At 69.0% G+C, this 57,671-nt stretch carries 53 protein-coding genes and 2 tRNA genes (2 of these 55 cut by a window edge); 15 read left to right on the top strand and 40 right to left on the bottom strand.

The window, feature by feature from the left end; genetic code table 11:
• The 3 genes in view from ACQ7HM_RS16200 to ACQ7HM_RS16190 are tightly spaced (at most 13 nt apart) and all read right to left on the bottom strand, a layout consistent with a single transcriptional unit that may run on beyond the window.
• Positions 1-519, bottom strand: partial view of a YveK family protein gene (locus tag ACQ7HM_RS16200; RefSeq protein WP_434217261.1) — the 5' portion only. 177 nt of this gene lie to the left of the window's left edge; only the first 519 of its 696 coding nucleotides appear in the window; the start codon lies at positions 517-519; its stop codon lies off the left edge, out of view.
• Positions 516-1,841: a lipase family protein gene (locus ACQ7HM_RS16195; protein WP_434217260.1), complete on the bottom strand. Its 1,326-nt coding sequence runs from the start codon at positions 1,839-1,841 to the stop codon at positions 516-518. The genes ACQ7HM_RS16200 and ACQ7HM_RS16195 overlap by 4 nt, the downstream gene beginning before the upstream one ends.
• A gap of 13 nt (positions 1,842-1,854) precedes the next feature.
• Entirely contained in the window at positions 1,855-3,207 is a 1,353-nt protein-coding gene (locus tag ACQ7HM_RS16190; protein WP_434217259.1) for an AAA family ATPase, read from the bottom strand.
• A gap of 254 nt (positions 3,208-3,461) precedes the next feature.
• On the opposite strand from ACQ7HM_RS16190, the gene ACQ7HM_RS16185 reads away from it, so the two are divergent.
• Together ACQ7HM_RS16185 and ACQ7HM_RS16180 are read left to right on the top strand one after the other, a co-directional pair.
• Complete coding sequence (locus tag ACQ7HM_RS16185; RefSeq protein ID WP_434217258.1) at positions 3,462-4,907, top strand: O-antigen ligase domain-containing protein; 1,446 nt, start codon at positions 3,462-3,464, stop codon at positions 4,905-4,907.
• 71 nt (positions 4,908-4,978) lie between these two features.
• On the top strand, positions 4,979-6,493 hold the full coding sequence (locus ACQ7HM_RS16180; protein ID WP_434217257.1) for a cellulase family glycosylhydrolase: 1,515 nt from the start codon (positions 4,979-4,981) through the stop codon (positions 6,491-6,493).
• Between the two features lie 4 nt (positions 6,494-6,497).
• On the opposite strand, the gene ACQ7HM_RS16175 is transcribed toward ACQ7HM_RS16180, so the two are convergent.
• The 9 genes from ACQ7HM_RS16175 to ACQ7HM_RS16135 all read right to left on the bottom strand — a co-directional run bounded on the left by ACQ7HM_RS16175 (position 6,498) and on the right by ACQ7HM_RS16135 (position 14,558).
• Positions 6,498-7,604 carry a glycosyltransferase gene (locus ACQ7HM_RS16175; RefSeq protein WP_434217256.1) on the bottom strand — a complete coding sequence of 369 codons (1,107 nt, stop codon included), beginning with the start codon at positions 7,602-7,604 and terminating at the stop codon, positions 6,498-6,500.
• Entirely contained in the window at positions 7,601-8,908 is a 1,308-nt protein-coding gene (locus tag ACQ7HM_RS16170; RefSeq protein WP_434217255.1) for a lipopolysaccharide biosynthesis protein, read from the bottom strand. The genes ACQ7HM_RS16175 and ACQ7HM_RS16170 overlap by 4 nt, the downstream gene beginning before the upstream one ends.
• Positions 8,905-10,035 carry a glycosyltransferase gene (locus ACQ7HM_RS16165; protein ID WP_434217254.1) on the bottom strand — a complete coding sequence of 377 codons (1,131 nt, stop codon included), beginning with the start codon at positions 10,033-10,035 and terminating at the stop codon, positions 8,905-8,907. Before ACQ7HM_RS16165 ends, ACQ7HM_RS16170 begins: the two co-directional genes overlap by 4 nt.
• A gap of 20 nt (positions 10,036-10,055) precedes the next feature.
• Positions 10,056-10,712, bottom strand: a complete 657-nt coding sequence (locus ACQ7HM_RS16160; protein WP_434217253.1) for an acyltransferase — start codon at positions 10,710-10,712, stop codon at positions 10,056-10,058.
• Between the two features lie 60 nt (positions 10,713-10,772).
• Entirely contained in the window at positions 10,773-11,777 is a 1,005-nt protein-coding gene (locus tag ACQ7HM_RS16155; RefSeq protein ID WP_434217252.1) for a GDP-mannose 4,6-dehydratase, read from the bottom strand.
• A complete protein-coding gene (locus ACQ7HM_RS16150; protein ID WP_434217251.1) occupies positions 11,767-12,795 on the bottom strand; it encodes a GDP-mannose 4,6-dehydratase in 1,029 nt (342 codons plus the stop codon). The genes ACQ7HM_RS16155 and ACQ7HM_RS16150 overlap by 11 nt, the downstream gene beginning before the upstream one ends.
• Positions 12,792-13,952: a glycosyltransferase gene (locus tag ACQ7HM_RS16145; RefSeq protein ID WP_434217250.1), complete on the bottom strand. Its 1,161-nt coding sequence runs from the start codon at positions 13,950-13,952 to the stop codon at positions 12,792-12,794. The genes ACQ7HM_RS16150 and ACQ7HM_RS16145 overlap by 4 nt, the downstream gene beginning before the upstream one ends.
• 440 nt (positions 13,953-14,392) lie before the next feature.
• Positions 14,393-14,466 (bottom strand) — tRNA-Ile (locus tag ACQ7HM_RS16140).
• Positions 14,467-14,485: 19 nt separating this feature from the next.
• A tRNA-Asn gene (locus tag ACQ7HM_RS16135) sits at positions 14,486-14,558 on the bottom strand.
• Between the two features lie 267 nt (positions 14,559-14,825).
• Here ACQ7HM_RS16135 and ACQ7HM_RS16130 point away from each other — a divergent pair.
• The gene (locus ACQ7HM_RS16130; protein ID WP_434217249.1) at positions 14,826-15,068 is read left to right on the top strand and encodes a hypothetical protein; all 243 of its coding nucleotides are present in this window, start codon (positions 14,826-14,828) and stop codon (positions 15,066-15,068) included.
• A gap of 1 nt (position 15,069) precedes the next feature.
• Here the strand turns inward: ACQ7HM_RS16130 and dnaG are convergent, their stop codons facing one another.
• From dnaG to ACQ7HM_RS16105, 5 genes are all read right to left on the bottom strand, one after another.
• Positions 15,070-16,986: a DNA primase gene (gene dnaG / locus ACQ7HM_RS16125; protein ID WP_434217248.1), complete on the bottom strand. Its 1,917-nt coding sequence runs from the start codon at positions 16,984-16,986 to the stop codon at positions 15,070-15,072.
• On the bottom strand, positions 16,967-18,283 hold the full coding sequence (locus tag ACQ7HM_RS16120; protein ID WP_434217247.1) for an MFS transporter: 1,317 nt from the start codon (positions 18,281-18,283) through the stop codon (positions 16,967-16,969). The genes dnaG and ACQ7HM_RS16120 overlap by 20 nt, the downstream gene beginning before the upstream one ends.
• 25 nt (positions 18,284-18,308) lie before the next feature.
• A complete protein-coding gene (locus tag ACQ7HM_RS16115; protein ID WP_434217246.1) occupies positions 18,309-19,586 on the bottom strand; it encodes a deoxyguanosinetriphosphate triphosphohydrolase in 1,278 nt (425 codons plus the stop codon).
• Between the two features lie 3 nt (positions 19,587-19,589).
• Positions 19,590-20,075, bottom strand: coding sequence for a cold-shock protein (locus ACQ7HM_RS16110; RefSeq protein ID WP_434217245.1), 486 nt, complete (start codon positions 20,073-20,075; stop codon positions 19,590-19,592).
• Between the two features lie 131 nt (positions 20,076-20,206).
• The gene (locus tag ACQ7HM_RS16105; RefSeq protein WP_434217244.1) at positions 20,207-21,592 is read right to left on the bottom strand and encodes a glycine--tRNA ligase; all 1,386 of its coding nucleotides are present in this window, start codon (positions 21,590-21,592) and stop codon (positions 20,207-20,209) included.
• A 156-nt stretch (positions 21,593-21,748) separates the two neighbouring features.
• On the opposite strand from ACQ7HM_RS16105, the gene ACQ7HM_RS16100 reads away from it, so the two are divergent.
• Positions 21,749-22,081, top strand: a complete 333-nt coding sequence (locus ACQ7HM_RS16100; RefSeq protein WP_434217500.1) for an ArsR/SmtB family transcription factor — start codon at positions 21,749-21,751, stop codon at positions 22,079-22,081.
• The gene (locus ACQ7HM_RS16095) at positions 22,078-22,509 is read left to right on the top strand and encodes a Fur family transcriptional regulator (protein ID WP_434217243.1); all 432 of its coding nucleotides are present in this window, start codon (positions 22,078-22,080) and stop codon (positions 22,507-22,509) included. Before ACQ7HM_RS16100 ends, ACQ7HM_RS16095 begins: the two co-directional genes overlap by 4 nt.
• Positions 22,510-22,520: 11 nt before the next feature.
• On the opposite strand, the gene ACQ7HM_RS16090 is transcribed toward ACQ7HM_RS16095, so the two are convergent.
• From ACQ7HM_RS16090 to hrcA, 12 genes are all read right to left on the bottom strand, one after another.
• Complete coding sequence (locus ACQ7HM_RS16090; protein WP_434217242.1) at positions 22,521-22,940, bottom strand: hypothetical protein; 420 nt, start codon at positions 22,938-22,940, stop codon at positions 22,521-22,523.
• Positions 22,937-23,764: an isoprenyl transferase gene (locus tag ACQ7HM_RS16085; protein ID WP_434217241.1), complete on the bottom strand. Its 828-nt coding sequence runs from the start codon at positions 23,762-23,764 to the stop codon at positions 22,937-22,939. The genes ACQ7HM_RS16090 and ACQ7HM_RS16085 overlap by 4 nt, the downstream gene beginning before the upstream one ends.
• A complete protein-coding gene (gene recO, locus ACQ7HM_RS16080; protein WP_434217240.1) occupies positions 23,730-24,524 on the bottom strand; it encodes a DNA repair protein RecO in 795 nt (264 codons plus the stop codon). The genes ACQ7HM_RS16085 and recO overlap by 35 nt, the downstream gene beginning before the upstream one ends.
• 4 nt (positions 24,525-24,528) lie before the next feature.
• Positions 24,529-25,956, bottom strand: coding sequence for a YhgE/Pip domain-containing protein (locus ACQ7HM_RS16075; RefSeq protein ID WP_434217239.1), 1,428 nt, complete (start codon positions 25,954-25,956; stop codon positions 24,529-24,531).
• A gap of 4 nt (positions 25,957-25,960) precedes the next feature.
• Positions 25,961-26,887 carry a GTPase Era gene (gene era / locus ACQ7HM_RS16070; RefSeq protein WP_434217499.1) on the bottom strand — a complete coding sequence of 309 codons (927 nt, stop codon included), beginning with the start codon at positions 26,885-26,887 and terminating at the stop codon, positions 25,961-25,963.
• Between the two features lie 11 nt (positions 26,888-26,898).
• Entirely contained in the window at positions 26,899-28,251 is a 1,353-nt protein-coding gene (locus tag ACQ7HM_RS16065) for a hemolysin family protein (RefSeq protein WP_434217238.1), read from the bottom strand.
• Positions 28,252-28,256: 5 nt separating this feature from the next.
• Positions 28,257-28,829 (bottom strand): rRNA maturation RNase YbeY, encoded by a 573-nt coding sequence (ybeY, locus tag ACQ7HM_RS16060; protein WP_434217237.1) that lies wholly within the window; start codon positions 28,827-28,829, stop codon positions 28,257-28,259.
• Between the two features lie 4 nt (positions 28,830-28,833).
• Complete coding sequence (locus ACQ7HM_RS16055; RefSeq protein WP_434217236.1) at positions 28,834-29,895, bottom strand: PhoH family protein; 1,062 nt, start codon at positions 29,893-29,895, stop codon at positions 28,834-28,836.
• 121 nt (positions 29,896-30,016) lie between these two features.
• The gene (locus ACQ7HM_RS16050; RefSeq protein WP_434217235.1) at positions 30,017-30,835 is read right to left on the bottom strand and encodes an alpha/beta hydrolase family protein; all 819 of its coding nucleotides are present in this window, start codon (positions 30,833-30,835) and stop codon (positions 30,017-30,019) included.
• Positions 30,820-31,575, bottom strand: a complete 756-nt coding sequence (locus ACQ7HM_RS16045) for a 16S rRNA (uracil(1498)-N(3))-methyltransferase (protein WP_434217234.1) — start codon at positions 31,573-31,575, stop codon at positions 30,820-30,822. Before ACQ7HM_RS16045 ends, ACQ7HM_RS16050 begins: the two co-directional genes overlap by 16 nt.
• Positions 31,576-31,588: 13 nt before the next feature.
• Complete coding sequence (gene dnaJ / locus ACQ7HM_RS16040; protein ID WP_434217233.1) at positions 31,589-32,740, bottom strand: molecular chaperone DnaJ; 1,152 nt, start codon at positions 32,738-32,740, stop codon at positions 31,589-31,591.
• 65 nt (positions 32,741-32,805) lie between these two features.
• Positions 32,806-33,840 carry a heat-inducible transcriptional repressor HrcA gene (hrcA, locus tag ACQ7HM_RS16035; RefSeq protein WP_434217498.1) on the bottom strand — a complete coding sequence of 345 codons (1,035 nt, stop codon included), beginning with the start codon at positions 33,838-33,840 and terminating at the stop codon, positions 32,806-32,808.
• Positions 33,841-33,997: 157 nt separating this feature from the next.
• Between hrcA and ACQ7HM_RS16030 the strand changes: the two genes are divergently transcribed.
• The gene (locus ACQ7HM_RS16030) at positions 33,998-34,525 is read left to right on the top strand and encodes a type II toxin-antitoxin system VapB family antitoxin (RefSeq protein ID WP_434217232.1); all 528 of its coding nucleotides are present in this window, start codon (positions 33,998-34,000) and stop codon (positions 34,523-34,525) included.
• Here ACQ7HM_RS16030 and hemW read toward each other — a convergent pair.
• Positions 34,437-35,657: a radical SAM family heme chaperone HemW gene (hemW, locus tag ACQ7HM_RS16025; RefSeq protein WP_434217497.1), complete on the bottom strand. Its 1,221-nt coding sequence runs from the start codon at positions 35,655-35,657 to the stop codon at positions 34,437-34,439. The genes ACQ7HM_RS16030 and hemW overlap by 89 nt on opposite strands.
• Before the next feature lie 382 nt (positions 35,658-36,039).
• Between hemW and ACQ7HM_RS16020 the strand changes: the two genes are divergently transcribed.
• From ACQ7HM_RS16020 to ACQ7HM_RS15995, 6 genes are read left to right on the top strand one after another with little or no spacing between them, the layout of a single operon-like run.
• Complete coding sequence (locus ACQ7HM_RS16020; RefSeq protein ID WP_434217231.1) at positions 36,040-37,746, top strand: nitrite/sulfite reductase; 1,707 nt, start codon at positions 36,040-36,042, stop codon at positions 37,744-37,746.
• 14 nt (positions 37,747-37,760) lie between these two features.
• Entirely contained in the window at positions 37,761-38,492 is a 732-nt protein-coding gene (locus ACQ7HM_RS16015) for a phosphoadenylyl-sulfate reductase (protein ID WP_434217230.1), read from the top strand.
• Positions 38,489-39,457: a sulfate adenylyltransferase subunit CysD gene (gene cysD / locus ACQ7HM_RS16010; RefSeq protein WP_434217229.1), complete on the top strand. Its 969-nt coding sequence runs from the start codon at positions 38,489-38,491 to the stop codon at positions 39,455-39,457. The genes ACQ7HM_RS16015 and cysD overlap by 4 nt, the downstream gene beginning before the upstream one ends.
• Positions 39,457-40,791 (top strand): sulfate adenylyltransferase subunit 1, encoded by a 1,335-nt coding sequence (locus tag ACQ7HM_RS16005; RefSeq protein ID WP_434217228.1) that lies wholly within the window; start codon positions 39,457-39,459, stop codon positions 40,789-40,791. Before cysD ends, ACQ7HM_RS16005 begins: the two co-directional genes overlap by 1 nt.
• Entirely contained in the window at positions 40,788-41,531 is a 744-nt protein-coding gene (locus ACQ7HM_RS16000; RefSeq protein WP_434217227.1) for a sirohydrochlorin chelatase, read from the top strand. Before ACQ7HM_RS16005 ends, ACQ7HM_RS16000 begins: the two co-directional genes overlap by 4 nt.
• Positions 41,532-41,583: 52 nt before the next feature.
• Positions 41,584-43,071 carry a S1C family serine protease gene (locus tag ACQ7HM_RS15995; protein ID WP_434217226.1) on the top strand — a complete coding sequence of 496 codons (1,488 nt, stop codon included), beginning with the start codon at positions 41,584-41,586 and terminating at the stop codon, positions 43,069-43,071.
• Between the two features lie 15 nt (positions 43,072-43,086).
• Here the strand turns inward: ACQ7HM_RS15995 and ACQ7HM_RS15990 are convergent, their stop codons facing one another.
• From ACQ7HM_RS15990 to ACQ7HM_RS15970, 5 genes are all read right to left on the bottom strand, one after another.
• A complete protein-coding gene (locus ACQ7HM_RS15990; RefSeq protein ID WP_434217225.1) occupies positions 43,087-44,082 on the bottom strand; it encodes a sulfate/molybdate ABC transporter ATP-binding protein in 996 nt (331 codons plus the stop codon).
• Positions 44,079-44,996: a sulfate ABC transporter permease subunit CysW gene (gene cysW, locus ACQ7HM_RS15985; protein ID WP_434217224.1), complete on the bottom strand. Its 918-nt coding sequence runs from the start codon at positions 44,994-44,996 to the stop codon at positions 44,079-44,081. Before cysW ends, ACQ7HM_RS15990 begins: the two co-directional genes overlap by 4 nt.
• Entirely contained in the window at positions 44,993-45,850 is an 858-nt protein-coding gene (gene cysT / locus ACQ7HM_RS15980; RefSeq protein WP_434217223.1) for a sulfate ABC transporter permease subunit CysT, read from the bottom strand. Before cysT ends, cysW begins: the two co-directional genes overlap by 4 nt.
• Positions 45,847-46,917: a sulfate ABC transporter substrate-binding protein gene (locus ACQ7HM_RS15975; RefSeq protein ID WP_434217496.1), complete on the bottom strand. Its 1,071-nt coding sequence runs from the start codon at positions 46,915-46,917 to the stop codon at positions 45,847-45,849. The genes cysT and ACQ7HM_RS15975 overlap by 4 nt, the downstream gene beginning before the upstream one ends.
• A 440-nt stretch (positions 46,918-47,357) precedes the next feature.
• Positions 47,358-47,558 carry a hypothetical protein gene (locus tag ACQ7HM_RS15970; RefSeq protein WP_434217222.1) on the bottom strand — a complete coding sequence of 67 codons (201 nt, stop codon included), beginning with the start codon at positions 47,556-47,558 and terminating at the stop codon, positions 47,358-47,360.
• Between the two features lie 128 nt (positions 47,559-47,686).
• Between ACQ7HM_RS15970 and ACQ7HM_RS15965 the strand changes: the two genes are divergently transcribed.
• Positions 47,687-49,711: a glycoside hydrolase family 15 protein gene (locus ACQ7HM_RS15965; RefSeq protein ID WP_434217221.1), complete on the top strand. Its 2,025-nt coding sequence runs from the start codon at positions 47,687-47,689 to the stop codon at positions 49,709-49,711.
• A 67-nt stretch (positions 49,712-49,778) separates the two neighbouring features.
• Here the strand turns inward: ACQ7HM_RS15965 and ACQ7HM_RS15960 are convergent, their stop codons facing one another.
• The 4 genes from ACQ7HM_RS15960 to lepA form a co-directional block, all read right to left on the bottom strand.
• Complete coding sequence (locus ACQ7HM_RS15960) at positions 49,779-50,696, bottom strand: hypothetical protein (RefSeq protein WP_434217220.1); 918 nt, start codon at positions 50,694-50,696, stop codon at positions 49,779-49,781.
• A gap of 111 nt (positions 50,697-50,807) precedes the next feature.
• Positions 50,808-51,713 carry a cation diffusion facilitator family transporter gene (locus tag ACQ7HM_RS15955; protein ID WP_434217219.1) on the bottom strand — a complete coding sequence of 302 codons (906 nt, stop codon included), beginning with the start codon at positions 51,711-51,713 and terminating at the stop codon, positions 50,808-50,810.
• Between the two features lie 58 nt (positions 51,714-51,771).
• Complete coding sequence (locus ACQ7HM_RS15950) at positions 51,772-53,817, bottom strand: M3 family metallopeptidase (RefSeq protein WP_434217218.1); 2,046 nt, start codon at positions 53,815-53,817, stop codon at positions 51,772-51,774.
• Positions 53,818-53,861: 44 nt separating this feature from the next.
• Entirely contained in the window at positions 53,862-55,727 is a 1,866-nt protein-coding gene (lepA, locus tag ACQ7HM_RS15945) for a translation elongation factor 4 (protein WP_434217217.1), read from the bottom strand.
• A gap of 137 nt (positions 55,728-55,864) precedes the next feature.
• On the opposite strand from lepA, the gene ACQ7HM_RS15940 reads away from it, so the two are divergent.
• Positions 55,865-56,530, top strand: coding sequence for an alpha/beta hydrolase family protein (locus ACQ7HM_RS15940; protein ID WP_434217495.1), 666 nt, complete (start codon positions 55,865-55,867; stop codon positions 56,528-56,530).
• A gap of 13 nt (positions 56,531-56,543) precedes the next feature.
• On the top strand, positions 56,544-57,095 hold the full coding sequence (locus ACQ7HM_RS15935; RefSeq protein WP_434217216.1) for a type II toxin-antitoxin system PemK/MazF family toxin: 552 nt from the start codon (positions 56,544-56,546) through the stop codon (positions 57,093-57,095).
• 43 nt (positions 57,096-57,138) lie between these two features.
• On the opposite strand, the gene ACQ7HM_RS15930 is transcribed toward ACQ7HM_RS15935, so the two are convergent.
• Positions 57,139-57,671, bottom strand: partial view of a lipocalin-like domain-containing protein gene (locus ACQ7HM_RS15930; protein WP_434217215.1) — the 3' portion only. It continues 532 nt past the right edge of the window; the window shows 533 of its 1,065 coding nt (coding positions 533-1,065); its start codon lies beyond the right edge, outside the window; it ends in the stop codon at positions 57,139-57,141.

Raw genomic sequence — 57,671 nt, 5'->3', positions numbered from 1 at the left:
GGTGGAGGCGTCGACGACGAACAGCTCCGACTGCACCGACTCGGTGCCCATCGGCTCGAGCTCGCTCACGACCTGGCGCATCTGATCGGCCATCGACGACGCCAGCGTCGTGGCCGCCTCCGCGGTGTCACCGGTGGTGACGATGCGGAACACCGCGCTGTTGAGCACCGGGAAGACGGTGATGCGCGAGGCGAGGTCGGCCGTGGTCGCGTTCGGGCCCAGCACCTTCGCGCGGTCGGCGACGAGGACCCGTGACAGGACCTGTTGGGAGAGCGCGAGGTTGCGCATCGTCTCGATCTCGGCGCGACCGGACAGGTCACTGGCGTACGCCGCGACGACCGACGGCGGTCCGGGCGCCTTGGCGACCACGACGGCCTGGCTGGTGTATTCCGGCTTCTCCATGCTCTGGGCGAACCAACCGACGGCCATGCCGCCGACGACCGCGACGAGGACGGTGATCCACGACCGCCGCAGGATCCGGCCGTAGTCGGTCATGGTCGAGGTCGACGGCGACTTCACGGTCGGTCCCCGCAGTTCGTCACGTTGCCGCCACCGAGCCGCAGGGTGTTGACGAAGTCCACCGCCTGGTCGGCCTTGAGATCCTCCTGCGTCTCCCCGACGCGCCGCACCACGAACAGGCTCTGTCCGTCCTGGCACGCCTGGGTGATCGCGGCCTCGGTGGGTCCGACGTCGGCGACCTCGTCGTCGGTGCCGTAGATGATCAGCGCCGGCTTCTTGTTCGCGCCGACCGGGGCCGCCCGTGCCTGGATACGCGACTTCACGAACGCCGCGGCCGCCGCCGAGTTCGGCCTGAGGTCGTCGGGACCGAGCGACGTGATCGCCCGTCCGATGTCCTCGACGGAGGTGCGCGCGGTCGGCAGACACTGCAGCAGGGTCGGCCAGATGCTGCGCGCGTACGACGAGCGGTAGTCGTCGAGGTTCATCGACGAGTTCGAGTCGGCGATCGACTGGAGCGTGTAGATGTACACCGAGTACTGCGCCGGGGTGAGGGTCCCGCTGACCGCGCGGTCGACCAACCCGGTCATGTTGGCCCACGGCGCGATCGACGCCGATCCGAGCAGGTCGAGGCCCTGACCGTAGGCGGCCGACCGGTCACCGGCCGCCCACGACGCCAACCCGCCGAGGGCGCCGCCGTAGGAGATCCACCGGGTGCTGACCACGCTGGGGTTGAGGGCGTGCGCGGCGCGTACCGCGTCGATGAGGTTGTTGCCGTAGGTCGTCGCGTCGAGGAACGGAACGACCGGGCCTGCCTGACCGATGCCCTGGTAGTCCGACATCACCACGACGTATCCCGACACCGCGATGTTGGCCATCACCTCGGCGTTGCCGAGCATCGACCCGAACAGCGACGGGGCACACTCGGGTCGGATTCCGGAGTTGGGGCGGCCGTAGGCCACGATCGGCCAGCCGCCGTCGGGCGGCGGGCCGTTGGGCACGACCACGATCCCCGACACCTCGGTCGGTGAGTTGTCGAGTCCGTTGGTCGAGCGGTAGATGATCCGTCGGATCGACACCCCGACCGAGGAGAGGTCCGGGTCGACCGGGCTGGGCGGGTCCTGCAGTGCGACGACGCCGCCGGGACGGCGCGAGTCGGCCGGGGCGGTGAGCGTCACGTTCGGGTACTGCGACACCAGGGCCGGCCCCGAGACCGACGGGTTGATGGGGACCGAGGTGTTGTCGGGCGGCGACACCGAGCAGGCCGCGCTCACCAGCACCGTGAGCATCGTGGTGGCGCCGAGCAGGATCGACCGGGCCGTCCGACGGGTCGGACGGCGTCGCACCGGTGCGATGTCCGTCGGCCGCCGGTGCGGTCGTGTCATGTCCGCGACCCGCTCATCCACGCTCCGAGGTGGCGTCGACCTTAGCCGATGCACCCGACACCGCGGCGTGAGTGACGGCCACACCGACCACCTGGACACCGAGCGCGACCAGCGACTCGACCGACGACTTCAGCCCGGGCCGCGTGGTCCGGTTGAGCCGCGCGAGCACCACGGTCGCGTCGGAGAGTGCGGCACACACCGCCGCCGACGTCGAGGCGTCCGTGGCGGGGGTGTCGAGCACGACGAAGTCGAATCGACGACGGGCCTGGGCGAGCACCTCGTCGAAGCCCTCCGAGGAGATGAGTTCGCCGGCCGTCGGGGGACGCGTACCCGCAGGCAGCACGGCGAGGTTCTCGCGCAGACGCACCACGTTCGACACCAGATCGCCCTCGCCCACCACGGCCGACGACAGACCCTTGTCGGAGGAGATGGAGATGGCGCGGGCGATGCCGTTGCCCGCGAGATCGGCGTCGATGAGCAGGACGTCGTGGCCCGCGTCGGCGAGCACGCCGGCGAGTCCGAGGGCGACGGTGGTGCGACCGACCCCCGCGCCCGGGCCGGTGACGGTGATGACGCGTGGGGAGGTGCCGCTGGCCGATGCGGCGGCCCCGATGAAGCGGATGTTGGTGCGCAGCGTGCGGAAGGGCTCCATGCCCTCGCCGCTGCCGGTGACCGCGGCCTCGACGTAGAGGTCGCTCGTGGGGATCTCGGCCAGGAGGTGGTGTCCGCTGCTGGTGGTGACCGCGGCGCTGTCGCGCACCCGGCGGTCGAGCAGGGCGAGACCGACCGCGACGAGGATGCCGACGATCAGGCCGGCCGCGACACCCATGATCAGCAGGATCCAGACCGAGAACCCGACGGGGGTCGAGGGCAGGTCGGCGTCGTCGAGGACGATCGCCGTCGCCGCGGCACCGCCACCTCGACGGGAGGTCTCGAGTTCCTGGACCACGACGGCGGTCTGCTGGGCGACGGCGTTGGCGTAGGACTGCGCACGACGCGGCGAGGCGTCGGTGACGGTCACGGCCATGATCACCGTCTTGTCGATGGCCGCCGCGGTGGTGTGGGCGCGCAGGGTGTCGGCACTGACCGCCCCACCGAGCGCGGCCGACGCACGACGCGCGACCTGATCGCTCGTGGCGATCGCGGCGTAGGAGTTGACGCGTTCCTGGGCGAAGAGGTTGTTCTGGTAGGACTCGCCCACCGACGACCCGCCCTCGGCCGTCGCGAACAGTCGCGACGTCGCGGCGTACCCGGAGTCCTGGAAGAAGACACTGTAGGCGTATCCGCCCGCTGCGCCGATCACGGCGAACACCACGATCACCCACCAGAACTTCACGAATATCCGTACATACTCGCGAATAGCCACGCGATGGACTCCCTTCAGGCCGGACAGCATCCGGACAGAAAACTGATGAACGATTCGTCGTCGACAGGAACGTGATCGTCTCCGACGGGGTCACGAACGAACACGACCACCGACCCGAACGATACGACAATGCGCGATGGATACCTCGCCTGCCATGCCCGGACAACCCTAACCCGACGTTCCCCGACGCGCCGGGGATGCCCGAACGACCATACCGACTTGCACTCCCTCATCGAGATGCAAAGATTGCCCACGTGAAGGTCGTCTATCGCGTCATCGTGGTCGCAGTTGCCCTGCTCGCCGCATTCGGTGCGATTTACCTCGGCGGGTCGGCCCTCAAAGCAACTTTGGCCGGTCTGGCGATGATCGTCGGCGTGTACGTGGGATTGCGGCACCCCATCTGGTTGCTGTGGCTCCTCGCCTTCGTCGCCGGGATGTTCCCCGCCGGATACCTGCCGGGTGTGCACGTCCCCATGGTGTTCAGCTTCGCGATGGGGTCCCTGCTGGCCACCATCATCCATCCGTGGGAGGTCACGGGGTTCAGCACGCTCGAGCGCTGGGTGCTCGCACTGGTGGGCGTGTCGTTCGTGTCGCTGGTGGCGAGCGGGTTCAACCTCATCGCGATCATGGAGTACGTCAAGTGGACCACCGCGACGCTGCTGATCATCGTGCTGCTGCGTCTCCCCCGCGACCAACTGCGCAGATTCGGTCAGATCTATGTGGTGTCGGCGACGGCGGCGTCCCTGCTCGCCATCGGTATCGTGTTCGGCGACTCGGGCGGTCGCGTGCTCAAGGCCCTGTCGATCCTGGGTTACGGCGTGAAGGACAACAACTTCTTCGTCTACACCGAGAGCGGCGCGGTGGCGCGCCTGGCGGGCACGTTCCTCGAGCCGAACTCCGCGGGTATCGCCATCCTCGTCGCCGCGCTCATCTGTGCGGTCGTGTTCGACGGATGGCGGCGCGTCGCCTGCGGCGCGATCCTGCTGCTCGCCCTCGCCCTGACGCTGAGCCGCGCATCGCTGTTCGCCGTGGTCGTCGGCGTGATCCTCATGTTGGTCTTCGCGAGCCTGAGCGCCCGCCAGCGGATGGGGATCGTCGGTGTCTTCTTCCTCGGGTTCTGCGTCGCGATCGCGGTGCCCAAGATCCGCAACCGCATCTTCAGCTCCTTCGGGTCGCAGGACGCCGGCTCGAACGCCCGCCTCGACGCCCTGAAGGACTTCCCGTCGTACATGGGCGGGAAATGGGTGTTCGGCCGCGGTTGGGGACTCATCGAATTCAAGGACCCGTCGAAATCCATCGCGACCAACTTCGTGGCCAATGCACCGCTTCTCGCTACGTATCGCGGCGGCGTGATCGTCGCAGCGGTATTCGTGATGACATTTCTGTACGCGAGTTATCTCGCATATCAATGTCTGCGGACCACGCATTGGAATCTCGCATTTTACGGCGGGGGCTTCATCGGGTTTTTCTTCCTCACCATGCAATTGGACATCGGCACGGTCACCATTCCCGCCACCGTCGCGGCACTGTCATTGTTGGTGACATTCCTGAAATACACCCATGAACTGGCCATGGATCTCGACGACGTCGGTCGGGGCAGGGCCGGCCCCGTCCCGCCACCACTGCCCCGTCCCGCACCGCGCGTACCCGTCGCCGATGTCGAACCCCCGCGCGTGCCCGCCCACGCCCGGGCGCAGTGAGGCGCCGCGCACCCGCACACTCCTCTCCAGCGCGCGGGCCACGGCACGCCGCATCCCGCGTCGTGCTGCTCGTGTCGGTGGTTCTCGTATGCCTGACCGCGGCTGCCTGCGGCACTGACCCGACCGCCGTCCCCGGGGTGCTCATCGCGCCGAGCGACCGCGTCTCGGCGAACCCGATCGCCGTCGACGACTCGCGGACGACCCAGGGCATAGCCCTGTCGACCGCGCCCTACTTCGACTCCGCCGAACAGACCCGCAGCAGTTATGACCTGGCCGCGCGCACAGGACTGGACTCGATCCGCCTGCCCGTCCAGTGGGGCCTCATCCAGCCCGACAACGCGAACACCTTCGACTGGGCGGTCACCGACCGCATCGTCGACGACGCCGTGCGGGCGAAGGTGAAGATCCTGGCCACCCTGTCCTCGACGCCCACCTGGGCGGCAGCACCCGGGGGCGACGGGCCCTACGTCCGGCCGCGCGACCCGGGCCAGTTCGCCGCCTTCGCCGCCACGGTCGCCCGTCGGTACCAGGGGAAGATCGCCGACTACGAGATCTGGAACGAACCCAACGCGGGGCTGTTCTACGGACCGCAGCCGGATCCGGCGGGCTACACCGCCCTGTTGAAGGCGTCGTATCGGGCCATCAAAGCCGTCGATCGTTCCCTTGTCGTCGTCGCCGGCGGCCTCGGTCCGGTGATTGATTCCGCATCGACGATCAACCCTGTCAAATTCTTGACCGCCATGTATGCCGACGGAGCTGCGGGCAACTTCGACGCGTTGTCGTTCCACCCCTACAAATATGACCTCAGCCTCGCCGACGGGTGGCGCCTTCCGAACTCCCCCGGTCGCCAACTGTCAGGACTCCGTCAATTGATGATCGCTAATGGCGATGAGGGAAAAAAGATCTGGGCGACCGAATTCGGTATCCCCACCGTCGACGTCTCCGAGGCCGAACAGGCCCGACGGATCCCCGAGTTCATCCAGAAGTGGATCGAGCTGCCCTATGTGGGCCCGGTGTTCTACTACACCGATCGCGACCGGGCGACCGGCGACGGTGACACCGAGAACAACTTCGGCCTCGAGCGCTCCGACGGGACGCCCAAGCCCGTGGTCGCGACCCTCTCGGCGTACGCACGCAACGGGATACCCGACGCCGTCGTCGATCGCCGGATCCGTGCCGTCGACGCCGAACCGGGCTGGGGCCGCATCCTCAGTCCGGTCGTCCCGGTCACCTCGACCGGCATCCTGGGGCGCTACTACGAGAACGTCACCGTCTTCTCGACACCGATGGGACTGATCTCCTCACCCGAGCAGATCGCGGCACGAATGGCTGTCTATGACACCTACCCGGTGGCGTTCTTCGTCGACGGCTACCAGGACACCGCGGCGGCACTGCGTGTCTACAGCTCACCGTCGACCGGCACCCACGTCATCGGCAACGGGATCGTCTCGGCGTGGGACCCGCGGTACGGGCTAGCGACCACCGAGGAGCTACCTCTCCCCGGCGGGGGCGTCCGCGCGCAGTTCCAGAACGGATCGATCACCTGGACCCCCACCCGTGGCGGCGTGGGGATGCTCGACCGCTGATCGGTCAGGGGCACACCAGGTTCTGTACGGCCCGCTGCGGGACGCCGTCGGCCCATCGCTGCGCGTTGCGGTCGTGCAGTGTGCGCGACTGCATCTCGGCGTACGCGGCGTCGCGAAGGTATCGGCGGGCCTGCTCGACGAACTGCTCCTCGTCGTCGAACGGGTCGAGGTCGAACACCGGGCCGAGCGACCCGATGGCGGCCGAGGTACCGATCACCGGCAGGCCACGGCTGGCGGCGTCGAGGATCTTCACCCGCACCCCGCCGCCGGTCGCGACCGGCGCGATCAGTGCCCGACAGGTGGACAGGAACGACTGCAGATCATCGACGAAACCGAGGTCGTGGACCCCCTCGGGGTAGGTCACCGCCGGGGCGTTGGCCGCCTTGGCGCCCACGATGTACAACTCCGCACCGTCGATTCCCTGCGCGATCCGCGGCCACAACCGCAGCGCGATCTCGAAGGCCTCCTGGTTCGGCGGCCAGTCACGGGTGCCCATGAACACCAGCCGCGGCCCGGCGTCGGCGAGCCCGAGACGGGTCGCGGGCGGCATCGTCAGGTCGATCCATCGCGCCCCGGCCGCACCCTCGGCGCGATACATCTGCGCCTCCTCCGCGTCATAGGTGCCCACGGCATCGGCGGCGCGGGCCACCCGGATCTCGTCGCGCAGGATGAACGGGCTCTGCAGTCGTCCGATGATGCCGCGGGTCGCCTTCCACACCTGCGACTCGGTGTTCACGGTGTTGATGACGAATCGCACGCCGGGTTCGCGGGCCCGCAGATAGCTCTCGGCCATGTAGCTGTGTTCGGCCACCCACACGTCGGACCGGCCGTGGTGGGCGGCGATGGTCGCGCGCAGCTCGGGCTGGTCGTAGCGCTCGTGGACGATGCTGCGACGGTGCACGACACTGCGCGGCACCAGTCGGACCGACGGTGCGGGCTTGGCCACACGGGTCAACCCGGATACCGCGGGGGCGTCGGTGACGGTCGACAGGCAGATGGTCTCCACGTCGGCGAACGTCTTGGTGATCTCGATCATCAGGCGCGACAGCGCGATGTCGCCCCCGTGCTCGGCGACGGGATCCTTCGACAGCAGGTAGGTGACACGCGTCATCGCCTCTTCGGGCCCTTCTCGTGGTCTGTGGGGGACGCGACCCCGTCGGCGACGGGTGCGGGTGCGTCCGGGGTCGGATCGGCGACAGGCCTGCGCAGTGCGATCGTGAACACCGTCAGCAGGATGATGTCGGCGATCACGGTCGCGATCGCCGCACCCACCGCACCGGCCCACACCAGGCCGGCCACCATGGCCAGCTTGATCACGACGACGACGGCGTAGGCGCTGCTGCGCACGATGTCGCGTCGCTGCATCGACAGGATCACGGTGTCGACGAAGATGACGACGCGCAGGCACACGAACAGCGACATGATCATCATCGCGGCCGCGATCTGGGTCGCCACGGGCAGGAACAGTGCCACGAAGCCCGCGAGGAAGAGCACCGAACCGGCCGCCGCGGCGAGGATCACGGTGTGCCGCATCGGCGGTCCCGAACTCACCCGACCGTCGCCGTCGCGGAGTTTCTCGTGGTACGTGCTGCCCAGAGCCGCACCCACCTGTGCCAGCGCCCAGGCACAGACCACGGCGATCGAGTAGTAGCCGACGGTGGTGCTGTCGGTGAGGAAGCCGAGCAGCAGCACGTCGCCCTGCAGGTAGAGGGCCACGGCGAGGTTCTCGCCGAACAGCACCGCGGCGATCTTCGGCGGGCCGGGGAACTGGGGCCGGTCGCCGCGGATCGTCCACACCGCCAGCACCGCCACCACGAGGTACGGGATCACGAACAGGATGCTCGCCACGGTCAGCGACGGATCCGGCGCGAGGTAGAGGTAGGCGCCGCCGAGGACCACGGCCGACACCTGACGGATGGTGTCCCAGCGCTGGACCACGTCGGGGTGGCCGTCGCGCAGGCGCCGACTCTTCAGGGCGCTGAAGATCATCTCGCCGCCACTGGCGACCAGACCGAACCAGACGATGTAGGAGAACGGCGTGAGCAACAGCCCCGGGATGATCATCGCCAACGCGATGAGGACGCGCAGCGAGCGCTCGCGGACGAACCGGTCCTCGCTCTCCCGGATCGCGCGGACCGCGAACGGGTTGTCCAGCGGCGCGGAGAGGATCGCGCCGGCGGCGTAGGCCATCGCGTACTGGCCGTAGGCACCGACACCGACCTGTCCGATGAGCGAGGCGGTCCACAGCAGACCGGTCCCCCGACCGCCGTAGGTCCACAGGGCCGCGATCAGGGCCTTGGTGATGTGTTGGCGACCGGACAGGACCGGCGCGCCCCCATCACGTGACCCCCCATCAGGTGAACCCCCGTCTGGTGAACCGCTGTCGGGTGCACCGGCCTCGGGCGCCGAGCTCATCGCGACCAGACGTCGACGAACCGCTGGACGACGTTGCGCGGGCTGCGGTCGGCGCGCACCACGGTCAACTCGTCGACGAGACGCCGGAGCCGTTCGTCGTCGTCGACGAGGGACTGGGCCGCGGCGCTCAACGCCGGGATGGGATCGGCGTCGTCGTCGGGACCGCCGACGACCACCGCACCGCCGTCGTCGGCCATCTCCGCCAGCGCGCCGTGGGCGGTGCTGACGAGCGGGGTCAGGTAGGCGATGGCGTGGGCGGCGACCGAGGAGGCCGGGAACACCGGACCGTAGAGGGTGCGCTGTCCGTAGGGCACGAGCAGCGTCCGCACCGATCCGAAGAAGTCGTCGAGATCGGTCCCGTCCAGTCCTCCGAGGATCTCGACGCCGTCGACCGGCGGCAACGCCTCGGTGCCCCGTCCGGCGACGCGCAGGGCGATCGACGGGTCCAACGCGGCCCGGATACGGGAGATGTGCTCGAAACCCTTGCCGCGGTAGACGAGTCCGAACATGCCGACCGCGCGTGGCCGTTCGTGGGCGGGGGCGATCTCCGGACGGTCGAGCACCAGCAGTGGCACATGGTGCACCGTCGCCCGCGGGAAGGCCGCGCCGAGGGCGTCGGCGCCCGCGTGGGTGAGCGCGAACATCGAGCGGTCGCCGATGACGCGACGCTCCACGGCGCGGGTGACCGGCCGGCCCGGATAGTGCAGGGCGTGGCTCGCGACTCGCGACTTCGACAGCAGCCGGGTACGTCCGGGCAGCCACACGACACCGGGCGGGTCGTGCACCGTCGCGGTGCTCACCACCGACGGCACCCTGCGTTCGACGAACGCGGTGGGCCAGAACGACTCGACCGAGCCGCCGGACAACTCGGCGTGCAGGGCGACGCGCCCCGAGGCGTCGACCGCGGCGAGGATCTCGCGGTGTCGGCGGCGCAGGGTGGCGACGGTGTCGGTGCCGGGTCCGGGATGGCGGAACTCGATCACGTCGTCGATCTGACGGCGGAGTTCTTCGACGAAGATGTCGCTGTAGTGCCCGACACCACCCGCGGTGGACTCCGGTGCGACGTAGACGACTCGGGACGGCCGACGGCCGGTGGCGGCCGTCGGCTCCTGTGTGGGGTCGACCATGTTCGTGCGGCCGCGGCCCGTCAGAAGAACAGGGGTCGGTAGTACGGCGTGTACTGCAGGGCGTCGGGGTCGCGCATCGACTTCACCTTGGCGGGCACGCCGGCGACCATCTCGAGGTCGTTGACGGGGCGGGTGACGCAGGCGCACGCACCGACGACCGCGCCGCGACCGATGTGCGCGCCGCCGAGCACGGTGGCGCGGGTCGCGACCCAGGCGTAGTCCCCCACCTGCAGCGGCGCGAACACCGGCGGGAAGTCCTTGTGGTTCGGGTCGTGGCCGCCGGCGATGAACTGGGTGTCACTAGCGATGACGACGTTGTCGCCGATCGCGATGCCGCTCCGGGCGTCGAACAGCACCCGGAAACCGATCGAGCAGTTCTCGCCGATGTTGAGCAGGTCGATGTCGAACACCTGCAGGCCGCGCAGGAAGGTGGTGCCCTCACCGATCGTGGCGCCGAACAGCTTCAGATAGTTGCGGCGGATGGCATGGAACGGGATGTGGGTGACGAACGAGTTGAACAGCAGGCCACCGATCCGGTTGCGGATCTTGTATCCGACCGACAGTTCCTCGAAGCTCCAGCGGGTCTTCCACCCGGGCGGGTCGGGAAGCGTGAGGGTCTTCGCGGGTTCGCTTGCCGCGCTCGACTTCTCGGCATCGGACTGCTTGCTGACGGTCACACCTTCTCCTTGTTCGTCATCGGGTGTCGTCCACCCGACGGGCTCGTCACGGCAGTGCGGTCATCGGGCTGCGACCGGATGCGTCATGTGCGATTCGACCATGCTCGAGACGATCTCGCCGAATTCGACGGTGGGTGCCCAACCGAGGACCGCCCGGGCATGTGCTGCGTCACCGACGAAGTCCGACGGGTCGACCGGGCGGACGTGGGCAGAGTCGACCTCGACGAGGTGCTCCCAGTCGTCGATCCCGACCGCGGCGAAACCGGCGGCCACGAAATCGCGGACCGAGTGCGAGGTCCCGGTGGCGATCACGAAGTCGTCGCCCCGGGCGTCGGAGCGGACCGCCATCCGGTACATCGCGTCGGCGTAGTCCGGGGCCCACCCCCAGTCGCGGCGCGCGGTCAGGTCCCCCAGCGACAGCCGGTCGCGGTCACCCCTGGCGATCGCGGCCACGCCGTGCGCGATCTTCCCGGTCACGAACTCCGTCCCGCGACGGGGGGATTCGTGGTTGAAGAGGATCGCGTTGTTCACCGCGAGGCCACGGTCGCGGTAGACCGCGCCCAGCAGGTGTGTGTAGGCCTTGGTGGCGCCGTAGGGCGACGAGGGCGAGATCGGCGTCGACTCGTCGAGACGTCCGGCGTCGGTGGTCCCGAAGATCTCCGCGCTCGAGGCGTTGACGAACACGACTCGGTCACCGGTGCGGTCGGCGACCCCCATCGCCGCATCGAGCAGGGCGGTGGTGGCTACGGCGTTGACCCTCGCGGTGGCGACCGGCGCCTGCCAGGAACGTCCGACCGAGGACGCGCCCGCGAGGTGGAAGACGACGCCGGGCGACACCTCGGCGACGAGTGCCGCGGCCGCCTCGTCGTCGACGAGGTCGCACCCGTGCAGATGCGCGCCGGTCAGGTCGGCCGGCGACGTCTCCGACATGGCGGTGCCGGGCCGGTAGGCGCCGTGTACCTCCCACCCGTCGGCGAGGAGACGTTCGGCGAGGTAGGAACCGTCCTGCCCGTAGATCCCGGTGACGAGGGCTACGCGCGGATCGGGGCGAGCGTCATCGTGCATGGACAGCCGGCGGCGCAGACGACGCCACGGTCTGCGTCCGTGCACGCTCGGACTCGAGATCACCGGCCACCATCATCCGGACCAGTTCCGGGAACGACACGCTCGGTGTCCAGCCCAGCTTCTCGCGTGCCTTCGTGGAGTCACCGATCAGCAGGTCGACCTCGGCGGGCCGGAAGAACTGCGGATCGATCTTCACGTAGCGCTCCCAGTCGTCGATCCCGACCTCGGTGAACGCGATGTCGAGGAACTCGCGGATGGAGTGGGTCTCGCCGGTCGAGATCACGTAGTCGTCGGCCTCGTCCTGCTGCAGCATCAGGTACATCGCCTCGACGTAGTCGCCGGCGAAGCCCCAGTCACGTTTGGCGTCGAGGTTGCCCAGCGAGATCGAGTCCTGCAGGCCGAGCGCGATCCGCGCGACCGCGTTGCTGATCTTGCGGGTCACGAACTCGATACCGCGACGCGGCGACTCGTGGTTGAACAGCACTCCCGAGCTGGCGTGCATGCCGTACGACTCGCGGTAGTTGATGGTCATGTAGTGGCCGTAGACCTTGGCGACGCCGTAGGGCGATCGCGGCCAGAGCAGGGTGGTCTCCTTCTGCGGGACCTCCTGGACACGACCGAACATCTCCGAGCTCGACGCCTGATAGAAGCGCACCTCGTGGTCGGAGATGTCCTGATAGAGGCGCACGGCCTCGAGCATGTTCAGCACGCCGCCGCCGGTCACGTCGGTGGTCAGGCGCGCGTTCTCCCAGGAGTACGCGACGAAGGAGATCGCGCCGAGGTTGTAGACCTCGTCGGGGCGGGCCAGCGTCATCGACTTCATCAGGCTCGACAGGTCCAGCAGGTCGCCGGTGACGATCTTGACGTCGGGGAACTCCTCGCGCAGCGCCCCCACCTTCGGGTTGTTCTGGCCGCGGACGAGGCCCCAGACCTCGTATCCCTTCTTCTGCAGCAGCTCGGCGAGATAGAGGCCGTCCTGTCCGGTGATACCGGTGATCAGGGCGCGTTTCTGGGTCACCAGATGTCCTTCGGGTCCGGCGCGAGACGGTCGACGATCTCGTGCAGTTGTGCGGCGAAGTGGTCGTCGGAGAAGCGCGTGACGTGGTCGGCGATCTTCTCCGAGTCCCAGTGACGCTGTTCGACGCGGGTCACCGCGGCACGGATGGCCTCGGGCTCGGGCTCGTCGAAGTACTCGGCGGTCACGTGCTCGACGGCGGTGTCGAGGAAACCACCCCAGCGGAGCAGGGCGGCGGGCTTACCGTAGGCCGCACCCTCGATCGGGGTGAGGCCGTAGTCCTCGTACGACGCGGCGACGACAGCCGAGCAGTGGCGGTAGAGCCACGCCATCTGGCGGTCGCTGAGGTCGGACACCATCGCGACGTTGTCGGGTTTGAGTGCGCGCAGTCGCTCGGCCTCGGGACCGCGTCCGACGACGACGAGGCGTCGATCCGTGTCGCGGAAGGCCTCGATGACCTTGTCGACGTTCTTGTAGGCCAGCAGACGCGAGATGCAGAGGTGGTAGCCGTCGGGCGCCCAGTCGGCGACCTCCTCGACGACCTCGGGCTCGGGTTCGACCGTGATGGTGGCCGGTGCGGGCAGCACCATCGACGGCCGGTCGTAGGCGGCGGTGATGCGACCCTGGACGGCGTTGCTGATCGCGAGGTACTCCTCGCACGACGCCGCGGCCCGACGATCCCAACGGCGCAGGAACGGCGTGAGGACCGACAGGGCGAAACGCTTCTTCCAGCCCGCCGACTCCCCGAGGTAGGCCTCGGCCTGGTAGAGCCAGCGCGCCGGCGAGTAGCAGTAGACGAGCTTGGTGCCCGAGGTGCGGAAACCGTGCGCCCAACCACTGGAACTCACCAGCACCAGGTCGGCGTCGATGTGCATCGACGACGCCGCTGCGGGGAGCAGCGGCAGGGCCGCGCGGTGGCTGCGGCGGAGGAAGCCGACCTTGTTCAGCGGGGAGACCCGGATGTCCATGTCCGAGAACTCGGGATAGGTGTTCTCCGGATCGAACAGGGTGGTGTAGATCACGGCGTCGGGAAAGGCCCGCGCCATCGAGAGGACCACCTTCTCGGCGCCTCCGCGCTGCGTGAGGTAGTCGTGGGCGATCGCCACCCGGGGACGGGAGCGCTCGACGGACCCGACGCGACGGTCGGCATCGGCCCGCATGCCCCGGTCCTTCGTGTCCGCTCGGTCGATCACACTCACCGTGAGACTCCCATTCTGTGCGAAAGACGTGGAACTTTCGGAGATTTCTCGCTGTGGAACTCGAGAGGAGCGGTGTCGTCTGCTCACTCGACTGTCGTCGGGTCCGGGTGGATCGTTACGGGCAGGGCGCGCGACCGGACGTGAGGCCGCGACCCTGTGACTGCGGCTAAGGATAACCGCTGCCGCTCTGCGGGGTGCGATCAACGGGTTGTTGGTTACCCCACGTCATTAGCTGCACACATGCACGGGAAGCCGCGACCGTCCCCACCGAGTGCGACGCGACGAGGTGCCCGTCGAGTCCGGCGCGAGATACCGAGAGGCCCATACCGACGGTTCGTCGCCGATGCGGGCGTGGATGGGATCACCGATCCGGTGAAGAAGAAAAAGGAGGAAGCGCTCGGTGGGGCGGGCGGGGCTCGAACCCGCGACCAAGGGATTATGAGTCCCCGGCTCTGACCAACTGAGCTACCGCCCCGGGTCGGCGCGACCACCGGCTCCCCCAACTGGACTCGAACCAGTAACCGTCCGATTAACAGTCGGAAGCTCTGCCAATTGAGCTATGGGGGAATGCTGTCGATCGACAACGGGGTGGACACCCCGCGGCCGAACCGCTGGGAGGGACTTTATCCCATGGGGTCGGCCCGGCACCAAATCGGCCGCGGCGAGACCTTGACTCCCCGCCGCCGGATCCGCCCGACGATGTGGACACCACCTGCATCGGGCAGGATGGAGCACGACATCCTCCTCCGGCCGGTGCCACGGTGCTGCCCTCGGCGCAGCCGTGGATGCACCGGAGCCCGGCTCGAAACGTTCGACACGGAAGGCTCAACGCCCATGGTTCGACTGCTCGCCCTTCTCGGCGTCGGTTATGTGCTCGGCGCGAAGGCGGGTCGGCGTCGCTACGACCAGATCAACGGCGCCTATCACGCCGTCACGGGGTCGCCGGCCACACGCAAGGCGATCGAGATCGGCCGTCAGAAGCTGTCGGAGAAGATCAACCCCGAGCCCCCGCTGACCCGCGTCCACCAGATCGACGACTCGACCACCGTCTACGCGCCGCGCGACGCGCGCGACTGACTCACCCGACGGGCGCGTTGGGGTCGACGGCCTGTTCGAGCAGACTCCGTCGGTATGCCTCGAGTGCGACGAGGTCTCCGAACACCGAGTTGTAGGCATCGGGGTCGTCCCCGGGTGACATCCGACGCAGACGCGACTTGATGTCGGCGATCTGCTCGCCGACCCAGATCTCCTGCAACCGCGCCAACACACTGCCGATGTAGCGCGGGATGGCGTGCTCGCCGACCGGCATCGGTTCCACGGCGAGCTCGGTCAGCAGCGAGGTCAGCACCGGGTTGTCGAGTTCACGCCCGACGGTCTCCACCCACTGCGCGCCACTGAGTCCCGAGGCGGTGCCGCCGACCGTGGCGATCGCGGCGCGGATCAGCGCGTACGCCGGTTCGGGGAAACACTCGACGGGCAACGAGTCGAACACGGTGCCCGCGATCGCCGGGTGCTGGAGTCCCGCCTTGAGGGCCTCGCGCTGCGGCCACAGTCGGGGATCGGTGGGCGAGGGCCGGGCCGCGCCCCCGGTCCCCGGGCCCGCGAGCTGGGCCCCGGCCCTGCTGCGCGCCTGCGATCGGGCGGCCGCCCCGGTGCTGACCGCGGTCGACGTCGACTGCTCGCGCACCCGGCGGAGCACCTGACCGACGTCCTCCCAGCCGACCCACCCGGCGAGCTGTCGGGCGTACTCGTCACGCAGGGCCACGTCCTTGATGCGGGCCACGACCGGGACGGTGTCGCGCAGTGCGTGCACGCGGCCCTCCGCGGTGTCGAGATCGTGGCCCGACAGCACGGCGCGGATCGCGAACTGGAACATCGGGATACGCCGGGCGACGAGGTCGCGGACGGCGCCGTCACCACTGCGCTGGCGGAGCTCGCACGGGTCCATGCCGTCGGGGGCGATGGCGACGAAGGTCTGGCCGGCGATGCTCTGCTCCCCCTCGAACGCCTTGAGCGCCGCGGCCTGTCCCGCGGCGTCACCGTCGAAGGTGTAGATGACCTCGCCACGGAAGTACGAGTCGTCCATGAGCAGTCGTCGCAGCAGGGCGAGGTGGTCCTCGCCGAACGCGGTGCCACACGACGCGACCGCGGTGGTGACACCGGACAGGTGCATCGCCATCACGTCGGTGTAGCCCTCGACGATCACGACCTGGTGGCCCTTGGCGATGTTCTTCTTCGCGTGGTCGAGACCGAACAACACCTGGGACTTCTTGTAGAGCATGGTCTCGGGCGTGTTCATGTACTTGCCCATGGTGTCGTCGTCGAACAGCTTGCGGGCGCCGAAGCCGATGATGTCGCCGGCGAGATTGCGGATGGGCCACAGGAGTCGTCGCCGGAAACGGTCCCGCGGGCCGCGTTGACCCTGCTGCGACAGACCCGCGGCCTCGAGTTCGGCGAACTCGAAACCCTGGGCCAGCAGCGCCTTGGTCATCGAGTCCCAGGACAGCGGCGCGAACCCGCAACCGAACTGCACCGACGCGGCCTGGTCGAAGTCGCGCTCGAGCAGGTAGTCACGTGCGGGCTTCGCGTCCGGGGTGAGGAGTTGCTCGGCGTAGAACTTCTGGGCGGCCGCGTTCGCGGCGACGAGCCGGGCGCGGGTGCCGCGGTCGCGGGCGACGCTGGTCCCGCCGCCCTCGTAGTTGATCTGGTAGCCGATCCGGTCGGCGAGCTGTTCGACCGCCTCGACGAAGCTGATGTGCTCCTGCTTCTGCAGGAAGGTGTAGACGTCACCACCCTCGCCGCACCCGAAGCAGTGGAAGTGGCCGTGGTTGGGGCGCACGTGGAACGACGGTGACTTCTCGTCGTGGAAGGGACAGAGTCCCTTCAGGCTGTCGGCGCCCGCGCGGCGCAGAGCGACGTAGTCGCCGACGATGTCCTCGATGTTCGTGCGTTCGCGAATCGCCGTGATGTCACGATCAGGGATTCGGCCGGGCACCGTTCGAGTGTATCGGTGCATCGGGTGTCCCGGCCGCGCCCGTACCGGCCTGTGGAATCGCGGGCACCGGCGGGACGAGCGTGGGCGCACTGCGGTCGTGTGATCCGGGATGACCTGCGACGACACCGCACAGCGCCAGGGGAACCATCGTCGCCGCGAGGGCGATGAGCGGGACCGACCACCCGTCGGTGATCGAGTGGAGCACGCCCATCATGATCGGGCCGGTGGCGGCGAGCAGGTAACCGACGGTCTGGGCGAACGCCGACAGCGCCGTCGCCTCGGCGGCCGAGGCGGTGCGCAGGTTCATCAGCACCAGTGCGAGCGACAGCGCGCCGCCCTGTCCGAGTCCGATGAGCACGGCGCAGGGCCACGCTCCCCAGGTGCCCGTGGACAGCACCCCGAGGATGCCCGCCGTGGCGAGGACGACGACCGCGACGGCGAGGCCCCGCTGCGACCGCATCCGCGTCGCGAGGACGGGCACGCCCAGGGCGGTGACGATGCTGGCGACGCTCAGGACCGCGAAGATGAGTCCCGCCTTGTCTGCGCTCACGCCGCGGTCGCGGTAGATCGTCGGCAACCACGCCACGGTGGCGTAGGCGAGCAGCGACTGGATACCCATGAAACCGGTGATCGCCCAGCGCATCCGGGCGTCGAGACCCACCGACAGCGCCGGCGGCACCGGGACCGGGCCCTCGGGCGCCGCGAGGGCTTCCCGGCGCAGACCCCGGGCCCGGCCGACGGTGAGGACGGCCATGGCGGCCGCGGCGACCAGCGCGGGGATCGCCCACGCCCCCAGGCCGACGCGCCAACTGTCTCCGACGATGCGGGTCAGGGGCGGGGTGATGCCCGACGCGATGCCCGCGCTCACACAGATCAGAGCCGTGAGGAGTCCGGTCATGGCCCCGATGCGATGCGGGAACAGCAGGCGGATGAGGACCGGCCCCAGCACGTTGGCGACCGCGATGCCCAGACCACCGAGCATCGTTCCCAGCAGCAGGACGGGCCACCCCGGGATCGCACGCAGAGCCGTGCCCACGGCGAGCACGGCCATCGCGACCGTCGCGACCGACAGCACCGAGAACCGGCGGGCCAGTCGCGGTGCCACGCTCGCGCCGAGACCGAGGCACACCACCGGACCCGTCGTGAGGAGGGCGACCTCCACCGAGTCGAGGTGGTATCCGTCGCGGATCTCGTCGATGAGCGACGACGCGCTGCCGAACATCAGGCGCAGGCTCACGCCGAACGTGACGATCGCGGCCACCGCGAACGCGCCCGCACGCCAGACGACGTCGGGCATGCGGACCGCGTGATCGCCCGCCGCGTCAGCCAAGGTGCGCCTGCGCCCCGGAGTTCTGTCGGTCGGTGCGTTCGAGGCGCCCCTCGGTCATCGACGCGATCTGGTCGACCACGACCCGCATCCGTGCGGCGTCGTCGGCGGCCGCGGTGAAGGCGGGCACGAGGATCGGGTCGAGGCCTCCCGGCGCCGCCCGCAGCAGCCACGCGGCGACACGGTGGATGCGGTCGCGCTGACGCTGCTGGTGCGCGCGGTGGCGGACGTCGGAGAAGATGAACCGCAGTGCGACGGTCTTGAGGACGGCCACCTCGGAGGCGACCAGCGCCGGCACCGACAGGTCGGTGTCGTAGCGGTGCAGCGGCCCGTCGCCGGACTCCGCGCGGGTACCGGCGATCGCGGCGGAGGCGAAGCGGCCCACGAGCTCGCTGGTGAGTTGTTTGAGTATCACCGAACCGGCCAGGGTCCCGTCGTAACCGTGTGCCGCACGGACGATCTCGAGATCGGCCAGACGCGCGGCCGCCTCGATCAGGGCGTTGGCGTCGAGTCCGTCGAACTCACGCACACCGATCTCGGCGAGGTCGCGCTGTTCGGTCGGGTCGGCGAGGCTGCGCAGATCGATGCGGCCGCCCATGATGCCGTCCTCGACGTCGTGGACCGAGTACGCGACGTCGTCGGACCAGTCCATCACCTGCGCCTCGAGACACTGCCGTGATCCCTCGACACCGTCGCGTACCCAGTCGAGCATCGGCGAGTCATCGCCGTAGGCACCGAATTTCGCGCCGGGCTCCGGCCGCGTCCACGGGTACTTGAGGGTGGCGTCGAGCGAGGCGCGCGTCAGGTTGAGACCCACCGAGGCACCGTCGGGGTCGAGCAGCTTGGGCTCGAGCCGGGTCAGGATGCGCAGGTTCTGCGCGTTGCCCTCGAACCCGCCGTGGTCCTCGGCGACCTCGTCGAGAGCACGTTCCCCGTTGTGCCCGTAGGGCGGATGCCCGATGTCGTGCGCGAGACCGGCCAGTTCCACGAGATCGGGATCGCAGCCCAGACCGATGGCGATACCGCGGCCGATCTGCCCGACCTCCAGCGAGTGCGTGAGCCGCGTCCGTGGGGTGTCACCCTCGCGGGGGCCGACGACCTGGGTCTTGTCGGCCAGACGCCGCAGTGCGGCACTGTGCAGGACACGGGCGCGGTCGCGCGCGAACTCACTGCGGTGGTCGGTGTGGGTGCCGGGAAGGATCGACGACTTCGGCGCCTCGGCGACGATGCGCGCCGTCGCGTGGTCGTCGTAGTCGGCGATCGGTGCGAGCACGGGTCAGTCGACGACCCAGCCGCGCGCGACGGCGAAATCGGCGACGCGCCCACGGATCGCGATGATCTGGGTCGCGGTGAGGTCGCCCGAGGCGTCGAGCAGGATCTCGGTGAGTTCCTCGACGAACGTGGTGGCGTCGAGAACCGCGGCGTCCGTCGAACGAGGCGTGCGGCGCGGCGCGCGCTCGGTGCGGTCGCCACGGTCGTTGCGGTGATCACCACGGGTGTCGCGCTCGCGGTCGTCACGACGTCCGCCGCGGGGCGCGGCGTCGGCGCCCGCACCGGTCACCGCGAGGTTGACCGCCTTCGATCCGCGCTCGGTGGCCTCGACGTCGAAGCTGACCTGGGCACCGGGCTTGAGGGCCTGCTCGTCGATGTCGATGTCGTTGATGTGGAGGAAGACATCCGCACCACCGGAATCCGGCGCCAGGAAACCGAATCCACGGTTGGCGTCGTAGTGCACGACCTTGCCTGTCACAGAACCACTCACGACACACCCACTTCTCTCGTCTCGCCATCTCTCCCGCCGACCCCGTGCCGGCATGGCGACTCCTGACCCCGACTATGGCAGAGATCGGCGGCATCATCCATTCCCGCCGACCGCCCTGGCGACGGACCGCCTCAGCAGCCGAGCAGCTCGCCCGCCAGATACGACGACACCTGGCCGATCGCGATGCGCTGCTGGCTCATGGTGTCGCGTTCGCGGATGGTGACCGCGTCGTCGTCGAGGGAGTCGAAATCGACGGTCACGCAGAACGGCGTCCCGATCTCGTCCTGGCGGCGGTAGCGCTTGCCGATGCCCTGCGCGTCGTCGAACTCGACGTTCCAGTGCGCCCGGAGTTCGGCGGCGAGCGCCTTGGCCTTGGGTGAGAGCTGCTCGTTGCGCGAGAGCGGCAGCACCGCGACCTTGATCGGCGCCAGTCGTCGGTCGAGTTTGAGGACCGTGCGGGTGTCGGTGCCGCCCTTGGCGTTCGGTACCTCCTCGTCGACGAGTGCGTCACAGAGGAACGCCATGAACGACCGTGTGAGGCCGGCCGCGGGCTCGATCACGTACGGCGTGTACCGCTCACCTGAGGCCTGGTCGAAGAACGACAGGTCCTCGCCGGAGTGCTTGCTGTGCGTCGAGAGATCGAAGTCGGTCCGGTTGGCGACACCCTCGAGCTCCCCCCACGGGCTGCCCGCGAAACCGAACCGGTACTCGACGTCGACGGTGCGCTTGGCGTAGTGCGAGAGCTTCTCGGCGGGGTGCTCGAACAGGCGCAGGTTGTCGGGGTCGATCCCGAGGTCGACGTACCACTGGCGACGGGTGTCGATCCAGTACTGGTGCCACTGCTCGTCCTCGCCGGGCTTGACGAAGAACTCCATCTCCATCTGCTCGAACTCGCGGGTGCGGAAGATGAAGTTGCCCGGGGTGATCTCGTTGCGGAAGCTCTTGCCGATCTGGCCGATGCCGAACGGCGGCTTCTTCCGCGCGGTGGTCATCACGTTCTTGAAGTTGACGAAGATGCCCTGCGCGGTCTCCGGGCGCAGATAGTGCAGCCCCTCCTCGGACTCGACCGGTCCGAGGTAGGTCTTGAGCATCATGTTGAAGTCGCGGGGCTCGGTCCACCGGCCGCGTGTACCGCAGTCGGGACACACGATCTCGGTCATGGGGACCGCGTCGGGGTCATCGAGCCCCTTCTTCTCGGCGTAGGCCTCCTGCAGGTGGTCCTGGCGGTGACGCTTGTGGCAGTTCAGACATTCGACGAGCGGGTCGTTGAAGACGCTGACGTGGCCCGAGGCCTCCCACACCGCGCGGGGCAGGATCACCGACGAGTCGAGGCCGACGGTGTCGTCGCGGGAGGTGACCATCGAACGCCACCACTGCTTCTTGATGTTGTCCTTCAGCTCGACCCCGAGCGGGCCGTAGTCCCACGCCGACTTGGTGCCGCCGTAGATCTCACCGCACTGGTACACCAGGCCTCGCCGTTTACAGAGATTGACGACGGCATCGACTGTTCCGGCCACGATGAACGCACACTCCAGCTTCGGTTTCGGGGGAAGTACCGACCCAGACTAGACCCGGGCGGTGGGGCCACCTTGACATGGTCGACGGCGCATATGAAAATGATTGCAAATAAGCCGCCGGTGTCGGCGACGTCCGAACGGCAGGAGAGGCAGGCCATGGTGGAGAACTCCGGCGAGGTCGCGACCGGTGTGGTGCGGGCCGATCGTGCCGCACTCGAGGCGGCCGGCGAGCTGCTGCGCGCGTTGGCCGCGCCGGTGCGTATCGCGATCGTGCTGCAACTGCTCGAGCGTGAGCAGTGCGTCCACGAACTCGTCGGGCATCTCGGCGTGACGCAGCCGCTGATCAGCCAGCATCTGCGGGTCCTGAAGGCGGCCGGTGTCGTCCACGGTGAGCGCAACGGCCGCGAGATCCTCTACCGACTCGTCGACGACCACCTCTCACACATCGTCACCGACGCCGTCGCCCACGCCACCGAACACGGCGAATGAGCGCCCACGACACCGAGGTCGACGCCGTGCCGCCGGTGACCGGCGTCCGGTCCACCCGTCAGCGCCACGCGATCGCGTCGTTGCTCACCACCGTCGACGAGTTCCGGTCGGCGCAGGAGCTGCACGACAGCCTCAAGGCCGACGGTGAGTCCATCGGCCTGACCACCGTCTACCGCAACCTGCAGGCACTGGCCGACGCGGGCCAGATCGACGTCCTGCGTACCGATTCCGGGGAATCACGCTACCGGCGGTGCTCGGCGGGCCACCACCATCACCTGGTCTGCCGGCTGTGTGGCACCACCGTCGAGGTGCAGGCCGACCCGGTCGAGGAATGGGCCTCCACCGTCGCCGCCCGCCATGGTTACACCGATCCCACCCACACCGTCGAGATCTTCGGCATCTGCGCGGACTGCCGCACCGCCTCCTGACCCACCGTCGATCAGGCGGTGAGCGCGGCGGAGAGTTCGGTGCCGGTCGAGAGCACGAGGTGCACCATGGTCAGCAGGGCCGCGTCTTCGAGGGTGCCTGCGGGAAAGGTGTAGTGCGCCAACACATCGGTGGTCACCTCGGTCGAGGCGCGTTTGATGGCGCCGAAGCTCATCTGCGAGGAGAGTCGTTCGATGTCGTCGCGCAGCGCATCGGTGTTCGGCAGATCCCAGGCCAGCACCTGCGTCACCGACAGGACGTCGAGTCCCTCCGACAGCGTCATCGACTGCACCGCGGCGCGGGTGCCCTCGAACGCCACCGTCATCGACGTCTCCCCCGCCACGTGGTCGACCGCGGCGATGGCCGAGATCAGGGTCGCGGCCCGGTCCATGAGTGCGACAGCGGGCGTCGGCGTCGAGGCGGGATCACTCACGCCGGGTCACCGGCCTCGCGCACGCCGCCGAATCTGCGGTCGCGCGAGGCGTATTCGACACAGGCGGCCCACAGGTCGCGGCGGTCGAAATCGGGGAACAGCTTGTCCTGGTACACCATCTCGGCGTAGGCCGACTGCCACAGCAGGAAGTTCGAGATGCGTCGCTCCCCCGACGGTCGCAGGAACAGGTCGACGTCGGGCATGTCCGGTTCATCGAGGTGGCGGGCCACGGTCTTCTCGTCGATGCGCTCGGGATCGAGCTGGCCCGCGGCCACCCGGCGGGCGATCTCCCGTGCGGCGTCGGCGATCTCGGCGCGCCCACCGTAGTTGACGCACATCGTGAGGTTCATGACGGTGTTGTCCTTCGTCATCTCCTCGGCGACCTCGAGTTCCCGGATCACGCTGGCCCACAACCGAGGCCGTCGCCCGGCCCACCGGACCCGGACACCCATCTCGTGCATCTCGTCGCGACGACGCCGGATCACGTCGCGGTTGAAGCCCATGAGGAAGCGCACCTCCTCGGGGCTGCGCGACCAGTTCTCGGTGGAGAAGGCGTACGCCGAGAGCCACGTGACACCCAGTTCGATGCAGCCGCACACCGAGTCCATGAGGACGGCCTCGCCGCGCTTGTGCCCCTCGGTCCGCGGGAGTCCGCGGTCGGTGGCCCACCGACCGTTGCCGTCCATCACCAGTGCGACGTGGCGTGGGATGAGCTCGGTCTGCAGCAGCGGCGGGCGGGCTCCGGACGGATGCGGGTCGGGCGGACGGATCAGCCGATCGGCGACCGGCTCAGCGGACCGCTTCGCGGGGCGACGTAGAGCCATCACGGTTGTCCTCTCCGACTCGGTGCGGCGCCTCGCGTTCGATCAGGGGCAGCGTGCGCAACTGGCGCTCGAGGTGCCACTGCAGGTGCGCCGCGGTCAGGCCGCTGGCCTGTCGACGCAGCGAGTCGTTGACGTCGACGGTGTGCTCCCACCGCCCACGGTAGAGGTCGTCCATGAGGTCCATGACGCCCGGTGACGGCGTCGCCGACCCCGCGGGCCGACAGTGCAGGCAGACCGCTCCGCCCGCGGCGACGTGGAACGCGCGGTGCGGTCCCGGCGCGCCGCACCTCGCGCAGGTGTCGAGCGCGGGCATCCATCCCGCGAAATCCATGGCGCGCAACAGGAACGCGTCGAGCACGAGGTCCCGCGGGCGGACGGCGTCGGCGATGGCCCGCAGGCCACCGACGGTGAGTTTGTGCAGCCGATCGGCCGGTGCCCGTTCCTCACCGGCGAGGCGTTCGGCGGTCTCGAGCACCGCACACGCGCTGGTGTAGCGCCCGTAGTCGGCGACGATCGACGACGCGAACGCGTCGATGCTCTCGACCTGGGTCACGACGTCGAGATTGCGACCGGGATAGAGGAGTACGTCGACGTGGGCGAACGGTTCGAGCCGGGCGCCGAACTTCGACCGGGTGCGACGCACACCTTTGGCGACCGCGCGGACCAGACCGTGCTGATGGGTCAGGAGCGTGACGATGCGATCGGCCTCGCCCAGCTTGTGCTGGCGCACGACCACCGCCTGATCCCGATACAGCCTCACCGGGTCATTCTCGCACCGTCGGGGGCTCCCCCGCCGTCACCGACACCGGTTCGACAGATCCCGGCTCCTCGACCTGCGGCGCGCGCCGCCACCCCTTGGCGTCGTAGAGGCGCACGGCGACCGACCCCAGGACCAGGCCGATCGCGAGTCCGACGAGGGTGGCGACGAGGGAGTGCCCGAGACCCGCGCCGAAATCACCGTCGAAGTAGAGGATCGACCGGACGCCGAGGTAGATCTGGCGCATCGGCTCGACCTCCGCGAGCCACGCGAAGATCCGCGGGCTGGCCTCCAACGGCACCGCGCCGCCCGACGAGGGCAGGCCCAGGATCACGAAGAACACGAGGTTCACGATCATGCCGGGCGTGCCGAACAGCGCCATGACCGACGACGCCGTGACCCCGACGGCGGTGACGGCGAGGGTCGAGTACATCCACAGCGTGAACGGCGCGGGGTTGTCCATCCCGACCGCGGCGCACACCGCGATGTAGAGCGCCGACTGCACCATCGCGATGAGGAACATGATCCACCACTTCACGACCAGCGTGCCGCGGCGCGAGATGGGCAGCCGCGGGCGCAGTCGGTACAGCGGTCCGATCTCGATGGGGATCGCCCCGAGCATCCCGTCGACGAGGGAATGCACGATGAGGGCGCCGGTGAACCCGGCGAGCACCAGCAGGATGGTGAAGTAGAACGCCGACAGCCCGTTCGCGGCGCCGCCCGGCAGCGGCTGCGCGTCCGACACCGAGAACACCACCGGCGCGGAGAACGCATACGACGCCAGACCCACGAACGGGACGTCGTTCTGCGCCAGCCTGTCTCGGACCGTCCTGGTCAGTTGGGCACCGAACCGCTGGTTGACCGAGACCTTGATGCGGTCGACGGCGGTGGTGAGGATCGACGAGGCGAACGTGCCCGACCGACGGTTGGTGAGCACGTCGATCGTGGGCGGCGAGGGCGTGTCACGGCCCACGACCGACCCGGCGAGATCGATGGCCGACTGGGAGAAGTCGGCCGGGATGATGATCACGCCGTAGGTCTGCGCCGAGGCCAACCGGTCGAGCGCCGAGCCACGGTCGCGCACAGTCAGCGACAACCCGGTGCCCTTGGTGCCGGCGACGATTCCCTGCGCGACCTCGTTGCCGAACTGTGCGCGCGGGGCGTCGGGTCCCTGCGAGGCACCGGTGTCCTCGACCACGAGGTCGACGGAGAAGTCGTGGAGATGACGCTCCGGGTTGACGATCGCGCCCATGTACATCGCGGCGAGTAGGCACATGATGCCCACGACCGCGGCGATCGGCGCGACCCAGAACCGTGGGGTGGCCAGCAGTGCCCGCACGGCGTGGGTCGACCCACCGTGCGACGCCGAGGTCTCCGCACCGGGGGCGACGGCGTGGGTCTCGTCGGGGTCGGGCTTCTCGTGCGCGCCGGACACCGGCCTAGAAGCCCATCTTGCGCAGCTGTCGGGGGTCGCGCTGCCAGTCCTTGGCGACCTTCACGTGGATGTCGAGGTAGACGCGGGTGCCGAGCAGACGTTCGATCTGACCACGGGCGGTGGTCCCGACTTCCTTGAGACGAGAGCCCTTGTGCCCGATGACGATCCCCTTCTGACTGTCCCGTTCGACGAACAGCGTCGCATGGACGTCCACCATCGGCGGACGGTCGTCGCGGGTCGGTTCGCGCTCGATGACCTCCTCGATGACGACGGCCAGCGAGTGCGGCAGCTCGTCGCGCACACCCTCGAGCGCGGCCTCGCGGATGAACTCGGCCATGAGGACCAGCTCGGGTTCGTCGGTCAACTCGCCGTCGGGGTAGAACGCCGGACCCGGTTCCATCATGGAGACGATCACGTCGGTGAGGATGTCGAGCTGCTGCCCCGACTTCGCCGACACCGGCACGACCTCACCCTCGGGGCCGAGAAGCTTCGACAACGCCAGGAGCTGCATCCCGACCCGGTCGGGGGTGACGCGGTCGATCTTGGTCACGACACCGAGCAGCGGCGTCTTCGGGGCGACCTGGCGGATCTGCTCGACGATCCACCGGTCACCGGGACCGATGGTCTCGTCGGCCGGGATGCACAGACCGATGACGTCGACCTCGGAGTAGGTGTCGCGCACGAGGTCGTTGAGTCGCTGACCCAGCAGGGTGCGGGGCCGGTGCAGTCCGGGGGTGTCGACCAGGATCAGCTGAGCGTCGGGCCGGTTGACGATGCCGCGGATGGTGTGCCGGGTGGTCTGCGGGCGATTGGAGGTGATCGCGATCTTCTCGCCGACGAGGGCGTTGGTGAGCGTCGATTTCCCGGTGTTGGGCCGGCCCACGAAACACAGGAAGCCCGAACGGAAATCGGCGTCGTCGCGCGTCCCCATCGACGATGTGGTCACGACACCCCTTCCGACGAGCGCGAGCGTCCGCCCGTCGCCTCGACATCGTCCCCGGTCGACTCGTCGGGGTCGTCGTCGGGTCGGTGTTCGCGTTCGACGACCACCGAGGTGATGCGCAGACGACCCTGCCGGTTGGGGCCGCCCTCGGCGAGCAGGATCAGGCCGTGCGAGGTGACCCGCGCACCGGGCAGCGGGACGCGACCGAGAGCGAGACCGACGAGCCCGCTGACGGTGTCGACGTCCTCCTCGTCGATCTCGATGTCGAACAGTTCACCGAGGTCCTCCACCGGCAGCCGCGACGACACCCGGTACCGACCGTCGCCGAGGTCGTCGATGGGCGACACCTCGTCGGTGTCGTACTCGTCGTTGATCTCCCCGACGATCTCCTCGAGCACGTCCTCGATGGTGACCAGACCGGCGATGCCGCCGTACTCGTCGACGAGCAACGCCATGTGGTTGCGGATGCGCTGCATGTCGGCCAGGACGCGGTCGAGTGGTTTGGAATCGGGGATGAACTCCGCAGGACGCATCGCCTCGGCGACCGACGCCGGCGGGTCGGACCGATCGGCCCGGATGGACCGTTCGACGAGGTCCTTGAGGTAGACCACACCGAGGATGTCGTCGGGGTTCTCGCCGATCACCGGGATACGGGAGTGGCCGGAACGGGTGGCGAGGCTCATGGCCTGCACCACCGTCTTGTCGGACTCGATCCAGATCATCTCCGGACGGGGCACCATCACCTCCCGGGCGCAGGTGTCGCCGAGGTCGAAGACCGACTGGATCATCCGGCGTTCACCGGCGTCGACCACGCCGCGCGCCTCGGCCATGTCGACGAGTTCGCGCAGCTCGACCTCGGTGGCGAAGGGGCCGTTGCGGAAACCCTTGCCGGGGGTGATCGCGTTGCCGAGCAGGATCAACAGGCGCGTCACCGGTCGCAGCAGGAACCCGATGGCCTGTAACACCACCGCCGACGGCAGGGCGATGGAGTAGGCGTTCTGTCGGCCGAGGGTTCGCGGTCCGACACCGACCATCACGTAGCTGACGACCGACATCGCGAGCACGACGGTCACGATCGCCCACACCCGGCTGAGCTGTTCGGCGGCGAGCACCGCGACGAGTGTGGTCGCGGCGATCTCGCAGACGATGCGCATCAGGGTGGTCAGACCCACGTAGGTCGCGCGGTCGACGAGCACGGCCCGCAGTCGGGTCGACCCGCCGCGGCCCTCTCGGATCATGTCGTCGACCCGGGCGACCGAGACGGTCAACAGGGCGGCGTCGATCGCGGCGAACAGACCTCCGAGCGGGATCAGGGCCAGGGCGAGCAGCAGGAGCCACACGTCGGTGGGCACGGCCCTCAGAGCTCCTTGCGGTCGGGGGACTCGCGCTCGGGAGAACGAGCCGGGGTGAACCCGATCCGGTCCAACAGGGTGGCGTCCTTCGCCGCCTGGGCCCGGGCGCGGTCGGCGGCGCGCCGATCGGCGTACCACTCGTCGATGATGCGGCCCTGGATGCCGAACATCTCCTTCTCCTCATCGGGTTCGGCGTGGTCGTAGCCGAGGAGATGCAGCACGCCGTGCACGGTGAGGACGGCCAGTTCGTGCTCGACGGGGTGACGCGCGGTCGCCGCCTGCACCGCCGCGAACTCCGGGCACAGCACGATGTCGCCGAGCATGGCCGGCCCCGGGTCGGGTGTGTCGGGACGACCGCCGGGGGTGAGCTCGTCCATCGGGAAGCTCATCACGTCGGTCGGGCCGGGCAGGTCCATCCACCGCAGGTGCAGCTCGGCCATCGTCTCGTTGTCGACGAGCACCATCGACAGCTCCGCACCGGGGTGCACGTCCATCTGGCCCAGGGCGTATTCGGCGACGTCGACGAGCATCCGCTCGGGGACCTCGACCCCCGACTCGTTGGAGACCTCGATGCTCATCGGGTCACGACCGCCGGCCGTTGCCCGCGGCGCGGCGTCCCGCGCGGTTGGCGCCGGGGGCGATGTCCTGGCTCGCCTCGAACCGTCCGTAGGCGTCGACGATGTCGGCCACGAGGCGGTGTCGCACGACGTCGGCGCTGGTCAGTGTCGCGAAGTGGATGTCGTCGATGTCGGTGAGGATCCGACTCGCGGCGCGCAGCCCGCTCTCGGCGCCGCCTGGGAGATCGACCTGGGTGACGTCGCCGGTCACGACGACCTTCGATCCGAACCCGAGGCGGGTGAGGAACATCTTCATCTGCTCACCGGTCGTGTTCTGCGCCTCGTCGAGGATGATGAACGCGTCGTTGAGGGTGCGGCCGCGCATGTAGGCCAGCGGCGCGACCTCGATGACCCCGGCCGCCATGAGCTTGGGGATCGCGTCGGGATCCATCATGTCGTGCAGCGCGTCGTGCAGCGGCCGCAGGTACGGGTCGATCTTGTCGTGCAGGGTGCCCGGCAGGAAGCCGAGGCGTTCGCCTGCCTCCACCGCGGGACGGGTGAGGATGATCCGGCTGACCGACTTGCTCTGCAGGGCCTGCACGGCCTTGGCCATCGCCAGGTAGGTCTTGCCGGTACCGGCGGGACCCATCCCGAACACGATGGTGTTGACGTCGATGGCGTCGACGTAGCGCTTCTGGTTCACCGTCTTCGGGCGGATCGACTTGCCGCGCCGGGAGATGATGTCGAGGCTGAGCACCTCCGCGGGCGACTCCCCCGAGCCGTCGGTGAGCATCGAGACGCTCTGCCGGACCAGGTCCGGGCTCAGCGCCGTACCGCGCCGGACCACCGACACCAGTTCGGCGATGACGCGTTCGGCGGTGGCGACGTCGGCGGGGGCACCGTGCAGGGTGATCCGGTTGCCGCGGACGTGGATGTCGGCGGCGAGCAGCTTCTCCAGCTCGCGGAGATTGCGGTCGCCGGTACCGAGGAGTCCCATGACGACGTCCGGTGCCACCTCCATGCTCGATTCCGCCGCCGGTCGGGTCTCGGCGCTCGGGGGGTTACCGGCTGTGTTGGCGTCGGTCACGTAGTGGGACTCTCAATTCGTCGTGCGGGTCGGGCTCGGTCAGTCTATCGCCAAAGAACGTGCGATCTCGTGTCGTTATTTCGTCCGGCGACCGCACCGACTCCGGTGGCGACCGATGCACTCAGATGCCGAGGCGTCGCAGCGTCTCGCGGTGGCACCGGCTCGCCGGGTCCATGAACGAGTCGTGTCCCTCACCGCTCACGGTGACCAGCTCGACCGACTGACCCGCCCGTCGGGCCCCCTCGACGTAGGCCATCGACATCTCCGGTGGCACCGAGGTGTCGAGTTCGCCCTGCACCACCGCGACGTGCGCGGGGAACGGCGACAGGTGCGCCGGTGACGCGTCGCGGTAGCGGTGGGGCGTCGCGGCGTAGTCGGCCCCGATGAAGGCCGCGAGCGCGGCGTGGCCGTTCGTGCCCGCCCGGACGAGGTCGGAGGCGGGTGCCTGCACGACGACGGTGGTGATGGTCGACCGATCGGTGCGGGCCTGCAGTCGAGCGGCCGCCCACAGCGCCAGCTGGCCGCCGGCGGAGTGACCGATCAGCGAGACCCGACCGAAGTCGGCCCGCGCCGCGAGGGCGGCCGGCAGGGCGGAGCGCACGGGCCCGTCGAGCGCGCGGATCGCGTTGACGACGTCGTAACCCGTTCGGGGCCAACCTCCGTCGGGTTCCCCGACGCGTCGGTACTCGACGTTCCAGACAATCGCGCCGCGGGCGGCGAGGTCGTTCGCGACGGGGGTCTGGACGACGAGTTCGAAATCGGTCGACCAGTAGCCACCGTGCACCATGACCACGACCGGGACGGGGGTCGGGTCGTCACCCGCGGCGACCGGTGGCGGCGTCGGCAGGTGCAGGTGCCCGAACTGCGAGTTGCGCTCGCCGTAGGCGATCTTGACGCGCGGCGCCGCCGTGGACCGCATGCTCGTCACGGCTGTTCCCACCGGCTCGACATCGCGCCGATCGCGCCGAGGGCGACGGTGCCCGCGGTGGAGGTGCGCAGCACCTCCGGGCCCATCCGCACCGACCGCGCGCCGAGGGCGGTGAAGTCGTCGAGCTCGGACGGGTCGATCCCGCCCTCGGGCCCCACGATCACGATCACCTCGGTCGCGGCGGCGACCGGGACAGCGGTCAACGACTCGACAGCACCCTCGTGCAGGACCACGGCGACTCCTCCGGACTCGATCGACCCACTGATGATCGCGCGGATGTCGACGGTGTGCGCGACACCGGTGATCTCGGGGATGTGCGCGCGCCTGCTCTGCTTGGCCGCGGTCGCCGCCGCCGACCGCCATTTCCGCAGGCCCTTCTCCTCCCGCGGTCCCACCCAGCGGCTGACGCACCGCGCGCTCTGCCACGCCACCACCCGGTCGACACCCGCCTCGGTGGCGAGCTCGACGGCGAGTTCGGAGCGGTCCGACTTCGGCAGCGCCTGCACCAGCGTCACCAGCGGCGAGGGCCGCGGCACCAGCCTGCGGTCGAGGGCGGTCAGACGCAGACGGTCCTTGGAAAGGGTGGCGACCACCTCGCAGTCGGCGACCGTCCCGGCGCCGTCGCCGACCGTGATCCGGTCCCCGGCGACGATCCGGGTGACGGTCACCGCGTGGTGACCCTCGGTCCCGGTGAGGTCGGCGAGTGCGCCGACGGCCGGGACCTCGTCGATCCAGAACAGCGGCGGCGTCATCGTCGGCGCGGGGTCAGCGACCCGCGAAGGCGTTGCGCAGACGGGAGAAGAGCCCGCCGTTGGTGGCCGACTGCGAGTCGACGAGCTCGAGGTGCTCGTGGGTCGCGACCTCCTTGTAGGCCTTGAGCTTCTGGGTCTGCTTGTGGTCGAGGCGCGTGGGCACCACGACGTCGAGGTGGACGTGCACCGAGCCCCGCACGCCGGTGTGCAGGTGCGGCATGCCCTGGCCCTTGATGCGCGTGACCTGTCCGGGCTGGGTCCCCGGCTCCACGGTGACCGTCGCCGTGCCGCCGAGGACGGTGTCGATGTCGAGGCTGGCGCCGAGCGCGGCGTCGACCATCGGCACCTTGACCGTGCAGTGGAGGTCGTCGCCATCGCGGACGAAGACGTCGTGCGGCTTCTGCACGACCTCGACGTAGAGGTCGCCGGCGGGGCCGCCACCGGGACCGACCTCGCCCTGGCCCTGCAGCCGCACCCGCATGCCCTCGCCGACACCGGCGGGGATCTTCACCGTCATGGTGCGACGCGACCGCACACGCCCGTCGCCCGCGCACTTGCGGCAGGGATCGGGGATGGTCTGCCCGGTGCCGCCGCAGGTGGGGCACGGACGCGACGTCATGACCTGGCCGAGGAACGACCGCTGCACCGACTGGATCTCACCGGCGCCCTTGCAGGTGTCGCAGTTGACCGGCTTGCTGCCGTCGTGACCACCCGAGCCCTTGCACACGTCGCACAGCACGGCGGTGTCGACGGTGACCTCCTTGCTGACGCCGGCGGCACACTCGTCGAGATCGAGCTGCATCCGCAGCAATGCGTCCGAGCCGGGCTGCACCCGACCGCGGGGTCCGCGACCACCGCCACCGGCACCCGCGCCGAAGAACGCCTCGAACACGTCACCGAGGCCACCGCCACCGAAACCACCGCCGAAGCCGCCGCCGGAACCGGCGGTGGCCAGCGGGTCGCCACCGGCGTCGACGATGCGTCGCTTCTCCGGATCCGACAGGACCTCGTACGCGGTCGACACCTCGGCGAACCGCTGCTGGGCGGCCTCGTCGGGGTTGACGTCGGGATGCAGTTCGCGCGCCAGCTTCCGGTAGGCGCGCTTGATCTCGGAATCGCTGGAACCCGGAGCGACGCCCAGGGTCCCGTAGTAGTCACGTGCCACGCGCAGCGGTGTCCTTCACTCGTTCGAACAAATCAGGTGTACGCGGGGTCCCGCGACCGAACGCGTCAGCGCTCGGCGAGGACCTCACCGACATATCTGGCAACGGCGGCGACCGACGCAATGGTTCCCGGGTAATCCATGCGTGTGGGTCCCAGAACCCCCAGACCACCGAAAACAGTGCCCGAGGCACCGTACCCCGTGGACACGACGGCGGCGCCACGCAGGTTCGCGGTGTTCGTCTCCTCGCCGATCTGCACCGTGACGGTTCCGGGCAGCTGTGTCGCGGCGAGCAGTTTGAGGACCACGACCTGTTCCTCGAGCGCCTCGAGGACCGAGTCCATCGACCCCTGGACCGGGGTGAAGTCCGCCGCCGAGCGGGCGAGGTTCGACGTCCCGCCGAGCACGAGGCGGTCGTCGGAGCGCTCGACCAGGGTCTCGACGAGCACCGAGGCCATGCGGATCACCGCCTGGCGCAGGTCGTCGGGCGCGGAGTTCGCGAGCTCGGCGACCGCGTGCGAGGCGACCTCGAGACGCTGCCCGTGCAGAGCGGCGGAGAACATGTCCCGCAGCCGCACGATCTCGTCGTCGCCGAGGTCCTCGGGGACGTCGACCATCCGCTGCTCGACGCGACCGGTGTCGGTGATCACCACCAGCAACAGACGCGACGGGGTCAACGCCACCACCTCGAGGTGACGGACGGTGGCCGTGGACAGGACCGGGTACTGGATCACCGCGACCTGTCGCGTCAGCTGGGCCAGCAGTCGCACCGACCGTCGCAGGACGTCGTCGAGGTCGACGCCGGTGTCGAGGAAGCTGAGGATCGCGCGCCGCTCCACGCTGGAGAGCGGTTTGACCTCGGAGATGCGGTCGACGAACAGTCGATAACCCTTGTCGGTGGGCACACGACCGGAGCTGGTGTGCGGTTGGGCGATGTAGCCCTCGGCCTCCAGCACGGCCATGTCGTTGCGGATCGTCGCGCTCGACACCCCGAGGTGGTGCCGTTCCACGAGTGCCTTGGAACCGATGGGTTCCTGGGTCGCCACATAGTCGGTGACGATCGCGCGCAGGACCTCGAAACGGCGTTCGTCGGTGCTGGACAGGGGGATCACCTCCGTGGGTGGTGCAGACCCGTCGTCTGCGGTGTCGTGCGGGCTCGTGTCGACCGACCACCGGACGGCCGGGAGTCCAGTTTACGGAGGAAACCGCTGTCGGTGACCGACCCGCCCGAACGGTCGCCCGGACGCCTACGGTGGTGGCGTGATCTTCAAGGGTGTGCGCAACGGCAAGCCGTATCCCGACCACGGGCTGTCGATGCGCGACTGGGCACAGATCCCGCCCCGACAGTTCCGCCTCGACCAACTCACCACCGTCACCACCGCACTGGCGTTGGACAAGTTGCTGTCGGAGGACAGCACCTTCTACGGCGACCTGTTCGCCCACGCCGTGCGCTGGCACGGCGAGATGTACCTCGAGGACGGATTGCACCGCGCGGTGCGGTCGGCGTTGCGCAACCGCCACGTGATCCACGCGCGTCTGCTCGATCTCGACGCACTGAACATCGAGGCGGCGCCGCTCGCGCGTCCCGGCGACGGTGCCATCGCCGCGGGTGACACGATCGACGCCACCGCGACGACAGCGCCCATCCCGGCCGCGGCGGGCGACCCCGGGACCGTCGACGCCCCGACCGATCCGGCGCTCAGTCCGTCAGCACCTGACGGACCACCCCGTCCGCGAGCAGACGCCCACGGTTGGACAGCACCACCCGATCGTCGTCGAGCACGGTGAGTCCCGCCTCGACGGTCTCCAGCGCCCGCGCCCGCTCGGCGGCGTCGAGCTCCGACAGCGGCAGTCCGGAGTCGCGACGGATCGCGAGCATCACCCGTTCGGTGTGCTTCTCGGTCTCGTCGAGCACCTCGACCGACGCGACGGGCAGCTGCCCGGCCGCGAGCGTCGCGGCGTGGCGACCCGGGTGTTTCACCGTCGACCACCGCACCCCGCGCACGTGGGAGTGCGCACCGGGACCGATGCCCCACCAGTCGGCGCTGTCCCAGTAGCCGATGTTGTGGCGGCAGCGCGCCTGCGGATCGCCGCGCCGTGCCCAGTTCGACACCTCGTACCAGTCGAGTCCCGCGGCGGTCAGTCGCGCGTCGATCGCCTCGTAGCGGTCGGCGAGGACGTCGTCGTCGGGTGCGGGGATTTCACCGCGCCGGACGCGTCGGGCCATCGCCGTGCCGTCCTCGACGATCAGTGCGTACGCCGAGACGTGGTCGACGTCCGCGGCGAGCACCGCGTCGAGTGTCGCGTCGAGGTCGGCGTCGGTCTCCCCCGGCGTGCCGTAGATCACGTCGAGGTTGACGTGGGCGAAGCCGGCCGCGGCCGCCTCCCGCGCGGCGTCGACCGCGCGACCCGGTGTGTGGACGCGGTCGAGCGTGGCCAGCACATGTGGTGCCGCGGACTGCATGCCGAGAGACACCCGGGTGAACCCGGCGGCGAGCAGCCCGTCGAAGAACCGCGGTGACGTCGACTCGGGGTTCGACTCGGTGGTGACCTCCGCGCCCGGAGCCAGGTCGAAGTGGTCCCCGACGGCGTCGAGGACCGAGGCCAGACCGGCGGCGCCGAGCAGCGAGGGCGTCCCGCCGCCGACGAACACCGTCGAGACGGGCCGGGCGGGGGTCATGGTGGCCGCGGCCAGTGCCAGTTCGGTGGCGATGGCGGCGTGCCAGGTGTCGGGCGAGGAGTCCGATCCCAGCTCACCCGCGGTGTAGGTGTTGAAATCGCAGTATCCGCAGCGTGTCGCGCAGAACGGCACGTGGATGTACAGACCCAGGGGGGTCGCGGGGTCGCAGACGGGCAGGACCAGTTCGTCCCCCGGCGCCCCCGTCACGTCTGTCGTCACCACGCTCACGTCGTCCATCATCCCCCGCGTCGCGGGAATGACCGGCATCACCGTCGACGTTGCCACCGACGACACCGCTGTGCCGATCGGTCGAGCACCACGAGTTCCGCTCACCGTGAATCCAAATAGTCCCAAGTAGACGCCGTGAGGAGGCCCGTGGCACTATGGCCACCGTGATCTTCCCCGGGGTGTGGCTGGCCGAGCGGCGCCACATCGATCTCAAGCGCGTCTGCAGCGCTTTCTGTCTCCACTGACGCGTCACGCCCGCAGTCTGTCCGCGATCGCCTAGAGATCGCGCCCTGCGCCGAGCCACGCGAACCGTCGATGGGTCCCCTGTGACCCGCCACCCCGTGAGTGCTCGCCTGTCGAGCGAAGCACCGCGACCACTCCCAGGAGCCGCTCGATGACCCCGACCTCCCCCGCCACCGGAGCCGACGCGCCCGCACGGCGTGCCCGCCCCGCCAAGCGTCGCGCCGAAGGGCAGTGGAAGCTCGGCTACCGCGAGCCCCTCAACGCCAACGAGCAGTCCAAGAAGGACGACAACCCGCTCAACGTGCGCGCGCGGATCGAGAACATCTACGCGCTGCGCGGATTCGACTCGATCGACAAGAGCGATCTGCGCGGGCGCTTCCGCTGGTGGGGTCTGTACACGCAGCGCGCGCAGGGCTACGACGGCACGTGGACCGGCGACGAGAACCTCGACCTGCTCGAGGACAGCCACTTCATGATGCGGGTGCGGTGCGACAAGGGCGCGTTGTCCGCCGAGCAGCTGCGCACCATCGGCGAGATCTCCACCGAGTTCGCGCGCGACACCGCCGACCTGTCCGACCGGGAGAACGTCCAATACCACTGGATCCGGATCGAGGACGTCCCCACCATCTGGAACCGACTCGAGGCGGTCGGACTGCAGACCACCGAGGCGTGCGGCGACTGCCCGCGTGTGGTCCTCGGTTCCCCGCTCGCCGGCGAGGCGGTCGACGAGGTGCTCGACCCCACCGAGGCGATCGACGAGATCGTCCGTCGCTACATCGGCGATCCCGCCTACTCCAACCTGCCGCGCAAGTTCAAGACCGCCATCTCCGGTCTGCAGGACGTCGCCCACGAGATCAACGACATCGCCTTCATCGGCGTCGAGCACCCCGAGCACGGCCCGGGTCTCGACCTCTGGGTCGGCGGCGGGCTGTCGACGAATCCGATGCTGGCCCAACGGGTCGGCGCCTGGATCCCCCTCGACGAGGTGCCCGACGTCTGGCAGGGCGTGGTCTCGCTGTTCCGTGACTACGGCTACCGGCGCCTGCGCGCAAAGGCACGGCTGAAGTTCCTGCTCAAGGACTGGGGCATGGAGAAGTTCCGCCAGGTGCTCGAGGACGAGTACCTCGGCCGCAAGCTGATCGACGGTCCCGCACCGGAACCGCTGACCGCGCCGCGCGACCACGTCGGCGTGCAGCGACTCAAGAACGGACTCAACGCCGTCGGGTTCGCCGCCATCGCCGGACGCGTCTCGGGCTCGACGCTGACCGCGGTGGCCGACGCAGCGGCCCGGATCGGTTCCGACCGCATCCGTTTCACCCCGTACCAGAAGCTCGTCGTGCTCGACGTCGCCGACGAGCACGTCGACGGCCTCATCGACGAGCTGTCGGCGCACGGGCTCGACGGACGGCCGTCGCGCTGGCGTCGCAACCTCATCGCCTGCTCGGGCATCGAGTTCTGCAAGCTGTCGTTCACCGAGACCCGGAAGCGTTCGCAGAAGCTCGTCCCCGAGCTGGAGGAGCGACTCGCCGACATCGACGCCCAGCTCGATGTCCCCGTCACCATCAACATCAACGGCTGCCCGAATTCGTGTGCGCGGGCCCAGATCGCCGACATCGGATTCAAGGGCATGTTGATCGAGGACGACAACGGCGACCACGTCGAGGGTTTCCAGGTCCACCTGGGCGGAAGCCTCGGTCAGGACGCGGGATTCGGCCGCAAGGTCCGTCAGCACAAGGTGCCCACCGGCGAGCTCGGCGACTACGTCGACCGCGTGGTGCGCAATTTCGTCAAACACCGCTCGGAAGGGGAACGCTTCGCGGAGTGGACCCTTCGGGCCCCAGAGGAAGATCTGCGATGAGTGGAGGATCTGCGATGAGTACTGCCGTACGCATCGAGGCGCATCTGCGCGAACTCGCCGAGTCCGGTGCCCGTGACCTCGGGCCCGACGCGACCCCCGAGGAGCTGTTGCGCTGGACCGCCGAGAACTTCGGCATCGACTTCGTGGTCGCGTCGAACATGCAGGACGCCGCGCTGGTCGACCTCGCCGTCGACGCTATCGATCCCGCCTCACTCGATCACGAGAAGCTCAAGGTGCTCTTCCTCGACACCGGCTACCACTTCGCCGAGACACTGGGCACCCGCGACGCGGTCGAGCAGGTGTACGGCGTCGAGATCGTCAACGTCACCCCCGAGCAGACCGTCGCCGAGCAGGACGAGCTGTTGGGGCGCAACCTGTTCGCGTCCGACCCCGGCGAGTGCTGCCGTCTGCGCAAGGTGGTCCCGCTGCAGCGTCAGTTGTCGAACTACAGCGCCTGGGTGACCGGCATCCGACGCGTCGAGTCGCCGACCCGTGCCGACGCACCGCTCATCTCCTTCGACGAGGGTTTCGGTCTGGTGAAGATCAACCCGATCGCGGCGTGGACCGACGAGCAGATGCAGGACTACATCGACCGGCGCGGCGTGCTGGTCAATCCCCTCGTCGACGAGGGCTACCCGTCGATCGGGTGCGCGCCGTGCACGGCGAAACCGGCACCCGGCTCCGATCCCCGCAGTGGCCGCTGGGCCGGCCGCTCCAAGACCGAATGTGGGTTGCACGCCTCATGACCATCGAACAGAGCACGCCGACCACGCCGTCGCTGGGCGGCACTCCGACGACACCGTCGCTGGGCGACGGGGAGCAGTTCAGCACCCTCGACGCACTGGAGTCGGAGGCCATCCACATCTTCCGTGAGGTGGCCGGCGAGTTCGACCGTCCGGTGATCCTGTTCTCCGGAGGAAAGGACTCGACGGTCCTGCTGCACGTGGCGATCAAGGCGTTCTGGCCCGCCCCCATCCCGTTCTCGCTGCTGCACGTCGACACCGGACACAACCTGCCCGAGGTCCTCGCGTTCCGCGACGAGGTCGTCGCGCGCCACAGCCTGCGCCTGCACGTCGCGAGCGTCGAGGACTACCTCGCCGACGGCCGTCTGACCGAGCGACCCGACGGTGTCCGCAATCCCCTGCAGACCGTCCCCCTGCTCGACGCCATCAACGATCACCGCTTTGACGCGGTGTTCGGCGGCGGTCGTCGCGACGAGGAGCGATCGCGCGCCAAGGAGCGGATCTTCTCGCTGCGCAACGCGTTCGGGCAGTGGGACCCGAAGCGTCAACGCCCGGAGCTGTGGAACCTCTACAACGGCAAGCACGCCGCCGGCGAACACGTCCGGGTGTTCCCTCTGTCGAACTGGACCGAGCTCGACGTGTGGCGCTACATCGCCCGCGAGCAGGTGCTGCTGCCCGGTATCTACTACGCCCACGAGCGTGACGTCTTCGAGCGTGACGGAATGTGGATGACCCCCGGCCCCTGGGGCGGACCCCGCGACGGCGAGGAGCTGCGACGACTGTCGGTGCGCTACCGCACCGTCGGCGACGGCTCCACGACCGGCGCGGTGCTCTCCGACGCCGCCGACAACGACGCCGTCCTCGCCGAGGTCGCCGCCTCCCGACTCACCGAGCGGGGCGCCACGCGTGGTGACGACCGCGTGTCCGAGGCGGCCATGGAAGACCGAAAGCGTGAGGGCTACTTCTGATGAGCACCACCATCTCCCCCGTCGACACCACCGGCGGGCGCGTCGAGAACTCCGACCTGCTGCGCATCGCGACCGCGGGCAGCGTCGACGACGGCAAGTCGACTCTCGTCGGCCGCCTGCTGTACGACACGAAATCCGTTCTGGCCGACCAGATCGACGCCGTCACGCGCGCCTCGGTCGACAAGGGACTCGACACCCCCGACCTCTCGCTGCTGGTCGACGGCCTGCGGGCTGAACGCGAACAGGGCATCACCATCGACGTCGCCTACCGCTATTTCGCCACGCCGCGGCGGTCGTTCGTGCTCGCCGACACCCCCGGTCACGTGCAGTACACCCGCAACACCGTCTCCGGCGCGTCGACCGCGCAGCTGGTGATCCTGCTCGTCGACGCGCGCACCGGTGTCGTCGCCCAGACGCGTCGCCACGCCGCCGTCATGGCGCTGCTCGGTGTCCCGCGACTGGTGTTGGCGGTCAACAAGATCGACCTCGTCGACGACGCGGCGACGGTGTTCGCCGAGATCAGCGCCGAGTTCGCCCGACTCACCGGAAACCTCGGATGGGATGACGCCGACGTGCAGGCCATCCCCGTCTCGGCCCTGCGAGGCGACAACGTCGCCCATCGGTCCGAGCTCACCGACTTCTACACCGGCCCGACCCTCATCGAGCACCTCGAGTCGGTGCCGAACGTGGCCGACCGCGCGCCGGTGGGCTTCCGGTTCCCGGTGCAGTACGTCATCCGCCCCCGCACCGCCGAGTATCTCGACTACCGCGGATACGCCGGTCAGGTGGCCGCGGGTCGCGTGGCGGTCGGCGACGAGGTCGTCGTGCTGCCGTCGGGTATCCGCACGACGGTGTCGGGCATCGACACCGCCGACGGCTCACTCACCTCGGCGCACACCGGCCGCAGTGTCACGGTGCTCCTCGCCGACGACATCGACATCTCCCGCGGAGACATCATCGCCGCCGTCGCCGATGCGCCCGAACCCATCTCGTCGTTCACCGCCACCGTCTGCTGGCTCGGCGACAAGCCGCTGGCGCCCGGTGCCCGGCTGCTGCTCAAGCACGGCACGCTGTCGACACCGGCGATCGTCGGTTCGCTCGATGCACTCTTCGACGAACAGGACCTGTCGGTGCACGACTCGCCGGAACGCCTCGAGCTCAACCAGATCGGACGCATCACCGTGCAGACCGCGGCACCCGTCGCGGCCGACGACTACCTCGTCAACCGCGAGACCGGCAGCTTCCTGCTGATCGATCCGCAGGGCGGCAACACCCTCGCCGCCGGTCTGGTGGGCGACGCCCTCGCACCGTTGCACCTGTCCGCTCTGGCGTGACCGACGCGCTCGTCCTCGCCGCACACGGCAGTCGAGATCCCCGCTTCGCCATCACCGCACGCGCGGTCACCGACGCCGTCGCCGCGGCGCTGCCCGGGACCGGCGTACATCTCGCGTTCCTCGACCTCGACGAACCGTCGGTGACCGAGATGGTGGCGGCCGTGGCCGGGCCTCATGTCGTGGTCGTGCCGCTGTTGTTCTCGAACGCGTTCCACGCAGGTGTCGATCTGCCCGCCGCGCTCGATGTCGAGCGCCGCCGTCGACCCGGGGTGAGATTCACCCAGGCGCCACCACTGGGGGCCGACCCGCGACTTCTCGGCGCCCTCGTCGACCGACTCGACGCAACCGGTCTGCGGCCCGATGACGGTGTCGTGGTGTGCGCCGTGGGCAGCCGTGACCGCGACGCCGACGCCCAGTTCCATGCGGTCGCGGTCGATCTCGCCGATCACGTCGCATGCAGGGGCGTCGAACCGCTGTTCGCGACGCGTCTGGGGCCCGATGCCCGACACCTGCGCGACGCCGTCGATCGCCTCACGACGAGGGGTGCGCGCCGGATCGTGGTGAGCCCGTACTTCCTGTCGGCGGGAACGCTCACCGACCGTGTCGAGACCGCGCTCGCCGACCTGCCTGTCGACGTCGTGTTCGCCGCGGCGATCGGTGCCCACCCGGGACTGATCGACATCATCTGCGACCGCTATCACGCCGCGGTCGCCGGGAATCCTGGGCAAAGCCTCAGCTGATTCCCCGCGCAACACTCGGGCTCCGCTCAGGTTCGACGCGGACGGTGGTGTCATGCACGAGAACCCGAACGAGCGCCAGAATCCGACCGACCAGAACCCGAACGACGAGAACCGGGCGTCGGAGGAACCGACACAGCAGTGGGACCCCCGTCCCGCCCACGCCGCCGGCGATCCGTACCGGTCGAACCCGGCGTACGTCGCAGCACCGACATACGGCGGTTTCCCGACATACGGTGCGCCGCAGACCACTCCGGGTGCGACCGCACCCTTCGGCACCCCACCGTCGTCCCCCGGACCCACGCCGGGCACATCGACACACCGACAGCGCTCCGGTACCCCGATCCTCGTCGCCGTACTCGCGGCCGGTTTGATCGGTGGCGGCCTCGGCGCCGGCGGTGTCGCACTCCTCGATCACCGTGATTCCGCCCCGGCGGCCCTCACCTCGGCTCCGTCGTCCCCCGGGACGGTGAACGCCACTCCCGGATCGGTCACCTACGCCGCCAAGGTCGCCTCGAAGTCCACCGCCGACATCGCCGTCTCCGGCGCGCAGGGCACCGCCGTCGGCAGCGGGATCATCCTCACCGCAGACGGATACACACTGACCAACAACCACGTCGTGTCCGGGGTCGGCGACGGCGGCCGGATACAGGTGACCCTCCCCGACGGCACCACCCACGCGGCGACCGTCACCGGTGTCGCACCGTCGTACGACCTCGCGGTCATCAAGGTCTCCGGGGTCAGTGGCCTCACGCCGGCCACCCTGGGACAGTCGAACGGCCTGCAGGTCGGCCAGCAGGTCGTCGCGGTGGGCAGCCCCGAGAACCTTTCCAACACCGTCACCTCCGGCATCATCAGCGCCCTGAGTCGCACCGTGACCGCCGGCGACGAGTCCGGTTCGCAGGTCGCGGTGTACAACGGCCTGCAGACCGACACACCCATCAACCCGGGCAATTCCGGTGGGCCACTGGTCAACCTGCAGGGTCAGGTGGTGGGTGTGAACTCCGCCGTCGACACCGGGCAGGCCGCCGGCGGCGGCGTGCAGGCCTTCGGGTTGGGGTTCTCGATCCCCGTCGACACCGCCAAGCGCGTCGCCGAGCAGCTCATGCAGAACGGGACGGCCACGAAACCCGTTCTGGGCGTCTCGGGTTCGCTGTCGGAGACGACCAACGCCTCGCAGACGAGCGTCAACGGCGCCCGGGTCGGGTCGGTCTCGGCCGACGGCGCCGCCGCCCGCGCCGGGCTGCGCGCCGGTGACGTGATCACGGCGATCGACGGCAGCCCGATCAGCAATTACGCCGACCTGATGGCACAGGTCCTGCGGCATCAGCCGGGGCAGCAGATCCCGATCACCGTCACCGACACCGGCGGGAAGTCGGAGAAGCTGACCGTCACCCTGGGCAGCGCGAAGGACGACGCGACCACGACCGTGTCCACCCAGTCGGCGCCGTCGCAGCAGGGCTCACCGGACCAGGGTTCTCCCGATCAGAACTCCCCCGATCAGGGGTCGCCGTTCGACGGGCTGGATCCGTTCGGGCAGTGACGCGTCGGGGCCCGCTCAGCCGGCGATCGTCGGGACGCGTGTCGCGCGGACGTAGACCTCGTCGCCGTCCGACAGCGACAGCGCCTCGGCGTCGCCGCGGGTGATCTGGGCGTGGAAGTCGTCGCCGGTGGCGGCGTTGGTGAGTTCCACCCGCACCTCGAAACCCAGGTGCACGACGCGCTGGACGGTCGCCTTGAGGACACCGGTGGCCGCCGACGCCGAATCGGCGGTCGACAGGGCGAGATCCGGCGTGCGGCCCACGCGGATGTCGTGGGGTCGCACGAGCGAGCCGTTGAGCCGGGCGACCGACCCGAGGAAGCCCATGACGAACTCGTTCGCCGGGCGGTCGTAGAGGTCGTCGGGGCTGCCGACCTGCTCGATCCGACCGCGGTTGAGGACCGCGATGCGGTCGGCCACGTCGAGCGCCTCCTGCTGGTCGTGGGTGACCAGCACCGTCGTCACATGGACGTCGTCGTGCAGTCGCCGCAGCCACTTCCGCAGGTCCTCACGCACCTTCGCGTCGAGGGCACCGAACGGTTCGTCGAGGAGGAGCACCTGCGGGTCGACGGCGAGGGCACGCGCCAGGGCCATGCGTTGCCGTTGGCCGCCGGAGAGCTGTGCGGGGTACCGCGTCTGGAATCCGGCCAGACCGACGACCTCGAGTAGTTCGTCGACCTTCCTGGTCACCTCGGCCTTCGGCCGCTTGCGGATCTTCAGGCCGAAGGCCACGTTCTCGCGGACCGTCATGTGCTTGAACGCCGCGTAGTGCTGGAACACGAACCCGATGTCCCGGTGCTGCGGCGACACCTTGGTGACGTCCTCACCGTTGATGCTCACGACACCCGAATCGAGGGAGTCGAGGCCGGCGATCGATCGCAGCAGGGTCGACTTGCCCGAACCCGACGGGCCCAGCAGCGCGGTCAGCGACCCTGCGGGGATGTCGAGCGAGACGTCGTCGAGGGCGGCGAAATCGCCGTAGCGCTTGTTCGCGCGGGAGACCGAGATCGTCATCGTGCGTACTCCTTGTCGGCGGGGGTCTCATCCGGCACCGGTGCGGTGGCGGGGTCGATCGGTGCAACGGTGTCGTCGGCGCTGCCGCGCCGGACGCTCTTGGCCAGGCGGCCGGCGAGTCCACGTCGCTCGATGAGGGTCATCGCCACGAGCACCAGCAGCGCGATGAGCATGAGCAGGGTCGCCGCGGCGTAGGCGCCGTACTCGTTGTAGTCGTCGGTGTAGCGCGACGACACCAGCAACGTCAGCGTCTGGGAGATGCCGGGGAACCCCGACGACACGATGATCACCGCGCCGTATTCGCCGAGGCTGCGGGCGACGGTGAGGACGACGCCATACGTGAGCCCCCACCGGATGGCGGGCAGGGTGATGCGGCGGAACGTCTGCCACCCGTTGGCCCCGAGGGTGGCCGCGGCCTCCTCCTGCTCGGTCCCGATCTCGCGCAGCACCGGTTCGACCTCGCGCACCACGAACGGCAGCGTGACGAAGATGGTGGCGAGCACCATGCCGGGCAGACCGAAGATCACGCGGAAGCCCAGGCTCTCGACGCCGCCGAACCAACCGCCGTATCCCCAGAGGAGCACCAGCGAGACGCCCACCACGACGGGTGAGACGGCGAACGGCAGATCGATGATCGCCTGCACGATGCCGCGGCCGCGGAAACGACCGCGCACCAACGCGATCGCGGTGGCGACGCCGAACACGACGTTGAGCGGCACCACGATCACCACGATCAGCAGGCTCAGTTGCAGCGCCGAGATGGCCGCCGGTGTGGTGATCCAGTCCCAGAACTGACCGAGGCCATGTTCGAAGGACCGCCAGAAGATCAGCGCGACCGGGACCACCAACAACACGAACAGGTAGATCAGGGCGATGGCACGTAGGCCGTAGCGCGAGGTGGGCGACAGTCTCATTGGTCGGCCCCCTCACGCTTGGCCGAGCGACGACCGACGATCCGCAGCGCGAACAACACCACGAACGCGATCAGCAGCAGCACCACCGACACCGCCGAGGCGTCGACGGGCGCGTCGACCTCGAGTTGTTGCTGGATGTACTGCGAGGCGACCTGGGTGTCGCCGGGGATGTTCCCACCGATCAGCACCACCGATCCGAACTCGCCGATCGCGCGGGTGAAGGCCAGACCCGCACCGGTGAGGATGGCCGGGGCCAGCGACGGCACCACGACCTTCGTCCAGATGGTCCAGTTCGACGCACCGAGCGATGCCGCGGCCTCCTCGACCTCGCGGTCGACCTCGATGAGGACCGGCTGCACCTGGCGCACCACGAACGGCAGGGTGACGAACGCGAGCGCGATCACCAATGCGGGTTGCGTCGCGTTGAGCTGGATGTCGATGGGACTGTTGGGTCCGTAGAGCGACAGCAGCACCAGGCTGGCGACGATGGTGGGCAGTGCGAACGGCAGGTCGATCAGCGCGTTCACGATCCCCTTGCCGGGGAACTCGTCGCGGACGAGGACCCACGCGATCACCGTGCCCATCACGACGTTGATCAGCGCGACCACGATCGACACCAGCACCGTCACCCGGATCGACGCGATGGCGTTGTCGTCGCTGACCGCGGTCCAGAAGCCACTCCAGCCGTCGTCGAACGACTTCGTGGTGATCGCCGCGAGCGGGAGCAACACGATGACGGTGAGCCAGAGCCCGGCGACGCCGATGCCCAGCGGGCCGGCACCGGTGATGCGCCGACCGCCGGCGAGCTTCGGCGCGGGCGGGGTGTCGGGCGGGTCGACCTGCACCGTGGTCATGCCTTGCCTCCTGCGTCGTAGATCTTGCTGATCGCACCCTTGGTGCCGAACAGCTCGGAGTCGACGGCCTTCCAGCCGGTCAGGTCCTTGCCCTTGTTGTCGGCGGCGGTCCCTGCGCCGAGAACCTTGCCGAGCGCGGAGATGGTCCACAGCTTCTCGATGGTGCCCGGGAACAGCGAGCGGGTGGCGGCGATCACCGACGGCGTGACCGGCCGGAAACCCTGCTGGGCCCAGATGCGTTGTCCCTCATCGGTGAACAGGAAGTCGACGAACTTCTCGGCCGACGCCTTGTCGTCGCTGGTGTTCACCACGGCGACCGGGTTCTCGATCTTGAAGGTCTGCGGAGGGATCACGTAGTCGACGCGCTGGGACGCCGGCGCGGTCCCGTTCTTGCGCGCCAACATGATCGCCTCGTTCTCGTAGCTGATGAGAACGTCGCCCTGACCCTGCTCGAACGTGGTGGTCGCCTCGCGACCCGATTTCGGGTTGACGCGGATGTGGTCGCGTACGAGGTCGCTCACGTAGGCCAGACCGGCCTTCTCGTCGACACCGCCGTTGCTCTTGGCGGCAAAGGGCGCCAACAGGTTCCACTTCGCCGAACCCGAGCTGCCCGGGTTCGGGGTGATCACCTCGACGCCGGGCTTGAGCAGGTCGTCCCAGTCGCGGATGTTCTTCGGGTTGCCCTTGCGGACGACGAGCGCGACCACCGACCCGAACGGCGTGCTGTTGTTCGGGTGCTGGGTCTTCCAGTCCTCGTCGACCACGCCGGCCTTCACCAGGCGCGTGATGTCGGGTTCGACGGAGAAGTTCACGACGTCGGCGGGAACGCGTCGGGCGACCTTGCGCGACTGGTCACCCGACGCACCGTACGACTGCGAGAACCCGATGTCGGAACCGGCATCGGTGTCACGGAACGCCGGGATGATCTTGTCGAAACCGGGTTTCGGGGTGGCATAGGCGATGAGGTTCACATGGTGCGAGCCACTGGAGATGTCACGGCCACCGGGGGTGTCGGTCGAGCCACCCCCGCAGGCGGTGAGCGTGGCCACCAGGCCGATGGTCAGCAGGCAGGCGGCGAACGCACGGCCGTGTGGACGCCGTCGGCGACGGCGTGGTGGACGGATGTCGGGCACGGACACACCCTTCGCGAGTACGGGATTCGGTCGATCGGGATTTGCGGAGGGCCGGATGCGGACACGACCGGGATGGCGGGCGACGCCGACAGGAGCTCCGACGCGCGCAGGCGCGGGGCGAACAGGGGTGTCAGCGACAGTGAATGTCTGCGACACAGCGGTATTCCACTGCGAACAGGGCCATCCGGAGGTGGGTCCGGTAGCGCGGCGATGCGATCACAGCGGGAAGATTATCAGCAGACCCTTGTGGCGCCCGGCGTCACGAACGCGGCGACGGCCGAGCTCTTGAGCAGGACTAACGGGTGGCGAGCCAGGCGACGAGCACCAACACGAGGAGCGCGATCAGCGCGAGGGTGACGCGGGAGCGCGGCATGTCAGGGCTCTCCGCGACGGGTGCGCGCGGGCGCGAACCGGTCGACGAGATGCAGCACGCCGTTGACCAGTGCGTTGAGCACGATCGCGGCGAGGATGGCCAGTGGCACCAGCACCGCGAGGCTGACGAGCAGTTGCGGGACGAACGACAGACCGGTCAACCACGCCTCGACGCCGTCCCACCACGTCCGGATCCCGTTCACCGCCACAGCGTAGCGCGAACGATTTAACTCACCGTGGGTGTAAACCGGGGCGGCGGCGTACCCGGCGACATCACACGACCGGACGCCTTCTGTGGCGCGTGGCGTGTCCCCTCGCCCATGATGGACCGATGACAACCCCTGCCCACGACGGCGCGGCCACTGCAGTCCCCGGTGCCACCGAGTCGGGCCGTCCCGTACCGGGTACCCCGGGCCTCGCCCACGCAGCCGACATCAGCGGCTTCACCCCGGCGACGGCGACGCACAACGCGTTCCCGCCGATCGACGACTATGCCTTCCTCTCCGACTGCGAGACGAACTGTCTGATCGCCCGCAACGGTGCGGTCGAGTGGATGTGCGTGCCGCGACCGGACTCGCCGAGCATCTTCGGCGCGGTCCTCGACCGCTCGGCCGGGCACTTCAAACTCGCGCCCTACGGCGTCAACGTGCCGGTCGACCGCCGCTACCTGCCGGGCAGCCTGATGGTCGAGACCACGTGGCAGACCGACACCGGCTGGATGATCGTGCGCGACGCGCTGGTCATGGGCCCGTGGCACGACAACGACACCCGTTCGCGGACGCACCGGCGCACACCGACCGACTGGGACGCCGAGCACATCCTGCTGCGCACGGTGCGCTGCGTCAGCGGCACGGTCGAGGTCGCGGTGAGCTGCGAACCGGCCTTCGACTACCACCGGGGCACCACCACGTGGGAGTACTCCGGCCCGGCCTACGGCGAGGCCATCGCCACCGCGACCGACACCACCCACCCGTCGCCCACGCTGAAGCTGACCACGAACTTCAAGCTCGGACTCGAGGGGCGCGAGGCCCGCGCCCGGTCGCGACTGAACGAGGGTGACAACCGGTTCATCGCGCTGAGTTGGTCGTCGCAACCCGCGCCGCAGAACTGGGAGGAGGCGGCGCAGAAGATGTGGTCGACGTCGGAGTCGTGGCGCCAGTGGATCAACATCGGCTCGTTCCCGGACCATCCGTGGCGCGGGCACCTGCAGCGCAGCGCCCTGACGCTGAAGGGGCTCACCTACTCCCCGACCGGCGCCCTGCTCGCCGCGGCGACCACGTCACTCCCGGAGACGCCGGGCGGCGAACGCAACTGGGACTACCGCTACGCATGGGTCCGCGATTCGACCTTCGCCCTGTGGGGGCTCTACACCCTCGGGCTCGACCGCGAGGCCGACGACTTCTTCTCCTTCATCGCCGACGTGTCCGGCGCGACGAACGGCGAACACCATCCCCTCCAGGTGATGTACGGCGTCGGCGGTGAACGCACCCTCGACGAGGAGGAGTTGCACCACCTGTCGGGATACGACGGGGCACGACCGGTCCGTATCGGCAACGGCGCGTACAACCAGTCGCAGCACGACATCTGGGGCACCATGCTCGATTCGGTGTACCTCAACATGAAGTCGAACGAGACCATCTCCGAGACCCTGTGGCCGGTGCTCAAGGCACAGGTCGAGGAGGCGGTGAAGCACTGGCGCAAACCCGATCGGGGCATCTGGGAGGTGCGCGGCGAACCGCAGCACTTCACCTCCTCGAAGGTGATGTGCTGGATCGCGCTCGATCGCGGGGCGCGGCTGGCCACCATGCACGGTGAGAAGTCGTACGCGCAGACGTGGGCTCGGATCGCCGACGAGATCAAGGAGGACATCCTCGCCCACGGCGTCAACGAGCGCGGCGTCTTCACCCAGCGCTACGGCAGTGACGCCCTCGACGCGTCGCTGTTGCTGGTGCCGCTGCTGCGGTTCATGCCGTCCGACGACGAGCGGGTCCGCAACACCGTCCTCGCGATCGCCGACGAACTCACCGAGAACGGCCTGGTGTTGCGCTACCGGACCGAGGAGACCGACGACGGCCTCTCCGGCGAGGAGGGGACGTTCACCATCTGCTCGTTCTGGCTGGTGTCGGCGCTCGTCGAGATCGGTGAGCTGACCCGGGCCAAGCACCTGTGTGAGCGGTTGCTGAGCTACTCGAGTCCGTTGAAGCTCTACGCCGAGGAGATCGACTCCAACACCGGTCGCCACCTCGGCAACTTCCCGCAGGCCTTCACCCATCTCGCGCTGATCAACGCGGTCATGCACGTCATCCGCGCCGAGGAGGCGGGCTCACACGGCACGTTCGTACCCGCCAACGCCTGACCCGTCCGTTGGGCACCAGGAGCCGTCTGTTGGGCACCAGGAGCCGTCTGTTGGGCACCCGGGACCGTCAGTCGGCGTGACCCCGTGATGCGAGGGCTCGTTCGATCGCGGCCATCTCGGCGAAAGGGTTGTCGGTGAGGGCAGCGGCGCAGGTTCTCAGTGAGATCCACCCACGACGGATGACGCCGGCGTCACGTCTCGCGTCATGCCGCTTCTGCTCGGGGCTCGAGTGGAAGTCCACGCCGTCGTAGTCGATCCCGATCTTGTACCGGCGGTACCCGAGGTCGAATCGTCCGATCAGCACGCCGTACTCGTCGAACACCTCGATCTGGGTCTCCGGTCGCGGCAGTCCTCGCCGGTGCATGATCAGGCGCGTCCAACTCTCGCCCGGCGACTCCGCACCCGCGTCGATCAGCCCGACGAGCTCCCGCAGCTGGCGGATGCCGCTCGTGTGGGTGTGCTCGCGCGTGTAGTCCCACAACGCGCGGAGGTCGATCGGCGTCGTTCGTGCCATGTCGTCGAGATGGCCGAGCGCCAACCAGTCCGGACGACGGCGACCGAGATCGAACGCGGTACGCACCAGGCTCGTGACCGGCATCCCATTGCATTCGACGATGTCGTCGGGGCCGAGCTGGTCGGTGCGCATGACACGGATCCCCGAGCGCTGCCGTCCCTGACCCCGGAGGTCGCGGATGACCTCGACATCGCCGTCGACGTCGGGGTAAGCGACCCCGTGCAAGAACTGCGCGCTGCGACCCGCGACCACGGACCCGGGGCCTGCGGCGAGGTATCCGGCGCGGATGCGGTCCACCGTCGACAGGGAGATCCGTGGATCGGTGTAGACACCTCGATGCAGCCGGACCATGTCGCGACGTTCGGCGCGGGACCCGCGATCGGTCAGCGCGAGGTGGTCGGGAAGGGAGGGTGTGAAGAGTTCGTCGTAGCCCATGTCGATCGGACGCAGCGAACTCTCGAACGGTTCCACCCGGTCCAGGATCGGCCCGATGGGCGGCTCCTGTTGCCCCACAATCGGTCCCGACTGCCCAACCGATGGTTCCTGGTGCCCGACAGACGGTCCCGGCGGCCCAACAGACGGCTAGTCCAGGCGCCACGACTCGTAGGCGCGGGGGTCGCCGATCGGTTCGAGGTGGATCGCGACGTGCAGGTGCTCGAGGGTGTCGACGAGATCGGTCTCCACCCGTTCGACGAGATCGTGGCCGCGTTGCACGCTCCACTCACCGGGAACGAGCATGTGCAGCTGCAGGAATCGTTCGTGGCCCGCCTCGCGGGTGCGGACGTCGTGGAAGTCGATCTCATCGCTGCGGTGGCGGTCGAGGACGGCGTCGAGCTGCGCGCGTTCGTCATCGGGGAGCGCGGTGTCCATCAGCCCGGCACCCGACTGCCACACGAGGCGTCCACCGACGACGAGGATGTTCACCGCCACCGCGATCGCGATCAACGGATCGAGCGGCAGCCACCCGGTGAGCGCGACCAGCAGGACACCGATCACGACGCCGGCGGTGGTCCACACGTCGGTCAGCAGATGCTTGCCGTCGGCCTCCAGCGACAGCGACCGATGCCGCCTGCCGATGCGGATCAGGTACAGACCGACCACGCCGTTGATGACCGTCGCCACCACCGAGATCACCAGACCCAGTCCCACGGACTCGAGTTCGGCCGGGGACAGCAGCCGGTCGACCGCGGCGACGATGATGATCCCGGCTGCGACGACGATCATCACGCCCTCGAACACCGCCGAGAAGTACTCGGCCTTGGTGTGGCCGAAGTTGTGGTCGTCGTCGGCGGGCTTGACCGCGACCTTCAGTGCCACGAACGCCGCGACGGCGGCGACGACGTTGACGAGGGACTCGGCGGCGTCGGAGAGCAGACCCACCGAACCCGACACCTGCCAGGCGATGACCTTGAGGGTGATGACGACGAGCGACGCCGCCAGACTGAGCAGGGCGAATCGCGACAGATCGGCGCGGGCTTCGGAGGTCACCCGATCATTGTCGTCCCGACCCGGTCCCTACCCGCCACCGCATGCGCCTGTCGGTGTGTCACACGCTGACGAGCCCCTTACGGGCGAGCAGCGGGGCGAGCTCGGCCGGGCGGCCCAGCAGGGCCCGGTGGGAGGCGATCGGGTCGACGCTGTCGCCGCGCGAGAGCGTGGCCTCGGCGAACCGTCGGCCGTTGGCGCGCGTGAGACCACCGTGGGCGAGGAACCACTGTTCGGTCTCGGCGTCGAGGACCTCCGACCAGATGTAGGAGTAGTAACCGGCCGCGTATCCCCCGCCGAAGATGTGGTTGAAGTACGCGCTGCGATAGCGCGGTGGGATCAGTTCACTCGCGACCCCGGCGCGCGCGAGGGCATTCGCCTCGAACGCCTCGACGCCGATCTCCAGTGCGCCCGCGGTGATCTCGTCGTGGGTCACCCGGTGCCACGCCAGGTCGAGGGTGGCGGCGGCGAGGTACTCGATGGTGCTGTGCGCCGATTCGACCGACGTCGCCGCACGCGCTGCCTCGGCGAGTTCGGCGGGGATCGGGTCGCCGGTCTCGTGGTGCCGTGCGTAGTTCGCGAGGACGTCGGGGTGCAGCGACCACATCTCGTTGACCTGCGAGGGGAACTCCACGAAGTCTCGTGGCACCGAGGTACCCGACTGCGCGGGGAAACGCACCGCCGAGAGCAGTCCGTGCAGGGCATGGCCGAACTCGTGGAACAGGGTGGTGAGTTGATCGAAGCTCAGCAGGCATCGTCCGCCGGCCTGCGGTCTGGTGAAGTTGCAGACGTTCACCACGATCGGCTGGTCGCCGAGAAGGGTCGACTGGTCGGTGATGTTGTTCATCCAGGCGCCGCCGCGCTTGCTGGGTCGGGCGAAGTAGTCGCCGAGGTAGAGGCCGATCGACACCCCCTCGGCGTCGAACACCTCCCAGGTGCGCACGTCGGGGTGATAGGTGGGCAGGTCGGCACGTTCGACGAACTGCAGGCCGTACAGCGACCGCGCGGCGAAGAAGACGCCGTCGGTGAGCACGCGGTCGAGGTCGCAGTAGTCGGCGAAGTCGTCGAGGGAGACCGCCGCGCCACGGCGTTTCTCCACGGCGAGCCAGTAGGTGATGTCGGACGGTTCGATGTGTTCGCCGGCGAACTCGCGCAACCGTGTCAGTTCCCGTCCCCCGGCACGCATGGCCGACGAGATCAGTTCGCCCAGCATCGATTCGACGGCCTCGGCATCGGGCGCGGTCTGTTCGGCGATCACGAACTCGGCGTGATCGCGGTAGCCCAGCAGCGCCGCGCGCCGCGCGCGCAACGTGACGATCTCGATGATGGTCGCGCGGGTGTCGTGGTCGTTGCCGCGCAGCCCGCGCGAGATCGACGCCTCGAACACCCGGGCGCGCGTGGCCGGGTCGGTCAAAGAGGCCACGGCGGACTGACTCGTCGGCAACTCCAACGCCAGCAGGTGACCGCCGTCGTGACCGGCGGCGCGGGCGGCGTCGGCGGCCGCGGCGATCGACGACGGTGAGAGGCCGTCGAGTTCGGCGGCGGTCTCGATGACGACCGCCGCGTCGTTGCTCTCGTCGAGCACGGCCTGGGTGAAGGTGGTCGTGAGCACCGACAGACGCGAGGAGATCTCCCGCATCTGCTGCTGATCGTCGGGCGCGAGGCCGGCGCCGGCACGAATCGCCTCGCGATATCGCTTGTCCAACAACCGGATCGACGGCTCGTCGAGACCGAGATCGTCGCGGCGCGCGTGCAGTGACGCGATACGCGCGAACAATTTCGGGTGCAGCGCGATGGTGTTCTGATGATCGGTCAGCAGGGGCGCGAGTTCCTGCGCGATCGCGTTGCGCTGTGGATTGGTGTCGGGGCCCACCAGGTTGAAGAACGTCCCGGCCGCGCGTCCGAGGAGCCGACCGGATCGCTCGAGTGCCTCGACGGTGTTCGCGAACGTCGGGTCCTGGGTGTCGGCGGCGATGGCCTCGATCTCGACGAGGTGTTCGGCCATCGCGGTGGTGAACGCGGGCAGGAAGTCGTCGTCGGAGATCGATCCGAAATCGGGGAGTCCGTGGATGTGTCGACTCGGCGCGAGGACGGGGTTCGTTGCCATGAGCCGAGCCTAGTGCGCGGTGGGACCCGCGTACGGGTGGCGAGTCACTTGCCCTTCGGTTTGTCCCCGCCCGCCTCCGACGACAGCGCCGCCACGAAGGCCTCCTGCGGGACCTCGACGCGACCGATGGTCTTCATCCGCTTCTTGCCCTCCTTCTGCTTCTCGAGGAGCTTGCGCTTGCGGCTGATGTCGCCGCCGTAGCACTTCGCGAGCACGTCCTTGCGGATCGCCCGGATGTTCTCGCGCGCAATGATCTTCGAGCCCACGGCGGCCTGGATGGGCACCTCGAACTGCTGCCGCGGGATGAGTTCCTTGAGCTTGAGGGTCATCTTGTTGCCGTAGGCGAAGGCGCCGTCCTTGTGGACGATGGCGCTGAACGCGTCGACGGCCTCGCCCTGCAGGAGGATGTCGACCTTCACCAATGCCGATTCCTGTTCGCCCGCCTCCTCGTAGTCGAGGCTCGCATAACCGCGGGTGCGGGACTTGAGGGCATCGAAGAAGTCGAAGATGATCTCGGCCATCGGCATCGTGTAGCGCAGTTCGACACGCGTCTCCGACAGGTAGTCCATCCCGCCGAGCTCGCCGCGGCGCGACTGGCACAGCTCCATGATGGTGCCGACGAATTCACTCGGAGCGATCACCGTCGTCTTCACGATGGGCTCGAAGATGGCCTTGGCCTTGCCATCCGGCCAGTCCGACGGGTTGGTGACCACCATCTCGGTACCGTCCTCGCCGACGAGTCGGTAGATCACGTTCGGGGCGGTCGAGATCAGATCGAGGTTGAACTCGCGCTCGAGGCGTTCGCGGGTGATCTCCATGTGCAGCAGTCCGAGGAACCCGCAGCGGAACCCGAAGCCGAGCGCCACCGACGTCTCCGGCTCCCACGTGAGAGCGGCGTCGTTGAGCTGGAGCTTCTCGAGGGCGTCGCGCAGATCCGGGTAGTCCGATCCGTCCACCGGGTACAGACCCGAGTAGACCATCGGACGCGGCTCGCGATATCCCGTCAGCGCCTCGGTCGCGCCATTGCGCGCGGTCGTGATCGTGTCGCCGACCTTCGACTGCCGCACGTCCTTCACGCCGGTGATGAGGTAGCCGACCTCGCCGACCCCGAGACCCGTGGACGCTTTCGGCTCGGGTGAGACGATCCCCACCTCGAGGCATTCGTGCACGCTGCCGGTCGACATCATCTCGACCTTCACCCTCGGCTCGAGTCGCCCGTCGACGACGCGCACGTAGGTGACCACACCGCGGTAGGTGTCGTAGACGGAGTCGAAGATCATGGCCCGGGCCGGGGCCTCGTCGACACCGACCGGGGCCGGGATCAGCCGGACCACCTCGTCGAGGAGTTCGCGGACACCCACACCGGTCTTTCCGGACACACGCAGGATGTCGTCTGGGTCGCACCCCACGATGTGCGCGATCTCCGCGGCGTACCGGTCGGGATCGGCGGCGGGCAGGTCGATCTTGTTGAGGACCGGGATGATCGTCAGGTCCTTGTCCATCGCGAGGTAGAGGTTCGCGAGCGTCTGGGCCTCGATGCCCTGCGCGGCGTCGACGAGCAGCACCGCACCCTCACACGCCTCCAGTGCGCGCGACACCTCGTAGGTGAAGTCGACGTGCCCGGGGGTGTCGATGAGGTGCATCACGTACTCGGTGGTCACACCGTCTTCGGTGACCTCCCACGGCAGTCGCACGTTCTGCGCCTTGATGGTGATGCCGCGCTCACGCTCGATGTCCATCCGGTCGAGGTACTGCGCGCGCATGGCCCGCTCCTCCACCACACCGGTGAGCTGCAGCATCCGGTCGGCCAGGGTCGATTTGCCGTGGTCGATGTGGGCGATGATGCAGAAGTTCCGGATCCGGGCGGGATCGGTGAAGGTCGTGTCGGCGAAGCTGGGAATCGAACTCACTCCTCGTGGGGCGATGACGCGTACCACCAAGTTTCGCACGTCCGCGCCGGCATCCCCTCCTCGCGAAACCGTGGCACCCGCCGCGGGGCTACCGTCGGGGCGTGGCCGACCGTGTTACCGCTGGATCCACCGACGCCCTGCCCGACCCCGAGGACCTGCGTGCCGAGGGTGTCGTCGGGGTGGTGCACCGCCCGCTCGGCACCCCGATCGCGGCGGCGGTCATCACTCACGGGGCGGGCAGCAACCGCGATGCGGTGGTGTTGCGACTGCTCGCCGCCGAGCTCGCTGTTCGCGGACTGCTCGTCGCCCGCATCGATCTGCCCTACCGCCAGACACGGCCCCAGGGCCCGCCGAGCCCGTCGGGGGCGGCCACCGACCGCGCCGGGATCGTGGCCGCGGCGCAGGTCGTGCGGGATCTGGCCGCCGACGCGGGGTGCACCGGCCCGCTCATCGTGGGAGGACACTCCTACGGCGGACGGCAGGCATCGATGGTCGTCGCCGAGGACCCGTCGGTGGCCGATGCCCTGCTGCTCACCTCGTACCCGCTGCACCCTCCGGGCAAGCCCGACCGCGCGCGCACCGAACATCTCCCCGCGATCCGATGCCCGACCGTGGTGGTGCACGGACCGTCGGACCCGTTCGCCACCACCGACGAGATCACCGCGGCACTCGACCTGATACCCGGCTCGACCACGCTGGTCGAGATTCCCGGCACCGGTCACGACCTGCGTCCCGACCGCAAACCCACCGCGGCGCTGACGGCCGACGCGGTCCTCGCCCACCTCCTCGGTCGGAGCGGCTGACTAGATTCGTCCCATGGCTCCCTGGACCACCACCGCTCTCCGACTCGCCCGTCAGTACGGCCCGCGCATCTACCGCGAACTGCAGAAGTCCGGCGCCATCGACAAGGGCAAGGCAGCGATCACCGCGAAGATCAACGGTGGGGCCGACGCAGGCACCGGCCGACCGATCACCGACACCGACCGCCCCACCGCCGACCGCGCGCGCCGCATCGAGTACTCCCCCGCACTCGACGGCGCCGCCGACCCGGGCGAGATCGTGTGGACCTGGGTGGCGTTCGAGGAGGACGCGTCGCAGGGCAAGGACCGTCCCGTGCTGGTCGTCGGCCGCGAGGGTGACCACCTGCTGGGGCTGATGCTGTCGAGTCAGGCCCACCGCGCCGGCGACGCGAACTGGATGGAGATCGGCACCGGGGGCTGGGACGGCGGCCACAAGACCAGCCATCTGCGTCTCGACCGTGTCCTCGATGTCCCCGAGCAGGGCATCCGCCGCGAGGGCGCGATCCTCGACCGCGAGCGCTTCGACCGCGTCGCCGCCGCTCTGCGCTCCACCTACGGCTGGTCCTGACACAGCCTGCGCCGTCGGGGTGGCAGCCACACCCGTCGACGGGTCAGCGCAGCGCGACCAGCTCGTGCAGGGTGGTGCCCGTGCGGACGTCGACACGTCCGTCGTCGCGGGTGACCGCCAACCGGAAATCGGATGCGAAGCGGAAGTACCCCGGATGCCCCACGAGTCGGCTCACCAGGGGCCGCAGCACCTTGCTGCCGACGACGGGGATGTCGCCGAGCAGGTCGTGTCCGTGCAGGACGGTGCGCACGTCGAGTCGTAACTCGAGGCGGCCGGGGATGGTGAGCGAGATCCACGAGGGGTAGTCGCGACCGGCGTCGGCGTCGGGGAGCAGCGGCCCCTCCTCGAGGACGGCCTCGCCGCTGCTGAGGATGACCTCGGCGCCGTCGGCCACCATCACCGGCGCGATCTGGTGGGAGCCGTAGCCCTCCTGGGTGAGCACGACCGCGTAGAGCAGCGAGTAGTCCTCGACGTAGAGGCGACCCCAGTGCCAGCGGTCGATGACCTTGCGCATGTCGCCGACACCCCAGTTGTGGTCGGCGTAGCCGGTTCCGGTCACCTCCCAGCGCTTCGCGC

The sequence above is a fragment of the Williamsia sp. MIQD14 genome (assembly GCF_051025635.1).
Taxonomy (GTDB): domain Bacteria; phylum Actinomycetota; class Actinomycetes; order Mycobacteriales; family Mycobacteriaceae; genus Williamsia_A.
This window is presented reverse-complemented; position numbering and strand designations above follow the sequence as displayed.

Excerpts from the sequence above, each read along its gene's own strand:
- ACQ7HM_RS16195 (WP_434217260.1), bottom strand. The coding sequence starts at position 1,841 with ATGACACGACCGCACCGGCGGCCGACGGACATCGCACCGGTGCGACGC.
- ACQ7HM_RS16175 (WP_434217256.1), bottom strand. The coding sequence starts at position 7,604 with ATGACGCGTGTCACCTACCTGCTGTCGAAGGATCCCGTCGCCGAGCAC.
- ACQ7HM_RS16170 (WP_434217255.1), bottom strand. The coding sequence starts at position 8,908 with ATGAGCTCGGCGCCCGAGGCCGGTGCACCCGACAGCGGTTCACCAGAC.
- ACQ7HM_RS16165 (WP_434217254.1), bottom strand. The coding sequence starts at position 10,035 with ATGGTCGACCCCACACAGGAGCCGACGGCCGCCACCGGCCGTCGGCCG.
- ACQ7HM_RS16155 (WP_434217252.1), bottom strand. The coding sequence starts at position 11,777 with ATGCACGATGACGCTCGCCCCGATCCGCGCGTAGCCCTCGTCACCGGG.
- ACQ7HM_RS16145 (WP_434217250.1), bottom strand. The coding sequence starts at position 13,952 with ATGCGGGCCGATGCCGACCGTCGCGTCGGGTCCGTCGAGCGCTCCCGT.
- ACQ7HM_RS16130 (WP_434217249.1), top strand. The coding sequence starts at position 14,826 with ATGGTTCGACTGCTCGCCCTTCTCGGCGTCGGTTATGTGCTCGGCGCG.
- ACQ7HM_RS16120 (WP_434217247.1), bottom strand. The coding sequence starts at position 18,283 with ATGCCCGACGTCGTCTGGCGTGCGGGCGCGTTCGCGGTGGCCGCGATC.
- ACQ7HM_RS16100 (WP_434217500.1), top strand. The coding sequence starts at position 21,749 with ATGGTGGAGAACTCCGGCGAGGTCGCGACCGGTGTGGTGCGGGCCGAT.
- ACQ7HM_RS16095 (WP_434217243.1), top strand. The coding sequence starts at position 22,078 with ATGAGCGCCCACGACACCGAGGTCGACGCCGTGCCGCCGGTGACCGGC.
- ACQ7HM_RS16085 (WP_434217241.1), bottom strand. The coding sequence starts at position 23,764 with ATGGCTCTACGTCGCCCCGCGAAGCGGTCCGCTGAGCCGGTCGCCGAT.
- era (WP_434217499.1), bottom strand. The coding sequence starts at position 26,887 with ATGGGGACGCGCGACGACGCCGATTTCCGTTCGGGCTTCCTGTGTTTC.
- ybeY (WP_434217237.1), bottom strand. The coding sequence starts at position 28,829 with ATGAGCATCGAGGTCTCCAACGAGTCGGGGGTCGAGGTCCCCGAGCGG.
- ACQ7HM_RS16045 (WP_434217234.1), bottom strand. The coding sequence starts at position 31,575 with ATGACGCCGCCGCTGTTCTGGATCGACGAGGTCCCGGCCGTCGGCGCA.
- hemW (WP_434217497.1), bottom strand. The coding sequence starts at position 35,657 with ATGATGGACGACGTGAGCGTGGTGACGACAGACGTGACGGGGGCGCCG.
- ACQ7HM_RS16020 (WP_434217231.1), top strand. The coding sequence starts at position 36,040 with ATGACCCCGACCTCCCCCGCCACCGGAGCCGACGCGCCCGCACGGCGT.
- ACQ7HM_RS16015 (WP_434217230.1), top strand. The coding sequence starts at position 37,761 with ATGAGTACTGCCGTACGCATCGAGGCGCATCTGCGCGAACTCGCCGAG.
- cysD (WP_434217229.1), top strand. The coding sequence starts at position 38,489 with ATGACCATCGAACAGAGCACGCCGACCACGCCGTCGCTGGGCGGCACT.
- ACQ7HM_RS16005 (WP_434217228.1), top strand. The coding sequence starts at position 39,457 with ATGAGCACCACCATCTCCCCCGTCGACACCACCGGCGGGCGCGTCGAG.
- ACQ7HM_RS15995 (WP_434217226.1), top strand. The coding sequence starts at position 41,584 with ATGCACGAGAACCCGAACGAGCGCCAGAATCCGACCGACCAGAACCCG.
- ACQ7HM_RS15990 (WP_434217225.1), bottom strand. The coding sequence starts at position 44,082 with ATGACGATCTCGGTCTCCCGCGCGAACAAGCGCTACGGCGATTTCGCC.
- cysW (WP_434217224.1), bottom strand. The coding sequence starts at position 44,996 with ATGAGACTGTCGCCCACCTCGCGCTACGGCCTACGTGCCATCGCCCTG.
- cysT (WP_434217223.1), bottom strand. The coding sequence starts at position 45,850 with ATGACCACGGTGCAGGTCGACCCGCCCGACACCCCGCCCGCGCCGAAG.
- ACQ7HM_RS15965 (WP_434217221.1), top strand. The coding sequence starts at position 47,687 with ATGACAACCCCTGCCCACGACGGCGCGGCCACTGCAGTCCCCGGTGCC.
- ACQ7HM_RS15950 (WP_434217218.1), bottom strand. The coding sequence starts at position 53,817 with ATGGCAACGAACCCCGTCCTCGCGCCGAGTCGACACATCCACGGACTC.
- ACQ7HM_RS15935 (WP_434217216.1), top strand. The coding sequence starts at position 56,544 with ATGGCTCCCTGGACCACCACCGCTCTCCGACTCGCCCGTCAGTACGGC.